Below are 55,676 nucleotides of genomic sequence, written 5' to 3'. Positions count from 1 at the left end.
TTTGTCGAGCAGGGCAATGCGTTCACCACCGCGCGTCAGGAGCGATGCCAGCGCCAGGGACAGGATTGCGGCGCGGTCCTGTTTCTCCGGCAGATCGCGGCTGGATCTATAGCGCATCGAGGCGGAGAGATCGGGCCACAGCCAAACGCTTTGGGCGGCTTCCCACTCTGTCTGCCGAACAAACAGGCGGTCGGCTTTGGCCGAGCGACGCCAGTCGATATCGCGTGGGCTGTCGCCGAACGCAAAGCGCCGGTACTGCCAGAAGGTTTCGCCCTGTCCGACGCGGCGGCGGCCATGCACACCCTGCGCGACGGTCGATGCGACCCGGTCCGCCGCGACGAGCAGCGCGGGAAACGCCGCCGCGAGCTCTTCGGCACGGCGGCGCGTAGCGTGTTCTGTGCCTGGGGTCGATGCCATTCGGTGAGTCGCCAAAACGATCCTGGGTTGGAGTGAAGGGCTGTGGGATGTCTATTTGAACGGGCTGCAGAGACCGTCGATCACGTCTTCCAGGGTGCGGCCTTCGGCCCGCGCCGCGAAGTTGAGCGCCATGCGATGGCGCAAGACCGCCGGCGCCAGGGCGACGACATCGTCGACCGACGGGGATATGCGTCCCTGCAGCAGCGCGCGCGCACGGGTGGCGAGCATCAATGCCTGGCTGGCGCGGGGGCCGGGCCCCCAGGCAACCCATTGTGCGATGTCTTCGCGGTCGGACGTGTCGGGTCTTCCGGAGCGGACGAGAGCGAGAATGGCATCGACCACACTCTCGCCGACGGGCAGGCGGCGCACGAGTTGCTGCGCGGCGATCAACTGGGCGGCGTCCATGACCTGCGTCGGGCTGCGGTCTTCCAGACCCGTGGTGACGAGCAGCATCTGCCGTTCGGCTTCGGGGTCCGGGTATCCGATGTTGACCTGCAGCAGGAACCGGTCGAGTTGCGCCTCGGGCAGCGGATAGGTGCCTTCCTGTTCGATCGGGTTCTGGGTGGCGAGCACGTGGAACGGGCTGGGCAGCGTATGGGTGTGCCCGGCGACCGAGACTTCGCGTTCCTGCATGGCCTGCAGCAAGGCGGACTGGGTCCGCGGGCTGGCGCGGTTGATCTCGTCCGCCATCAGCATCTGGGTGAATACCGGCCCGGGAATGAATCGGAAGCTCCGGCCGTCCTCGGTCTCGTCGAGGATTTCCGAGCCGATGATGTCTGCCGGCATCAGGTCGGGCGTGCATTGCACCCGGCGGCTGTCGAGCCCGAGCACGGTGCCCAGCGTTTCGACCAGTCGGGTCTTTGCCAGGCCCGGTACACCGAGCAGCAGCAGATGACCGCCCGCGAGCAGGGTGATGATCGTTTCGTCGATCACCGCCTCCTGACCGAAGATGACCCGGCCGATCCCGGTGCGCACGGACGAGAGCTGTTCGCTTACACGCTCGATATCCGCGAAAATTGAATCCGTGACCGGAAGATCGAGATTCGACCGTACGACATCATCTGTGGGCATGACCCTGCTCCTGCGAATGCTACTGTGTCTGAACCATGGGCACCGACACCAACAATCCTCAAGGCCTTTTTGAACGGATCGGCAAAACCCGTTCTTTAGCCCCTTCCCGCCGTGAACCTGTCGATTGCGGTCACTTCGACATGCGAATCGGTCGCGACGGGACTTGGTATTATCGCGGCTCGCCGATTGGGCGTAAACCGCTGGTCACGCTGTTTTCATCGGTACTCAAACGCGACAAAGACGGCCAGTACTGGCTCGAGACCCCGGTCGAACGTGGCCGCATCGACGTGGATGATGCGCCCTTCACGGCGGTGGAGATGGATGTGACCGGACAAGGTCGTGACCAGAAGCTCATTTTCCGCACCAATCTTGACGAAACGGTGACGGCTGGCGCGGAAAATCCGCTTCGCATCGCGTTCGACGAATCGAGTGGCGAGCCGTCACCCTATATACATGTGCGCGACGGGCTCGAAGCGTTGTTGACCCGCGCTGTCTACTACCAGCTCGCGGACCTGGCGGTAGCAGATCCCGACAGGGGACTATTTGGTGTGTGGAGCGGCGGGATGTTTTTTGCACTTGAACAGGCCGGGGAAAGGACCGGGGAGCGGCTGAGACCATGACCGGTACCGTTTCGGAGCGCGAGCACATCGCCGCGCGCATTCTCGCTACCCAGCCCCACCTCGATGTCCGACGCAGCAGCGGTGCCGCCGTCAGCCAGATGCTGCATGACGATTCCGATGCGGCCCCGGGCGAAAAATTGCCCAACCGTCGCGGCGACCATGACCTGAATGAAATCGGAATGCGGCCCAATCCCCCCCTGACCCCGGCCGCGGTTCTGGTGCCGCTGCTCGATCATGGCGACCGCATCACGGTTTTGTTGACCGAGCGCGCCGCCGATCTGCGTGCCCATGCCGGGCAGATCAGCTTTCCCGGCGGCCGCATTGACCCCGAAGATACGAGCCCCGAGGCGGCGGCGCTGCGTGAGGCGGATGAGGAAATCGGCCTGCCGTCCGCGTCGGTCGAGGTGATCGGCCGGCTGGATACCTATGAGGTGCGCACCGGCTTCGAGATCACGCCCGTGGTCGGGTTTGTCGAGCCGGGTTTCGACATGGTTTATGAACCGGGTGAGGTGGCGGATGCATTCGAGGTGCCGCTTTCCTTCATCCTCGACCCGGCCAATCACGAACGCCAGAGCCGGGTGTTCCAGGGCAAGCGGCGCTTTTTCTACGTCCTGCCCTATGAGGACCGGTACATCTGGGGCGCGACCGCCGGGATGCTGGTCAACCTGTTCGAGGTCCTGACCGGCGAGAAGGCGCGCTGGCGCTAGGCGCCGCGTTACCATGACCCCGTCCGCAACAATCTCACAGCAGGCGTGGATGGCCGACCACGATCTGCGGTCCGTTTTTTCGGCGTTGCAGGGCACGGGTGATCCTGTCCCGGCATTGCTGGCTGTCGGCGGCTGTGTGCGCGATGCGCTGATGGACCGGCCGGTGGTCGATGTCGACCTGGCCACGATCCATTCGCCCGACATCGTTCTGGCAAGGCTTAAATCTGCCGGCATCGACGTGCTGGAGATCGGCATCGAGCACGGCACGGTCGTGGCGCGTTTCGGGAACAAACTTTTCCAGATCACGACCTTGCGCGTGGATCTGGAGACCGACGGGCGCCACACGAAGGTGGCCTACACAGACGATTGGGTCGCCGACGCGTCGCGGCGGGACTTCACCATGAACGCGCTGTATGCGGATCTCGACGGCAACGTTTTCGACCCGCTGGACGGTATGGCGGACGTGGCAGCGCGGCGGGTGCACTTTATTGGTGACGCAAACGAGCGCATTGGCGAGGACGCGCTGCGGATTCCGCGTTTCTTCCGGTTTCACGCGCAGATCGAGGATGGGCAGATCGATCCCGAAGGGCTCGCGGCGTGCCGGGCGCGCGCGGGCGATATCGCAAATCTCTCCGGCGAACGCATTCGCGCGGAACTTTTGAAGCTGCTGGCGGCGCCCGCGCCGGCAGCGACCTGGCAGATGATGCTCGAGGCACAGATACTGGGTGCGGAGCTCGTCGCACTGAACCGCTGCGATCGTCTCGCGGGACTGGTCACGGTCGAAGGGGTGGTCGCCGCCGCCGATCCAATACGGCGGTTGGCGGCGCTCATGGAGGTCGGGGCGCATGCCGCCGGAAACACCGCCGACGCCGTTATCGCGCGGCTGCGACTTTCCAACCGGGACGGGGCTCGCCTGCGGGACCTGAACACAAGCGACGACGCCATCGATCCTGACCTGCCGACGGATATGTTGAAACCGCGTCTCTATAGAACAGGTGCCGACAGGTGGCAGGACCATGTGTTGCTGAAATGGGCCGGCGAACTCGCCGATGGCCGCACGGGTGACCGCCTGCGGGTTGACGCCTGGCAGGAACTGTTGGCATTCCCGAGCGTCTGGCCGGTGCCCACATTCCCCATGCGTGGTGCGGATGTGTTGGCGGCGGGCATACCCGAGGGGCCCGATGTCAGCCGTATTCTCAAGGATGTTGAAAACTGGTGGATCGACGGCGGGTTCGAAGCCGGCCGGGACGAATGCCTGGCTGAGCTTGCGCGACGCGTTGACGCCTGACGCGCGTCGGGACGGACGGGTTTGAAACCCGCCCCTTCATCAAGGCACGGCATGTCCGGGCTTGATCCGGGCATCTCATTCGGTGCGGAGACGAGATACGCGGGAGAATGGTTATCCGCCAACGCGCGAAGTGCGGTCCGCGTATGGCTAATAATGGTTCGAGCCCTATTCCGTGCGCACCAGCTCGCCGGACATGCGGATTTTCACGTCCTCGTCCTGCAGCCGCATGAACGAGATCGCCATGCCCTTGTCAGTCAGGGAGCGGCGATAGACCTGGAGTTCCGATCCGCCCTGCTCGTTGATGGCCAGTGAATAAACGGTCATCGCATTGCCTTCGACCGCGGCCCAGCGGACCGCCTCACCGCGCAGAGGGTTGGGCAACTCGGATTTCTGGAACAGGCCGCCCTTCGGGGACAGGACGAAGACATTGTCCTTGTCCTCCACGGGGATGAAATTTTCCTCGACCTCGCGCCGCTTGACCTCGGTGCCTGTGCGGCCGCCATCCTCGTCGCGGATGACGGTGATCCATTTCAGGGTGAAGCCGTCATTCTTGAACCGCTCGATCGTGACGTCGAGATCACGAATTTCCCGTCGGTCATCTTCCTCGACGACGGCGTTGCCCGCGCCGACATAGTTGCCGAAGAATTTCTCGACCGCCTCATTCGCGTGCGCGCCACCCGCCAGGATGGTTCCGGCCGCGAGAAAAACGGTCGTGGCGAGCAAGGTGCGTGTGGCGTGAAGTAAATTCATGCGGATGGTCCGTCGGTGGAGAATGCGGGTCTAGTTTCCGACCTTGACCAGCCGGGCATCGACCTCGCGTTGCGGTTCGCCGTTGGCGATATTGATAAACTTGAGACGCATGCCCGTGCCTTCAAGGGTCCGGTTATAGGTCTGGATCACATATCCCCCCGACGCAGTGATCTGCATCACATGAACCGACATGGTCTGATCGCGGATCTGGGCCCAGGCGAGACCGTCGGTGCGCGGATTGTCCCGGCCGGTCGCATTGAACACGCCGGCGTTCGCGCCGGGGGTGAAGTCCATGCGCTGGGTGCGCCGGCGTATGTCGGGATTGTTCGGATCGCCGCCGCTGCGGATCACGCTCGTCCACTCCACATAGAAGCCGGTGCCCTCGGCGCCGATCTTGACGTCGAGGTCCCGGACGGTGACGCCGAAATAGAGGGAGTCGCTGTTCTCGGCCACGCCGGACCCCTGAAAGTGCCCGTAGAAGGCGTTGACCGGCAGGGACTGCGCGGTCGCCGTGGGGGCAATGAGCCAACTCGTCGCCAGCAGCAGAGCTGCGGCGAGGGTTATGGTCAGACAGTTTGAAATGCGGGTCATGGTCTCTCCAATCCTGCGCCGGCGCCGATCGCTGGGGCCGGGCAGCGTATATCCGAGCTGAAACTAGCCCAGGCCGCGCGTCTAAGGAACTCTGCGCGAGGCAGTTTTCGGCAAAAAAATACGCACGGCCGGGTTCGGGTCCGGGTTGAGGGCCTTGTTCAGGGCCAGGTGACCACCGGCGGCAGCGACATCAGGATCGCCTCGACATTGCCGCCGGTCTTGAGGCCGAACTGGGTGCCCCTGTCATACAGAAGGTTGAACTCCACGTAGCGCCCACGGCGCTGCAGCTGATGGGCGCGCTGGTCATCGGTCCATCCCCTGTTCATGTGCCGGCGCACGATGCGCGGATAGACGTCGAGGAATGCTTTGCCCACGTCCCGGGTGAACGCGAAATCCGCATCCCAGTCGCCGGTGTCGACATAGTCATAGAAAATGCCGCCGACCCCGCGCGGCTCATCGCGATGCTTCAAATGGAAATACTCGTCGCACCAGGCCTTGAATTTCGGGTGATAGTCCGGGTCATGGGCGTCACAGGCCGCCTGCAGGCGGCTGTGGAACAGGGCCGTATCGTCGTCGTCGGGATACATGGGCGTCAGATCCGCGCCGCCGCCGAACCAGGACTTCGTGGTCACGATATGCCGTGTGTTCATGTGCACGGCCGGCACCAGCGGTGAATGCATATGGGCGACGAGCGAGACGCCCGATGCCCAGAACCGGCCGTCACCGGCCGCGCCGGGAATATTCTCGCGGAATTCCTCGGAGAACACGCCCTCGACGGTGGAGATGTTCACGCCCACCTTCTCGAACACGCGTCCGCGCATGATCGACATGACACCGCCGCCCCCCGGCGCGCCGTCCTGGTCGGGGCGCTGCCAGCTCGACCGTTCGAAACGGCCCGCGGGCCGGTCGGTCATGACGCCTTCAAGATCATCCTCGATCGCCTCGAACGCGGCGCAGATGTCATCGCGCAATTGCGCGAACCATGCCGCCGCCGCGCTTTTGTGGTTCTCGTCCGTCATGTTTCGAGTGCCGCTCCTTGATCCGGAAACCCGTTTTGCTGACGCAAGGCCTCACCGAGAACCAGCGCCAGGGCCGTGACGACATTCAGCGCGCGTGAACCCGTCTGCATGGGCACCCGCACCTGCGCGTCGGCCCGCGCGTGCACGGAAGGCGGCACGCCGTCACTTTCGCGACCGACCAGCAGCGTATCGTCGCGGCGGTATTCAAAGTCAATGTGCCGTTCTGTCGCCTTGGTGCTCAGCAGGATCAGCCGTTGCGGGGGCATCACGCCACCCTCGAACGCGTCCCAGGAGATATGGGGCGTCAGATCCGCCTGTTCCAGATAGTCCATGCCGGCGCGACGCACGCCCTGATCGTGCAGCACGAATCCGGCCGGTTCGATCAGGTCCACCGGGATATTCAGGCAGGCGGCGAGGCGCAGGATGGCGCCTGCGTTCTGGGGAATGTCGGGCTGGTACAGGGCAATACGCACGGTGGTGGACTCCGATGCCGGCGCGGGTTCCGGCAAAACCTTGTGGAGAAGCGTTCAAGGCGGGCTTGGCAAACGCTTTGGACTTCGATTATATCCGGGCGAAGTGTAAGGCACACATGGTTCCGGGGGGCATTCTGGTCAAAGCGTGCAGACGAATCGCGTCGCTGTGGAGATATCCTGTTGCGGCACGGTGTCACATTGCTGGGGCACGGAAAATCCCATACCCAACCACCATGTGCACAACAGGTCTCAAGGCGGACGCAGACCGCCGAACCAAGGACATTTGCTCATGAGCGATGATACTCAGGATCACGACGGTCATTCTGGGAGCCGCCGCGATTTCCTTTACCTTTCCGCCGGCGCATTTGCCGGGGTGGGCGGGGCGATCGCGCTCTGGCCGTTCGTCAGTTCGATGAACCCCTCCGCGGACGTGCTGGCGCTCTCCTCGGTCGAGGTGGATGTGTCGCAGGTCGATCTCGGGCAGCGGGTGACGGTCAAATGGCGTGGCAAGCCTGTCTTCATCGACCGACGCACCGAGGCCGCGATCGCCGAGGCGGTTGACACGCCGCTGGCTGATCTGCGCGATCCCGAGACGGATGCGCAGCGCACGGACCGGCCGGAATGGCTCGTCGTCGTTGGTGTCTGCACCCATCTGGGCTGTGTCCCGCTCGGCCAGAAGGCATCCGAGCCGCGCGGCGAATGGGGCGGCTGGTTCTGCCCCTGCCACGGCTCGCATTACGACACGTCGGGGCGCATCCGGAAGGGACCCGCACCGCTGAATCTGCCGGTGCCCGAGCATGCTTTCCTGACTGACACCAAAATCAAGATCGGCTGAGGCGAACCATGAGCGCTGGAAACCAACAACCCGTCGGAAATGGCCTGGTCAAGTGGATCGACACGCGGCTGCCGGTCTTTAGTTATCTGCAGAAGGAATATGCCGAGTTCCAGTCGCCGAAGAACTTCAACTGGTTCTGGAACTTCGGTGCCATCCTGACCTTCATGCTCGTGCTGATGATGATCACGGGGATATTCCTCGCGATGCAGTATCAGCCCAACACCGAGCTGGCCTTCGATTCCGTCGAACGGATCATGCGCGATGTGAATTTCGGCTGGCTGCTGCGTTATCTGCACGCCAACGGCGGGACATTCTTCTTCATCGCCGTGTACATCCATATTTTCCGTGGCATGTATTACGGGTCCTACAAGAACCCGCGTGAGCTGCTGTGGATTCTCGGCGTGGTCATCCTCGTCCTGATGATGGCGACCGCGTTCATGGGTTATGTGCTTCCCTGGGGCCAGATGAGCTTCTGGGGCGCCACGGTGATCACCAACCTGTTCTCCGCGATCCCGCTGGTCGGCGACGCGATCGTCACCCTGCTCTGGGGTGGTTTCTCGGTCGACAACCCGACCCTGAACCGCTTCTTCGCGCTGCATTATCTGCTGCCGTTCCTGATCTTTGGCGTCGTGATCCTGCATGTGATCTCGTTGCATGTGTCGGGCTCAAACAACCCGCTGGGTGTCGATCCGAAGGGGCCGCAGGACACGGTGTCTTTCCATCCCTACTACACGATGAAGGACAGCGCGGGCCTCGCGATTTTCGTGACGATCTTCGCCTTCTTCGTGTTCTTCGCGCCGAATTTCTTCGGCGAGCCGGAGAATTATCTGCCGGCCGCGCCGCTGAACACGCCGGCGCATATCGTGCCGGAATGGTATTTCCTGCCCTTCTTCGCGATCCTGCGTTCGATCAACTTCGACATCTGGTTCATCGAGGCCAAGCTTGGCGGCGTGATCGCCATGTTCGGCGCGATCTTTGTGCTGTTCGTCCTGCCCTGGCTCGACAAGTCGCCGGTGCGCAGCGCCAAGTTCCGCCCTGTCTATAAGTGGTTCTTCTGGATCTTCCTGCTCGACTGCTTCCTTCTCGGCTGGGTCGGCGGACGCGCGCCGGACGATCTGGTATTCGAGGGTCTCGGTCTGAAGGTCATCCATCTCGGCTACCTCTCGACCTTCTGGTACTTCTTCCACTTCATTATTTTGCTGCCGTTGCTCGGCGTTTTCGAAAGACCAAAGCCATTGCCCAAGAGTATTTCCGAACCCGTTCTCGGGGGCGGATCCGCGGGCGCTTCGGCAACTGCCAAGCCGATGGAGAAGTCGTAATGGGTATCGTTTCCAACCTGCGCCGCGCGGCGGCGGCAACCGGTCTCGCAGCCGCGGTGGTCATGACCTCAACGGCGGCATTCGCGGCCGGTGATGGCGCGCATCCCGAGGAACGCGACTGGCATTTCTCCGGTATCTTCGGGACCGTGGACGTCCATTCGGCGCAGCGCGGCCTGCAGGTCTATCTTGAGGTCTGTTCGGGCTGCCACGCCCTGAAGCACGTCGCGTACCGCAACCTGCACGCGCTCGGCTTCACCGAGGACGAGATCAAGGCGATCGCGGCCGATTTCGACGTGACCGACGGCCCGGACAGCGAAGGCGAGATGTTTGAGCGCGCGGCGATTCCCTCGGATCGTTTCGTGTCACCATTCCCGAATGACGAGGCCGCTGCGGCCGCAAACGGCGGCGCGGTCCCGCCGGATCTGACCCTGCAGGTCAAGGCACATCCCGGCGGTGCGGATTATGTCCACGCGCTGCTGACCGGCTATGCCGACGCACCGGACGGTGTCGATGTGCCGGACGGCTCCAACTACAACCCGTTCTTCCGCGGCGGTTTCATCGCCATGCCGCCGCCGCTCTTCGAGGATGGCGTTGAGTATTCAGACGGCACGGCGGCGACGGTCGAGCAGATGGCGACGGACGTGGTCAACTTCATGCAGTGGGCGGCCGAGCCCGAGATGGAGCAGCGCAAGAAGACCGGCTTCAAGGTCGTGATCTTCCTGATAATCCTCAGCGCGTTGCTTTATGCCGGGAAGCGCAAATTGTGGGCGAATATCGACCACTGACCGGGACAAGTTCCATGAAAAGGCCGTTTGCGATCGCGCAAGCGGCCTTTTTGTTAAGCACGTTTGCTCGCATTCGCTAAACTCGGACGCAAGCAACGACACAGATAATCGTAGTGGGAGGACCAGATGGCGCGCGAAACCATCGTCACATGTGCGGTGACCGGCGGTCACCAGAATTTCCAGGACCATCCGGATTTTCCGATCTCGCCCAAACAGATTGCCGAAGCGGCGATCGAGGCGCGCAAGGCGGGCGCCGCAGTGGCCCATATCCATGTGCGGGAGCCGGACGGCTCGCGGTCGGGCAATCCGGATTATTTTCGCGAGGTGGTGGAACGCATCCGGGATGCCGATTGCGACGTGTTGATCAACCTGACCACGGGTGAAGGGGGGCGCTATGTGCCCAGCGAGGAAGATCCCGCTGTCGGCGGCCCCGGGACGTCCCTGTCCACACCCGAAGTGCGTGTCCGCCATGTGCTCGATTTGCGCCCGGACATCTGCACGCTCGACGTGGCGACCATGAACTTCGGCGAGGCCGTGTTCATGAACACACCGGCCCATCTGCGCCGGATGGCGGAACTCATCAAGGATGCCGGTGTGAAGCCCGAGATCGAGGTGTTCGAGCCGGGCCATATCCGGCTCGCGGTCGACATGGTCAAGAACGGTTTCATCGAATCGCCACCGCTGTTCCAGCTTTGCCTCGGCATTCCCTGGGGCTCACCCGCCACACCGCAGATGGTGCAGGTGATGCACTCGATGCTGCCGCGCGATGCAAACTGGGCAGCGTTCGGCATCAGCCGCTGGGAGTTCCCGATCGTGGCCGAGGTCGTCAACAATGGCGGCCATGTGCGGGTCGGGCTGGAGGATAATCTCTACCTGACGAAGGGCGAGTTCGCGAGCAACGGTCAGCTCGTCGACAAGGCGGTTCGGATCATGCGCGAACTCGATGCCGAGCCGGTGGAGCCGGAACGCGCTGCGGAGATGCTCGACCTTCTGCCGCGCGCGCAGTAGGCCCACGAATGGCGCCCAATCATACCAGCGTGCCGCCGATACTCGGGGTGATTGGCGGCAGCGGCATCTACGATGTCGAAGGCCTGAGCGATGTGCGCTGGGAGGCGGTCGACACCCCGTATGGCAGCCCGTCCGACGAACTCATGTTCGGCAATCTCGACGGCGTGCCCATCGTGTTCCTGCCGCGCCATGGCCGGGGGCACCGGGTGCCCCCGTCGGAACTGAACTTCCGCGCCAATATCCACGCGCTCAAGCGCGTCGGCGTGACGGAAATTCTTTCGCTTTCTGCCGTGGGGTCGCTGCGCGAAGACCTGACGCCCGGGTCGTTCGTGATTGTCGATCAATTCATCGACCGGACTTTCGCCCGGGTCAAATCCTTCTTCGAGGCCGGCCTGGTGGCCCATGTCTCGATGGCCGACCCGGTCTGCGCGCGGCTGGGCGATCATATCGAGGCCGCCGCGGCGGGGCTGGATATCGAGATTTCCCGGGGCGGCACCTATCTGGTGATGGAGGGCCCGCAATTTTCGTCGCGCGCCGAATCCGAACTCTACCGGTCATGGGGTTGTTCGGTCATCGGCATGACCAACATGCCCGAGGCGAAACTCGCCCGCGAGGCCGAGATTTGTTATGCAACGGTCGCGATGGTCACGGATTTCGATTGTTGGCACGAAGACCATGAGGATGTGACCGTCGATCAGGTCATCGAGGTCCTTGTCGGAAATGCCGAGAAGGGGCGCAGCCTGGTGCGCGCCCTGGCGCCGCGGCTTGCGAACCGGGACGCGGTCTGCGGGCAGGGCTGTCATACCGCCCTCGACAACGCCCTGATCACCGCGCCCGATGCACGAGACCCGGCCATGATCGACCGTTTGTCCACGGTCGCCGGGCGGGTTCTCGGTTAAAACAACATAAAAACAACTGGTTACGCGGGCGTCCTTCCGGGACCAGCGCGGACGTAATAGAATGGGACAAACGGCAACCGGGCCTCATGCGAGGTACAGGGGTTGCCAGGGGAGCAGTGAGTTATGCCAGACGCGAACGGCCACGATGCGGTGACCGACCGCCCGATTGCCGGTATCGACCATGCCTTGATCGGCGTGGCCGATCTGGATGCGGCGCGCGACACTTTCACGCGCCTCGGGTTTACCGTTTCGCCGCGCGGCCGCCACATCGGCTGGGGCACGGGAAACTACACGATCATGTTCGAGCATGATTATGTGGAACTGCTCGGCGTCGTGGATGCCTCGCAATATATCCACCGTCTCGACGAGTTCCTGGAAACCGGGGAAGGGCTGTTGAATGTCGCCCTCGGCACGGGCGATGCCGAGGAGGCCTATCAGTGGCTGCAGGCGCAGGGCGTGGATGCATCGCCGCCCGAACAGCTGCAGCGGCTGCTCGAAACGGATGCCGGGGACGAGACCCTTCAGTTTCGCAACGTCTACATTCCCAACGACATCACCCCGGGCCTCAACACCTTTGCCTGCGAGCATCTCACGCCCGAGAAAATCCGGCGCGCGAGCTGGCTGTCACACCCCAACGGCGCGCGCCGCATTTCGGAAGTGACCATCGTCATGGAAAGTCTCGATGGCATCCGGGATTGCTATGTCCGCCTGTTCGGCGAAGACGCGGTCTCGGGCGATGAACGCAAGGGCAACATTACGGTCGATACCGGTCGCGACGAACTCTGGTTCGTCACGCCCAAGACCTTTCCCGAACGGCACTACGACAAGACGATCGACGAGAGCCTGCCGCTGCCGCGGCTCGCCGCGCTCACCCTCGAAGTCGCCGATACCCAGACGACGGCGCTGTATCTTTCCGGCCAGCAGGTGGCGTTCGAGCGCGACAGTACCGATGCGGTGATTGTCTCGTCGGAAGAGGCCTGCGGGACATTCCTCGTTTTCGCCGACCCGCCCGGTAACTAGCCGCCTTGCGTTACCCGATATTCGCCGTCAGGAATTCCAGTGTGCGTCCCATCGCCTGGCCGGCCGCTTCCTTGTGATAGGAGCCGCGGCGCGAGCAGCTGAAGCCGTGACCCGCGCCCTCATAGATGAAGCTGGGAATGTCGGGATGGTCCGCTTCGACCTTGTGCACACCGTCGAGGGGGATGCCGGCATCTTCCGCACCCCAATGGAACATGACGGGGCATTTGGGGGCCTCGCCGCTGTTCGACAGGATGTCGCCGCCATAGTAGCAAACCGCCGCTGATACCGACGAGCGTGCCGCCGCGAACCAGGCGACAGAGCCGCCCATGCAGAATCCCACCACGCCGATCTTGCCGACGCCGTCGATCTGCGCGATCGCCGCATCGACGTCCTTGATGACGTCGTCCCAGTCCAGCGCGCCCTTGAGTGCGCGTCCCTTGGCCATGCCATCTTCGTTGAACTCGAGGACCGCGTCGCGCTCATGACGGTCGAACAACGCCGGCGCGATCGCGACATAGCCTTCCTTGGCGAAGTTGTCGACGGTCTCGCGGATGTCGTCGTTGACGCCGAAGATTTCCTGAATGATGACGATTCCGCCGCGCGCGGGGCCATCGGGCTCGGCCCGGTAGGCATCGAGTTCGTGCCCGTCGGCGGCTTTCAGTTTCAGATCGGTACCCATGTTTCGTTCCTCCCAGTCCAGGTTTATATCGTTTGGCGCGCCATCCTAGATGGCTAGACGTTGAAGCGAAACAGCATCACGTCACCATCCTGGACCTTGTAGTCACGCCCTTCCTGACGCATGCGGCCGGCTTCGCGCGCGCCCTGCTCGCCGCCATGTTCGACATAGTCGTCATAGCCGATCGTCTCCGCCCGGATGAAGCCCTTCTGAAAGTCCGTGTGAATCCGGCCCGCCGCGTCATAGGCGGTGGCGGCACCGGCCACGGTCCAGGCGCGGGTCTCCTTGGGGCCGACGGTGAAGAAGGTCATCAGATGGAGTAGCTCATAGCCGGCGCGAATGACCCGCGAGAGGCCCGTATCGGCGAGCCCCAGGCCTTCGAGGAACTCGGCCCGTTCGGCCGGGTCGTCGAGCTGCGCCACCTCGGATTCGATTTCCGCCGACACGATGACGATCCCCGCGCCGTTGGCGGCGGCCATTTCAGCGACTGCCCGCGTGTGGTCGTTGCCGTCGACCGCCGATTCCTCGTCGACGTTGCAGACATAGAGCACCGGTTTGGATGTGAGCAGCTGGAGTTGCTGAAACTCGACCGCCTGATCGTCCGGAATGCTCGCGGTCCGGGCCGGGCGCCCATCCTGCAGGACGGCCAGCACCGGCGCCAGAAGCTGGAGCTGGCTGCGCGAATCCTTGTCACCGCCCTTGGCGCGTTTCTCGGTGGTCTCGAAACGTCGCTCCATGGCCTCCAGGTCCGCGATCAGCAATTCGGTCTCGACGATTTCCGCATCGCGCACCGGGTCGATCCCGCCCTCGACATGGGTGATGCCGCTATCGTCGAAACAACGCAGCACATGACAGACGGCATCGACCTCGCGAATATGGGAAAGGAACTTGTTGCCCAGCCCTTCGCCCTTGCTCGCTCCGCGGACCAGGCCCGCAATGTCCACGAACTCCAGATAGGTCGGGACGATTTCGGCCGACTTCGCCAGGCCGGCCAGCACACCCAGCCGATCATCGGGAACCGCCACGCGGCCCGCATTCGGCTCGATGGTGCAGAACGGATAGTTCGCCGATTCCGCCTGCGCGGTCGCCGTCAGCGCATTGAACAGCGTCGATTTGCCCACATTCGGCAAACCGACGATCCCACAATTGAAACCCATGCTAGTCGCGTCCTCGCAGCCGGTTCATCGCGCGCGACAAGGCATTGCCGATCGCGGTCTCCGGTTCGGATGGTGCCGCCGGCGCTGCCGCGGCCTTGGTGTTGGTTGCTCCCCCGGCGGTACTATTGGCGGCGGTCGTTTTTCCGGGCGCTCTGGACGCGTCTTTCGGGGCGCTGCCTTGAACCGCCATGGCGACCCGGCTCATGAAGTCGCTCGCCCGGTCTTCGAACAGGGCGGGCAGTTCCTCTGCAACCGCGGCCAGCTCGGCGGTGAGCCAGTTTTGATCTGCCTTTGAAAAGTCGCCGAGCACGTAATTCTTCACCTGCGCCTTGTCGCCGGGGTGCCCGACCCCGAGGCGCACGCGCCAGTAATTCTTGTCGCCGAGATGGGCGTCGATGCTGCGCAGGCCGTTATGCCCCGCATGGCCGCCACCCTGCTTGACCTTGAGCTTGGCGGCGACCAGGTCGATCTCGTCATAGATCACGATGACGTCTTCAGGGGCCAGTTTGTAGAAGCGAACGGCTTCGCCGACCGCGCGGCCGGACTCGTTCATAAAGGTGGCCGGTTTCAGGACGATAACCCGTTCGGCGCCGATCTGACCCTCGCTGACATCGCCCTGGAACTTGGCACGGGGCGCAGAAAGGCCATGGCGGCGAACGATCTCGTCCGCCGCCATGAAACCGATATTGTGTCGGTTGTTTCGGTGTTTCGGGCCGGGATTACCGAGCCCCACAACCAATCGCATTTTCTGCTCGCCCGTTTGTGGGACGGCGGGTTAGTCCTCGTCGCCCTCGCCGTCGGTGCCTTCGCCTTCGCCTTCACCTTCTTCGCCCTCTTCACCCTCTTCGCCTTCTTCAAGCTCGGCATCCGGGTCGATTTCGTCTTCGACCGGCGCGACTGTCGGCGCGGCGATTGTCGCGATGGTGAAGTCACGATCCGTGATCGTCGGTTTGACGCCGTCAGGAAGCGTGATGTCGGAGATGTGGATGCTGTCACCCACATCGAGACCGGTCAGGTCGGCAGTGAATTCCTCGGGAATGGCACCGGCACGGCAAACGACCTCGACCGCATGCCGGACGATGTTGAGAACGCCGCCGCCCTTGAGGCCGGGAGATTCTTCCTCGTTTTCGAAGCGAACCTGAATTTCCAGGTTGATGCGCGTACGTTCGGTGACGCGCAGGAAGTCCAGATGCATCGGCACATCCGTGACCGGGTGCACCTGCAATTCGCGGCACAAGACCTGCTGCTGCTTGCCATCGACCTCCATGTCGAACAGCGTGGCGAAGAAGCCGGGCTGCGCGAGCGCGGCCCGCAACTGGGCCGGGGTGATGGAAATGGGTTCGGGGTCCTTGTTCGCGCCATAGATCACCGCCGGCACTTTGCCGGTTCGGCGAGTTGCACGGGCGGCCCCCTTGCCGACCTGTGCGCGCGATTCCGCGTTGAACGCTACGGTATCCGCCATGATTCACTCCTCTGACCCGGTCATGCCTCCAAGGGTGCCACGACCGGGACGGTTAATTATCGACGCCGGATGCGCCGAATTCTAGTTGAACAGACTTGAAACCGAGGCTTCGCGGCTGATGCGGTCTATCGCCTTGCCCAACAGGGGGGCGACCGTCAGTTGCCGGATGTTGCTCGCCACACGCACCGCTTCGGTCGCTTGTATCGAGTCTGTCATCACCAGGGTTTCCAGCGGCGATGCCGCAACACGCCCCACGGCACCACCCGACAACACACCGTGCGTCACATAGGCGGACACCGATTTGGCGCCTTGATTCATCAACGCTGTTGCGGCGTTACACAATGTACCGGCGCTATCACAGATATCGTCGATAAGGATGCAGCGTCGCTGGTTGACGTCGCCGATGATGTTCATCACTTCGGAGACGCCAGCCCGTTCGCGGCGCTTATCGATGATCGCGAGATCGGCGTCAAGCCGTTTGGCCAACCCCCGGGCGCGCACAACGCCGCCGACATCGGGCGAAACAATCACCAGATCGTCATTGCTGCCCTGGCTCTCGAGGTCCTCGGAGAACAGCGGCTCGGCGTAGAGGTTGTCCACCGGGATATCGAAAAAGCCCTGAATCTGGCCTGCATGAAGGTCCATTGTCAGCACCCGGTCGGCCCCGGCCTCGGTGATCATGTTCGCGACCAGCTTTGCGGTGATCGGGGTCCGTGGCCCGGTTTTCCGGTCCTGCCGGGCATAGCCGAAATAAGGCAGGACGGCCGTGATCCGGCGGGCAGAGCCGCGCCGAAGCGCGTCCAGCGTCACCAGCAATTCCATCAGGTTGTCGTTGGCCGGGTAGGATGTGGACTGGACGACGAAGACATCCTCGCCGCGCACATTCTCCAGGATCTCGACAAACACCTCCATGTCCGAGAACCGCCGGATGGATGCCTGTGTCAGTTCAATATTCAGATATGCCGAAATTGCCTCGGCAAGCGGGCGGTTGCTGTTGCACGCCAGCACCTTCATCGACCGTACCCCCGAACCCTGAATGTCGCCCTCTGGCGACCCGGGTATTATTCGACCGTTCGAAGGGAAACGGTTGTGACAACCGACCCCATGCGCGGGCGGAACGTATCAACCCCGCAGGGGGCTGTAAACAAGACTCGGTTGGGGATAATAACAGCGGCCGCGTTAACGTTTTGCGGTGTCGGCGCCGTCGTCTTTTCCGGTCTCGGGCGCGACGAATCCGTCGCGCCAATCGATCCGTGAAACCAGGTCCACCATGCCCGCCGCCGCCGCGAGTCCGGCCTCGCGCGCGAGTTCCCCCCAGCTGTTCTCGACAACGCTTTTGGCGAACGGGCTTGCCTGGTCGATCTTGCCGATCTCCGCGCCGAACGGATCCGCCACGGCCCATGCGATCGCCACTTCGAGGCGGTCATCGGGCATCGGCGTCACGCGGACATCGGCGGTTGCCGTCAGGGTCTCGTCGCTTTGCGTGGTCGCGACACGCGCGCCCAGGCGGCGCAGACCCTGGCGCAGTGCCGCCTGCAGGCGCCCCCCGCCGTTCGCCGGTGCGCCGGAGACCGCCCCCACATATATCGCCGGGGTCACCACCTCGGCCTGGACATCATCCTGGATGTAGGCGGCGATCTGTGGCGCCGCGCCTGCCGCGAAGGTCTCCATCAGCGCCGGGTCGGCCTGCGCCCAGGGCGCGATGGGCGTGCCCTCGATACTCTGTTCATATCGTCCGACCTCTTTGCCCTGGGGGTCGTAGAGCACCCATGCGATATGGGCGTCGCGGCCGGGATCCACCACCGTGCCGGTCAGGACCATGGTCGACCGGTTGCGACTGGTCCGGAAGGCCGGGACGTCGCGCTCGATCAGGGCCTCGACCATCTTGCCGGCCAGACCGTCCGCGGTCGCGGGTGGCGCATCGACGACGGGCTGGACCAGGATGCCGCGTGAATCCGAGAGCCGCAGGAGTCCGTTTTCGGTGTCGGGCGCGCGTTCGAACACGCGCGGTACCGGTTGGCATGCGGTCAGGACGACAAGGAACGGCAACAGAACGCTAAATCGCACAACTCACCATCGTCGCCGCCAGTGTGAAGAAAATCAGCATAATCAGATAGGGCATGGGTTAGGCCCTGCCGTCCAGCATGATGAGTGACAGGTTGCGGCCATAGTCCGGTTCGTGCCGGTGGCAGCTGCGCCGATAGCTGAAGAAATTCTCGTCGCGATAGGTGTCATGCCCGGTCGCGGTGTTCGCGTTGACACCCGCGCAAGCCAACCGGTTTCGGACGTAGGCGGGCAGATCGAACAGCAGCCGGTCGGATTCCGGCCGCGCGGTGAAAAACGCCTCGTTGGCTGGGTCCTGGGCGAGGAAAGGTTCGGGAAACTCCGGCCCCACTTCATAGGAGGCAGGCCCGATACACGGCCCGACCGCGGCAGTGATGCGGGCCCGGTCGGCGCCGCGCGCCGTCATTTCGGCGACCGTCGCCTCGACCACGCCATCCAGCGCGCCGCGCCAACCGGCATGAGCGGCCGCAACGACCTGCGCTTCGGGATCGGCGAACAGCACCGGCGCGCAATCGGCGGCGAGCACTCCGATCGCCAGGTCCGGGCGGGTGCAGACGAGCGCGTCGGCTTGCGGTGGGGCGGCGGGATCCACCGTCTCGGCGTCGACGACGCTGGCGGAATGAACCTGGTAGAGGGTCCGCAGCTTGCCGGTTTCCGCGCCAACCGCACGGGCGGCGCGGGCGCGGTTCTCGATCACATGGGCGCTGTCGTCAGCGGAGCCGAGTCCGCAATTGAGACCGGCATAGATGCCCGCGCTGACCCCGCCCGCGCGGGACAGGAAGCGATGCCGGACACCGGGAATGCGGCCCAAGATATCTGCGCTGGCGTGTGGGTCTTGCATGATGTTCAGAGTCGGGAGTCGAAGCCCGCGAGAAGCTCGACCCGTTGTTCGGACAGGGCCATTACCTTGAACAGGGTGCCCATTTCGGCGGGTCCGATCAAGCGTGTCAGCGCCGCGTGGAGATCGCGGGTCTGCCGACCGTTCGCCGTTTGGCGAAGCGCATCGGCGCGCTCGCGGATGCCGAGCCGTTGCAGGAACACGCCCTGATCCAGCGGGCCCAGCGTTCGAACACCCGCGCCTGCGGCGGCGTTGGCGACGCGCTGGAAGTCCACATGGGCCGTCACATCGCACACTCCCGGCGCGTCGAGCGGGGGTATCGGCCGGTGCCGGCGCACGGCCTGAAGGGTCTCGCCCAGCGCGGTGCGACGGTGTCCGTAATCGATGAACAGGGCGGCACCCCCCTGGGCCGCGATATGGGCCGCAATTTCGCCGACGACGGAAATCACTGCGGGGGATTCCTCGAGAATATCCCCCTCGGTTCCTTCTCCGAGCAGGCGGTCGGCATCGGGGCCGTCCGGGGTTGCCGTTCCGGTGGGGGTAAACACGAAGGCGTCGGCTGCCGGGTCATAATTCACGAGGCGTTCGCGCCAGGACTTGCCGGTTTTTACAAACTGGCGCACGGGCAGGGCATCGAGGAACTCGTTGGCGATGAAGATTGCGGGCAACCCGCCAAGCGCCGGTACGCTGTCATGCCACGTCACGTCATGGCCCTGCAGTGCCGTTTTCTGGGCATCGCGCAGGGTCGGGCTGTTCTCGACCAGATGTATGCGTGCCGCCGCGCGACAGGCCGGCAGGCCCGCCATCGCACGCAGCACATCCGTCATCAACGTGCCCCGGCCGGGGCCCAACTCGACCAGCGCGAATTTTTCGGGTGCGCCGATCCGCTGCCAGCTGTCGGCGCACCACAGCCCGATCAGTTCGCCGAACATCTGGGATATTTCGGGCGCGGTCGTGAAGTCTCCCGCCACGCCGAACGGATCACGGGTGGCGTAGTAGCCGCCATCGGGGTCGCCGAGCGCGATCTCCATGAATGCCGCGACGCTGATCGGGCCGCGTTCGGAGATCAGGCGGGTCAGACGGCGGACGACCGGTTGTCCGCTATCCATGTCCGAGACTTCCTATGGGGCTGGCCTGGCCGCATTTTGGCTGTTATCGAGACGATCATGGGTCATCGCATAGACGATGAAGATCAGACCGGCAATGGCGATCGGTGTCGACAGCCATTGGCCGATGGTCGATCCCCATAACAGGAAGCCGCCGTCGCCGACATAGTTGTCGGGCTGGCGGAAGAATTCGACGAAGGTGCGCGCCGATCCGTAGCCGAGCAGGAACACGCCTGTCAGCAGGCCGGGCCGGTGTCGTGCGCCGGCGAATCGGGTCAGCGCGAACAGGGTGACGAACAGCAGGAGGCCTTCGAGGCCCGCCTCATAGAGCTGGCTGGGATGGCGGGCGACATCGCCGCCGTCGGGAAACACCACCGCCCAGGGCACATCGGTGGCGCGGCCGTATAATTCGCCGTTGATGAAGTTGGCGAGGCGCCCGAGGAACAACCCGATCGGGGCGGCGGCGGCGACCAGATCGCCGAGGGTCAGCACCAGGATGTTGTACCGTCTGGCATACAGAATAATCGCGACGATGACGCCGAGAAGGCCGCCATGGAAGGACATGCCGCCGTTCCAGACCGCCAGAACTTGCATCGGATTGGCGAGGAAATAGTCGGGCTGATAGAAGCCGACGAAGCCCAGCCGCCCGCCCACGATGACGCCGACGATTGCCCAGCTGAAGAAGTCCCCTACTTGTTGCGATGTCATCGTCACCGGCGGCCGGCGCAGAAGAGTCACGATATAGCCCCAGCCGGCAAGCAGCCCGGCGATGAATGCGAGCGCGTACCAGCGCACGACGAACGGGCCGATGGCGATCGCCACCGGGTCGATTTCGGGGAACGGAATGGGCCCGGTCATGGGCGTCCTGTGCCGGGTTGGTCAGACATGGGAAGCGTCAAACATAGGGATCGTTGGTCACGAGATAATCCTGCACGTAGCTGCGCACACCGTCTTCGAGGGTTGTGAAGGACTGATCGTATCCGGCGTCGCGCAGGCGGTCCATTCGCGCTTGCGTGAAGTACTGATACTGATTGCGCACGGTATCCGGCATGTCGATATACTCGACCTCTCGCGCCTGGCCCATCGCGTCGAAGATCGCGCCGGCCATGTCGTCGAACGAGCGCGCCTGGCCGGTACCGAGATTGAAGATTCCGCTGACACCCGGATTGTCTCGCAGCCACAGCATGACCGACACCGTATCGCGGACATGCACGAAATCGCGCAGCTGGCCGCCATCGCCATAGTCGGGGTCGTGGGATCTGAACAAGCGCGCGCCGCCGGTCTCGCGGATCTGCTGCCAGAATTGCGGCACCACGCTCTGTTGCCCGCCCTTATGATACTCGTTGGGTCCGTAGACGTTGAAGAAGCGCAGGCCCGCCCATTGCGGCGGCGCGTGGCCGGCGGCCGCCATGCGCAGCGCCGCCCGGTCGAACAGGAGCTTTGACCAGCCATAGGGGTTGAGCGGTCGGAGACGCGCCAGCGCGTCGTCGTCGTTGGCATCGTCGAAGCCGTGCTCGCCGCCGCCATAGGTTGCGGCGGAAGAGGCGTAGATGAACGGCACAGCGCGCGCCGCGCACCAGTCCCACAGGCGCAGGGTGAGCAGATAATTGTTGCGCATGATGCGGTCGACGTCGCGCTCGACCGTCGAGGAGATCGCGCCCATGTGAAAGACCGCCTCGGGTGCGGTATCGAGCGCGGCCAGCCAGTCCAGAAGATCGTCCGGCGCGACCAGCTCAAACGGCCCGCGCTTGGCGATGTTACGGGCCAGCGCGTCTTCCTCGAAATCGCAAATCACCGGCGCGCCGCCGCGCTCGGCCAGCGTGGCCACAAGGTTCGAACCGATAAACCCGGCCCCGCCGGTCACGACATGCATTGGCTGCTCCTGTATCTGCAGCGGCTTTATAGGCTTAGGCGGATCGGTGCGGCAATGTGGCAACCTTGTTCGTCCGGCCGCGATGGGCGTAGAGTCTGTGCACCGAACAGGGAGTATTCGTCATGCAGACCCGAAGCCGATTGTTGGATGACGTGGCCCGTCTGGCCAATGGTGCCGCCGGCGTTGCCAGCGGCCTGCGCGAAGAGATCGAAGCGCTTGTACAGCAGCGCCTGGAGCGCGTGCTGGCGGATATGCAGCTTGTCCGCCGGGAGGAGTTCGAAGCCGTCGAGGCGGTCGCGATCAAGGCCCGCGAGGCCCAGGAGGCCCTGGAGAAACGGGTCGCGACACTGGAGCGGAAACTGGCGGCGCGCGCCCGCAAGCCGGCCGCGAAAAAACCCGCAAAACCCCGCGCCGACAAGAGCTGAGGCGCGTCTTTCGGCCGGAACCGCCGATCGCGAAAATAGCTGGGGATGTCCACAGGCGCGGCAGTTGCGGCGCAGTCGGCGTTCGTGACAGTCTACCTTCAGTAGTGGTTAGATGCTTCTGACCCACAATATTTCGTATATATTACAAGATATTGGGGTTTGACGCGAATATGCACAAGCCGCAATCCGGAGTTCTCACCCTATGGGTAATCTGTCGCAAAGCGCCATCGACCAGACCCTGCATCCCCTCGATCTGACCGAGGAGATGATCGCGATGCGCGATTGGGCCCAGGAGCGCACGCGCCGGGACGAGTTGCTGGCCGAGATCGCGGGACGCTGGTGCGACTACCATGCGGTATTCAACTGGATCGACGATATCGGCGCATTGCAGCTGACCTGCGCCTTCGACATGCGCACGCCGCCCGAAAAGCGGGTCGCGGTGCATGAATTGCTCGCCGTGCTGAACGAACGGCTCGGGATCGGCCATTTCGATGTCGGCTCGCAGGACGGACTGCCGGCGTATCGCCACGCGCTCCTGCTGCGCGGCGGCGGGCTGTCGGCCGAGCAGATCGAGGACATGGTCGACATCGCGGTGCACGAGCTGGACCGATTCTACCCGGCCTTCCAGTATGTGGTCTGGGGTAACCAGTCGGCCCAGACCGCCATAAGTTCGATCATGTTCGAGACGGTCGGCGAGGCCTGATTCCGCCGGTCGATAAAAATCGGCTAACGAGCACCTACGGACGAAGCCCATGACACGACCCGAATCGATACTGCTCGTCGGCTGCGGCAAGATGGGCAGCGCGTTGATGGATGGCTGGATCGGGCAGGGAACCCCGCCCGAGGCCATCTTCGTCGTCGACCCCATGCAACCAAATCTGCCGGACGGGGTCGCGGGCGCGGCGGCGTTTGAAGACATCCCGGATGATTTTGCCGCAACCGTGGTCGTGCTCGCAGTGAAGCCGCAGGTCATGGATGCGGTGCTCGCGCCCTATCCCGCGATGGTTCGGCCCGAGACGGTGTTCCTGTCGATCGCGGCGGGGCGCACCATCGCGTCGTTCGAGGCGGTGTTGGGCGGCGCAGCGCGCATCGTCCGGGCCATGCCGAACACACCGGCCGCGGTGGGCCGTGGGATTACGGTTCTGGCCGGCAACGAGCATGTCACCGGCGCACAGCGCGATACCTGCGAAGCGCTCATGACGGCGGTAGGGAAGGTCGCATGGGTGGCGGATGAAGGTTTGATCGATGCCGTCACGGGCGTGTCGGGCAGCGGCCCCGCCTATGTGTTCCATCTGGTCGAGGCGATGGCCGCCGCAGGGGTGGCCGCCGGCCTGTCGCCGGACCTTGCGATGCAGCTCGCCCGCGAGACCGTCGCGGGCAGCGGGGAGTTACTGGCACAAAGCACCGATCCGGCCGCGACCCTGCGCGAGAATGTGACAAGCCCCGGCGGCACGACGGCGGCGGCTCTGGATATACTCATGGCGCAAGATGGGCTGACCGACTTGATGACGCGGGCGATTCTGCGGGCGACCGAACGCTCCCGCGAACTCGCCGGCTAGCGTATTGCTTAACAGGGCGGTTCGCCTGTCATAGGTTCGGGGGATGCCGGTACCCGCATGACACAAGACGAGAACGATAATCTGGACAGGCTGATCGACGCCATGCTCGACATGGCGGCCGCGGATGGCTGGGCGACGGTCACGCGCGATGCCGTCGCGCTGCGAGCCGGGGTCTCCGTGCCCGATGCCGCGGCACTCGTCGCCGACCGGGGGCAATTGCTCGATGCCTATGCCCGCCGCGTTGACGCGGCCGCCTGTGTCGATGCGCAGGCGGGCGCGGACCCGGCGGCCCGGTATGACGAGCTGCTGGACATCCTGATGCGCCGGTTCGAAACCTTGCAAACCCACCGCGCGGCGGTCGTCCGCCTGATACGCGAAGTGCCGGCCGACCCGAAGACCATGCTGCGCTGTTTGCCGCAAAGTCAGCGTTCGTTTGCGTCTCTGGCCGGTGCCGCAGGCTATCCGGACAAGGGAATCGGAGGTGCTGTTTTTGCCAAGGCGCTCTCGATCGTCTGGCTGGCGACCCAGCGGGACTGGTTGCGCGACGACACGCCCGATCTGGCGCCGACCATGGCCTCCCTCGACCGCAATCTGGGGCGCGCAATCGATCTGGTCGGTGCGGTGTGTCCGCTTGGGCGTGCGTGGGCGCGGCAGCCGGATGAGGCATGATGAGCGAGATAACATTCGACGATTTTCAGAAGGTGGATATCCGGGTCGGCACGATCGTGGACGCGCAACCGTTTCCCGAAGCCCGGCGTCCGGCGATCAAATTGTGGGTCGATTTGGGTGCGGAGATCGGGGTTCGCAAAACCTCGGCGCAACTGACCGTTCACTACACGCCCGGGCAACTGGTCGGTCGCCAGGTCGCCGCCGTGGTGAATTTTCCGCCCAAGCAGATCGGCAAGTTCATGTCGGAAATCCTGGTGCTGGGCTTTCCCGATGCCGACGGCGCGGTCGTCCTGCTGAATGTCGATCAGGCGGTGGCGAATGGCGGGCGCCTGTTCTGAGACCCCCTGGCGCTGTTCGACGTCGTTTTTTCGCTAAGCCGGCTAGATCGGGATGCGTATCAGAACCCGCAGGCCGCCTGCGGGAGATTCGCCAAGGCTGATCTCGCCGCCATGCCCATGGACGATGTCCTGGGCGATCGACAGCCCGAGGCCGGTGCCGCCGGTTTCCATGTTGCGTGACTCGTCCAGCCGGAAAAATGGCCGGAACACATCCTCGCGCATGTCCTCGAGGATGCCGGGGCCGTCGTCGTCAACCGTGATTTCGAGGACGCTGCCGTTTCGGCGCAGGCGCATCTCGATGTTCTCGGCGTGGCGTGCCGCGTTGTCCGCGAGGTTGGTGAGGCATCGCCTTATGGCGGCCCGCGCCAGCGGCAGCTCGACCGGCGCCTCGACATGGGCGGAGATTTCCGCGCCGTTTCGCCGCGCGTCGCGCACGACCTCTTCGAGCAATTCACCGGCATCGACGAGTTGCCGCTCCTCCGTACCTTCGCCGCGCGCGAAATTCAGATAGCCCTCGATCATGCCTTCCATGGCGGCCACGTCGGAGTTGAGTTCGTCGATCTCGGTGTTCCGGTTCAGCATCGCGAGCTGCAGCTTCATCCGGGTCAGGGGGGTGCGCAGGTCGTGGCTGACCCCCGAGAGCATGTCCGTTCGTTGCTGGATCTGCCGCTCCAGCCGGTTGCGCATCGCCATGAAGGCGCTGGCCGCCTGGCGGACTTCGGTCGCCCCTGACGGTTTGAAGTTGGGCGTGTCCCGGCCCTTGCCGAAATTCTCCGCCGCGGTCGCCAACCGGCGAATGGGGCTCACCTGATTGCGCATGAACAGGGTCGCCACCGCGAACAGGATCAGCGAAGTCCCGACCATCCAGAAGATGAAGATCTTGGTGGTCGAACTGATCAGCCGTTCTTCGTTCGCCGAGACCTTCAGCACCCCGGACGGCAGCTGGACATCGATCAGGACCCGGTCACGCTGGCTGTGGGTATCGATCACGAAGGGCCGCTGCACAATTTCGCGCAACGAACGTGACAGGGTGACCTCGAGGTTACCCGATGGTTCGAAATGGGTGTTGGGCAGAATCGTTCCCGCTTCATAGGCGAGGATGAGGTCGAGTGTGCGGCGTGCCAGCTCGAACAACTCGGTCTGATTGTTGGACGCCGGGTTCTCGTTGATCAACTCCAGTACCATGGAGATATCGCCGGCCAGCGCCGTCGCGCGGTGGCGGCTGACATTCGACCAGTGCCGGTCATAGAAAATGACGCCGCTCACGACCTGCAGCAGGACGAGGGGCACAACGATGATCAGCAGAGAGCGCGCGAGCAGGCCGCGTGGCAGGAACTGCTTGAGGGTCAGCCGAAGGATACGCGGCAACCGCATGAGCGCGTCTAGTCGGGCCATAGGACGTAACCTTGACCCCGGATCGTCTGCAGGTACCGGGGGGTTCGTGGATCGGGTTCGATCTTTCGACGGAGCCGCGTTACCTGCACATCAACCGCGCGGGCGCTACCGGTGATTCCGCTCTTCGCCTGAAGCGTATCACGGTTGACCGGGACGCCGGGCGTGCTCGCCAGGACGTCGAGCAATCGCGCCTCGGCGCCGGTCAACGCGATCATGCCTTCCGGGCCCGTCAGGATCTGACGTTGCATGTCATAGCTGTGGGAGCCGAACTGGAAGATGTTGGTTTCGCGTACGCCGACCTGCGCCCGGCGCAGGATCGAACGAATGCGCGCCACCAGCTCGCGCGGTTCGAAGGGCTTGGTCAGATAATCGTCGGCGCCGCGTTCGAGGCCGTCGATCTTGTTGTCGGGCTCGGCCATCGCTGTCAGCATCAGGATCGGGACCGGGTTGGTCTTGCGCAATCCGGAGGTGAGTTCGAGGCCGCTTTCGCCGGGCATCATCACATCGAGGACAAGGAGGTCGAACTGAAAGCTTTCCAGCTTCTCGCGTGCCTGTGACGCGCTGTCTGCCACTGTCACGCGGAACCCGCTTTCCGACAGGAATCTCTGCAGGAGGTCCCGGAGCCGGCGATCGTCGTCGACGACCAGTATATGCGGGCTTTCATCCATCGCGTCGGGACTCTATCTCCGATCCGCGATTCCGTCTCTAGGAACGGCGGGTTGTTGCGGGCCGGACCCGGGCGCGGTCCTCGGGGTTGATGATGCCGGTCAGGACGCGCCGGAACCCGTCCACGGCCTCGTCGCCGGCCTCGCGGTAGGCGCGCACGAAGCGTTCCATCTGGGTCGAGGTGAGCTCGTGTTCCAGCGTCTTGCCCTTGTCGGACAAGGTGAGCTGTTTGCGCCGGCGGTCGGCGGGGTTGGCGCGTTGGTTGATGAACTCGTCCTCGATCAGTTTTCCCAGCACCCGCGACAGGCTCTGTTTGGTGATCCGCAGGATGTCCAGCAATTCGGTAACGCTGATGCCGGGGTTGCGGCCGACGAAGTAGATCACCCGATGATGCGCCCGGCCGAGCGCGTATTTTTCGAGGATCGCGTCGGGTTCGCCGGTGAAATCCCGATAGGCATAGAACATGAGCTCAATGCCCTGACGGAGGTCCTCTTCACGGAGGCCGGCGGCGGCGAGGTCTGATTTAAGGTCAACCATGTTGACTTAATTAAATGGCAATGTTACCTGACGCAACCTTTTGGGGTAACTTTTCGTCCCTGGGTTTGGTTCCAGGGAACAAATATTTCGAGGGCCGAGAGATGCACGAAACTCCCTATGACAATCGCGAAGGGGTGATCTGGTTCAACGGTGACTTTGTCCCCTGGGCCGACGCCAAGTTGCATGTCCTGAACCATGCGCTGCATTACGCATCTGCCGTATTCGAGGGGATGCGCGCCTACAATGGCGAGATTTTCGAGCTCACCGCCCATAATCAGCGGCTCCACGATTCGGGAAAGGTTCTCGGCTTTGATGTGCCCTACACGGTCGCGGACCTCGATGATGCCTGCCGCGAGGCGCTCAGCCGCGCCGGCCTGACCGACGCCTATCTCCGCCCGATTGCCTGGCGCGGCCCGGAGCAGATGGGCGTGTCGGCGCAGAAATGCGAGATCCAGGTGGCGATCGCAGTCTGGGAATGGCCGTCCTACTTCACGCCGGAGGCCCGGATGAAGGGGATCGAGATCGACTGGGCGCTCTACCGCCGGCCGGATCCGAGGACGGCACCGGTGAGTGCGAAGGCGGCGGGTCTCTACATGATCTGCACCCTGTCGAAGCACGCGGCCGAGGCGAAGGGATTTTCCGATGCCCTCATGCTGGACTGGCGCGGACAGCTCGCCGAGACCACGGGCGCCAACATGTTCCTGGTCATCGACGGCAAGATCCACACGCCCACGCCCGACTGCTTCCTGGACGGCATCACCCGCCGGTCGGTTATCGGCCTGGCGAAGAAGCGCGGCTACGAAGTCATCGAGCGAGCGATCATGCCCGAGGAACTCAATGATGCGACCGAGATGTTTGTTACCGGAACTGCGGCCGAGGTTACCCCGATCGCGAGGATCGCAGACGATCACACGTTCACGGTAGGCGAAATCACCAAGACGCTGATGCAGGATTACGACGCGCTGGTGAATGGTCGCGCGGCGGCGGCAGCGGCGGAATAGCCGAGCGCAGCTGGTTTCGGCGGTACCGACGGTCGCGGCGCTTGTCGGGCTAGCGGTGGTGGGCTGTGGTTCGTGCCTGAACGGACGGGCAATGCACGTCGCCGTATGAGCAAAACACACAGCAATCGCCGGGCTTTGCGTTGAGGATGTCGCCGCACGAGCGACATTCATAGAAAACCTGTCAATTGTCAGCAGGCATGATTTCCGTTTGCGTATGCCCGCAATGGGGGCAGGTGATGGTCGATTTCGGAACGATGGTCATTCGGCGCTCCCCGGTCCTTCTTTCCAGCGTGCGGCGGCCGCATCGTCGGTAACGCGGGTCTCGACCCACGCCTCGCCGGCGTCGGTGTCTTCCAGCTTCCAGAACGGCGCGTCCGTTTTCAGCCAGTCCATCAGGAACTGGCAGGCATCGAACGCGGCCTGACGGTGGGCCGAGGCACAGGCGACCATAACAATCCGGTCCCCGGGTTCGAGCCGCCCATAGCGATGGATGATCAGGCTCGCGTCGAGGGGCCAGCGGCGGTTTGCCTCGGCCTCGATCTCGGCTAGCTTCTTCTCAGTCATGCCCGGATAATGTTCGAGCGTCATGGCACGGATCGGCTGGTCCACCCCGTCGACAGGGGCCATGTCCCGCACCAGCCCGGTAAATGTCGCCACGCCGCCGATCGTCGTCTTTCCGGCGGTCAGGGCGGCGACTTCCGCCCCGATATCGAAATCTTCCTGTTGCACGCGGATCATCGCAGCGCGCCCGTCAGCCGCCGGTGACCGGGGGAAAGAACGCGATCTCGTCCGAATCGCTGATCGGGTGGTCGAACGGGACATAGTCCTGGTTTACGGCGGCGCGAACCACGTCGCGTTTCTCGAAGGCCGCGCCATAGCCGTCACCCCGGCCGATCAGCCAGTCGATCAGGTCGTCGACCGTCGCGACGTCCGCGGGCAACTCAACGGTCTCGGTGGCCATGCCGATCCGTTGCCGCATCCAGGCAAAGTAGAGAATTTTCATCGCGCCACTTCCGTGAAGGGAAGGAAGGATACCATCGTTCCCGGCGTGAGTTGGGTCATGTCTTCGGGCAATTCAACCAGCCCCTCGGATTCCACCATCGACGTCAGCACACCCGCGCCGCTGCGCGGGTGTTTTCGCGCCACCAGCACGCCGTCGTCCCCGGTCTCCAGCCTGGCGCGCACATATTCGCGCCGTCTTTCCTTCTTGGTGTGCTTGAAACCGGCGCGGACCTGGTACAGGCGCGGCGACAATTCCGTCGCCCCGCCAAGCCGCAGCAGCGCCGGGCGCGCCAGGCGCAGGAAGGTCACCATCATCGCGGCCGGGTTGCCCGGCAGGCCGATGAAGGGCGTGTCGCCGATCTGTCCGAACGCGATCGGGCGGCCGGGTTTGATCGCGACCTTCCAGAAATGCAGCGCGCCCAGCCGTTCGATGCTGGCCGCGAGATGGTCTTCGTCGCCCACGGACATGCCGGCCGAAGATATGATGGCGTCGCACTCCGCGGCGGCGGTCCGGAGCGTGTCTTCAATGCGGCGCGCATCGTCGGGGATGATCCCGTAGTCGCGCACGTTGCAACCCATATCCGACAGGACAGCCATGAGCGCATGGCGGTTGGCGTCGTAGATTCCGCCAGCCGGGGCGTCGGCGCCCGGCTCGAAGACCTCGTCGCCGGTCGACAATACGCCGACGAGGAGCTTTGCAAAGACGGGCAGATCCGCGCGACCGATCGATGCGGCGAGCCCGATATCCTGGGGCCGCAACCGCCGGCCTGCGCGCAAGATGACCTGACCTGGGGCGACATCCTCGCCGCGCTCGCGACGGTTCGCGCCGCGCGATATCCCGGCAGGAATCACGACCACGGCCTGACCGTCGCGCTCCTCTTCGCGGCAATCCTCCTGCATCAGCACGGTGTCCGGACCCCCGTCGGGTCCTGTCTCGCCGTCCGGTACCGGCGCACCGGTGAAGATCCGCACGGCGGTACCGCGTGACGCGGGCCCGTCCAGCGGATGTCCCGCCGTCACACGGCCCGCGACGGGCAGACCGGTGTCGCCGTCGGGGTCGAGGTCGTCGAAATACACGGCATATCCGTCGACGGCCGAATTGTCGTGGGGCGGCACGGCGCGGTCCGACACGATGTCTTCCGCCAGGATGCGTCCGACCGCGTCGTTGAGGGGGGTCTGTTCGGAACCGACGATGGTTGCGAGCCGCGCTTCCAGCAGCGCCAGGGCCGCCTCGGCGGCGATCAGGCCGCCGTCTGTCTCGAAGCAATCGTCGGAGAGTTGCGCCATGGGCTCACGCGGCTCCGGCGCTGGAGTTGGTGGCGTCCTTGCCGGGGCGGGTCAGGCCCCAGTGACGCTCAATGAAGTCGGCCACGGCGACAGGATCGCCGGCGTCGAGGCGCCGGACCCTGTCCGGCAGGTCCGTTGTCGTACCGTCGTCGGCCAGCGCGATGATCGTCGGGTCGCGCAGGGCGTTCGGCGGGTCGTTGAGACCTTTCCGGTAGACCTCGATCTTCTCGTGATCCTCATGCTTGAATCCCTCGACCAGCACCAGATCCACCGGGCTCATCCGCGCGACGAGTTCGCGGGTCGAGGGTTCGTCGTCGCCGCGCAATTCGTGCATCAGCGCCCAGCGGGTGGAAGACCCGACCATGACCTCGGTGGCGCCGGACTCCCGGTGTTTCCAGCTGTCCTTGCCCGGCGTGTCCACGTCGAAGACATGATGGGCATGCTTGACGGTCGAGACGCGATAGCCGCGCGTGGTGAGTTCGGCGACCAGCTGGACCACCAATGTGGTCTTGCCGCTGTCATGCCAGCCGACGATTCCGGCGATCCGCATCACATGTCTCCCGCGGCGGGTTTGAGATGCCGGACGGCCGAGCGGGTATAGTCGAAGCCGGTGAGCAGGGTCAGCGCCGTCGCGACCCACCAGAGCGCGGAGATCGCAAGCAGCTGGCCGGGTTCGGCGAGCGGCGCCAGGATCAGAAGCGCCAGGGCCACGAGCTGGGCCGTGGTCTTCCATTTGGCGAGTTTTGTGACGGGCAAGGGCAGGTCACGCTGGGCCAGGAATTCGCGCAACCCGGACACCAGGAACTCCCGGCAGAGAATCAGAATCGCGCCCGCCACGTCCCAGCCGGCGATATCGCCCCGCGCGACCAGCCCCACGATGAGTGCGGCGACCAGCACCTTGTCGGCGATCGGGTCCATCAGGGCGCCAAGGGCGCTGGCCTGATCGAGCACACGCGCGAGATAGCCGTCGAGATAGTCGGTCACGGCGAGCACAACGAACAAGCCGAAACTCCACAAGCGCAGCGCCGGGTCGTCGGCGAACAGCATCGCGATGAGCACGGGGATCAGCGCGACGCGAGACAGGGTCAGGATATTCGGAATGGTCATGGTCGAGTGTCCGCGCCGCGTCGCCTCGGGGCGCTATTCGTTGGTGTGAAAGAAATCATAGATGCGCCGCGCGACCGTGTCGCTGATGCCGTCGACCCGCTCCAGGTCCTGCAGGCCCGCGCGGGCCACGGCGCGCGCCGATCCGAAATGATTGAGCAGCGCACGCTTGCGCTTCGCGCCGATGCCCGGCACCTCGTCGAGCGGGTTCCGGGATATCGCCTTCGAGCGTTTCTGGCGGTGGGCGCCGATCACGAAGCGATGGGATTCGTCGCGCAAACGCTGCAGGTAATACAGGACCGGATCGTCATGGGGCAGCTGGAACCCGTCCGGGTCGCCGTCGGCGACGAAAAATTGCTCGCGCCCGGCATCCCGGTCCGGCCCCTTGGCGATGGCCACGGTCGGCACATCGTCGATGCCGAGTTCCTGCAGCGCCTCGAGGGTCGCGGTGAGCTGTCCCTTGCCGCCGTCGATCAGGATCAGATCCGGCCATTGCCCGCGGCTGCGTTCCGGGTCTTCCTTCAGCGCCCGGGAGAAACGCCGGTGCAGGACCTCGCGCATCATCGCGTAATCGTCGCCCGGGCTGTAGCCGTCCGAGTCTGCCGTTGCCGCGCCCTTGATGTTGAAACGGCGATAATTCGCCTTCATGAAGCCCTCGGGTCCGGCGACGATCATCGCGCCCGTCGCATGGGCACCGCGGATATGGGAGTTGTCATACACCTCGATCCGCCCCGGCGGCGCGTCGAGACCGAACAGTTCCGCGACCCCTGCCAGCAGATCGCGATTGGTGGCGGATTCGGCGAGCCGGCGGTTGAGGGCGTCGCGGGCGTTGGTTCGGGCATGATCGACCAGCTTGCGCTTGGCGCCACGCTGGGGAACCGTGATCGACACCTTGCGTTCGGCGCGTACGCCCAGCGCCTCGGCGATCAGCTCGATTTCCGAGGGCTTGTGGCTCAGGAAAATGGCCGCCGGGGCCGGTTTGTTCTCGTAGAATTGTCCCAGGAACGCGCCGAGCACATCTTCCAGCGGCACCGATTTGTCGTGGCGCGGGAAGTAGGCCCGGTTGCCGTAGTTGCGACCGGCCCGGAAGAAGAAGACCTGGATGCAGGTGCGTCCGCCATCCTGCTCGGCGGCGACGATGTCGGCGTCGCGAATGTCCAGATTCTCGATGTTGATGTCCTGGTTGGACTGGATCTGGGTCATGGCGCGGACCCGGTCGCGGAAGCGCGCGGCCGCCTCGAATTCGGTCCGCTCGGAGGCGTCCTGCATCGCGGCCACCAGCTCGTCCTGCACCTCGCGCGAGCGTCCGGTCAGGAAGTTGCGCGCCTGGTCGACCAGGGTCGTGTAATCGTCCGCGCTGACCTGGCCGACACAGGGTGCCGCACAGCGCTTGAGCTGGTACTTCAGGCAGGGCCGGGTGCGACCGGAGAAGACGGCATCGGAACAACTGCGCAGCAGGAAGGCGCGCTCGAGCGCGTTGAGTGTCCGGTTCACCGAGCCCGCCGACGCGAAGGGGCCGAAATACTCACCCGGCAGGGTCCGCGCGCCGCGATACTTGATGACCCCCGGCCAGTCGGCGGGGTCGGCGCCGGACCGGCTCTGGCGGCGGGCCTTCAGGGTTTCGCGCGCCTTGCGGGCATCGGGGTCCGCCCCGGTCTTGGTGGTCTGCCGGTCCACATGGCGGGTTATCAGGATGTAGGGGAAGCTCTTGTCGTCGCGCAGCAGCACGTTGTAGCGGGGCGTGAGCCGCTTGATCATGTTGGATTCGAGCAGCAGCGCCTCGGCCTCGGTGTGGGTCGTGACCACCTCGAGTTCGACCGTCTCCGCCACCATGCGCTGCAGGCGGTAGGGCAGGCGGGAGATCTGGGTGTAGTTGGTAACGCGCCGGCGCAGGCTCCGGGCCTTGCCCACATACAGCGCATCCCCTGCCGCATTCAGCATCCGGTAGACGCCGGGGCCGTGGGGCAGGGTGGTCAGCTTCTCACGGATGACCTCGACGCCGCGCGGCGACGCATCGCCAGCGGTTTCCGTGGTCTCCGTCTCACTGGGTTCGGCTTGCTCTGTCATTGATCCAGCTAAATACCCGTCGGGCGGCCCGGACCACAAGTTACACGCATCTGCCGGCATGTGCCGGACCCGGGTGAAGTCAGCCGATCATGGCCCGGATGCTGTCGAACTGGAATGCCAGATAGACCACGTAGAGGAACACCAGCACCCCGCCCTCGGCGCGGCTCAGGCCACCCTTGCTCAGCATCATCGGCAACAGCAGGGCGGTGACGCCCAGCAGCACCCAGAGATCGAAGGACAGCAGGATGTCCGGCACGGGCAGGGGCGCGACCAGTGCGACGGCGCCGGTGATGCCCAGCAGGTTGAAAATGTTGCTGCCCAGCACATTGCCCAACGCCACGTCGCTGTGCCCGCGCATGCTGGCGACGATCACGATGGCGAGCTCCGGCAAGCTGGTGCCGATCGCGACCAGGGTCAGGCCGATAACGGTCTTCGAGACACCGAGGGATTCCGCAACGCTGACGCCGCCATCGACCAGCAGCTTGGCGCCGATGATCGTGCCGGCAAGGCCCCCGAGCAGGTAGATCATGCCGACCATCACCCGTTCGGGCACGCCCGATACGTCGTTTGCCTCGTTTCCGTGGAGGCCGGCGTCGGCATTGGTATTCTCCGCCCGGTAGGTGAGATACAAATAGGTGAACAGGCCGGCGAGCAGGATGAGGCCCTGCCAGAAGACGAAGGCGCCGGTCATCGCGATGGCCACGAACAACGCCGTCGCCGCGAGAACCATAGAGCCGTCGCGCGCGATCACGCGCGGCGCGCAGGCAATCGGTTTCAGCAATGCGGCGACCCCGAGGATCAGCAACATGTTCGCCAGGTTGCTGCCGACCACGTTGCCGAGCGCCAGATCCGGCGCGCCCTCGAGGGTCGCGGTCAGGGTCGTGACGAGTTCGGGCGCCGACGTGCCGATGGCGATGACGGACAGGCCGATGATCAGGGGTGACATGCCGATGCGCCGCGCCAGCCCGACCGCACCACGGACCATGAAATCCGCGGAAAACAGCAGCAGCGCCAACCCGATCGTTGCCAGAAGAAAGCCGGTGTAACTGATCTCTGATCTCCCGGGATGCGGGCCCCGATCGCGCCCGGCGGAATCGCCAGCGTTTCGCTAGGTCCGTACATCGCGATCCATCGCGCAGGTTTCAAGAAGTTTGTGGTGAGCCGGTCACGCTTATTTGCCCGGGCCGTCGCCGGGTGGAGGGCGTTCTAGAGTTGGAATGGCCGGCTGTTTGGCGATAGGTTCGGATCAAATCGAACGCGAACCGGCGCCCGGGGCCGGGCCAAGAGGAAAGCAGCATGGAAGAAACAGTCGAAACCCAGCTCGAGCATGTGAGCGCGATCATCGAGATCGCCGCGGAGTTCGCGATCGCCTACGGGCTGCAGATCATCGGCGCCCTGGTCATTCTTTTCATCGGGCTCAAATTCGCGGGCTTCGTCGGCCGGCGGATCACCGCCGTCTGCGCGCGCAAGGACCTGGATGTCACCCTGTCGCGTTTCGCCGGGAACGCGGTGAAGATCCTGCTGGTCGCCATCGTGGTCATCATCACCTTGAGCAACTTCGGCATCGACATCGCGCCCCTCGTCGCCCTCGGCGGTGCCGCCGCTTTGGGTCTCTCCTTCGCCATCCAGGGGCCGGTGTCGAATTACGGCGCGGGGCTGGTGATCATCCTGACCCGGCCCTTCACGGTCGGCGACACGATCATGGTGCAGGACGTGAGCGGTGTGGTCGACGAGGTCAGTCTGTCGATGACCACGCTGGTCGGCGAGGACCAGGAGAAGATCACCATCCCGAACCGCAAGGTCGTCGGTGAGATTCTGGTCAATTCCGCGGCCCACCGGATCGTCGAATCCCAGATCGTGATCGCCGCCGACAGCGACCCCGAACTTGCCATCGAGGCCATCGCAAGGGCGCTGGCGGACTATCCCGACATGGCCGAGGGCAGCGACCCGCAGGTCGGCATTCATGATTTCAGCTATGGTGGCATCATTCTCGGCCTGCGCTACTGGGTGCCCAGTTCGCGCTATTTTCGTACCCGCTTCGAGGTGAACCGCGCGGCCTATGCGGCGTTGAAGGGTGCCGGGATCGAATTGATGAGCGGCGGCCGGGTGGCGATCCTGGCGGAACCGCCGGCTAACACCTAGGTCGTTCGGGCAGGAGGAGCCGCGGCATGAACAGACGATATGTAGCGCTCGCGACGTTCGGCGCCGGCTGCTTCTGGGAACCCCAACATATCTTCGATCAGGTCGAGGGCGTGAACCACAGCTGGGTCGGCTATACCGGCGGTACCAAGAAGAACCCGACCTATGAAGAGGTTTGCCACACGAACACCGGCCATGCCGAAGTCGTGCATCTGGAATTCGATCCCACGGTCGTGACCTACGAGACCCTGCTCGATATTTTCTGGGAGATTCACGACCCGACCCAGCTGGACAGGCAGGGCCATGACGTGGGCAGCCAGTATCGCTCGGCGATCTTCACCCATGACCCGTATCAGGAGAAGGCGGCGCGCGCGTCGAAGACGGCGATACAGGCCTCGGGGAAATATGAGGGGCCGATTGTCACCACGATCGAGCCGGCGCCCACCTTCTGGGAGGCCGAGGATTATCACCAGAAATACAAGGAACGGCTCGACTACCGCAGCTGGATGTCGGACATATTCATGAAGCGGAAGAAAAAATAGAGGCGCCGTTCATGTCAGCCGCCGATAACCAGCGCCTGGTCGAGACGTTCTTCAATGTCATGTGGAACAGTTGGGATGACGCGACGATGCGCGACATCCTCGATCCCGACATCGATTTCCGCGGCTCCATCGGCCTGCAGGTGAACGGCCATGACGGGTTCGCGGGCTACATGCAGACCATCCGCGACGCGTTCCCGGATTTCCACAACCGGATCGACGACATCGTCGCCACCGACAACCGCGCCGTGGCGCGCCTGACCTATACCGGTACCCATGACGGGCCGCTGTTCGGCCATGCCGCGACCGGCAGACCCATTGAATATGCCGGGGTGGCGATGTTCACGATGGCCGGCGGAAAGATCACGAAGGTCTGGGTGCTGGGCGACCGGCTGGCGCTGATGGAGCAGATCGGGGCGATTTCGGCTTCGTAGCGATCAGGGCGCGGATCAGGGTCCGCGGCGCGCCCGCCGTTTTCGTCTGTGACCGCCCTTGCCGCCGCCGGATTGCGGTTTTTTCGTCATATTGGCCCTGGTGCGGGCCGCGCGCTGGGCCGCCAGGATTTTTCCCGGGCTGTCGCCGTCATCGCTTTTCCACGGCGACCCGTCCAGGTCCACGCCCATGGCGGACAGTTCCTGGGCCTCGAGGCGCTTGATCTCGTCGCGCAGGCGCGCGGCCTCCTCGAATTCCAGGTCCGCGGCGGCGGTCTGCATGCGTTGCTCAAGCTCGGCGATATGGGTCTGCAGGTCCTTGCCGACCAGATGCGTGGTCTCGTCATCCTCGATCTCGACTGTCACCCGGTCGCGCTCGAACACGGATTGCAGGATGTCGGTGATGTTGGTGCGGATCGATTCCGGCGTGATGCCGTTCGCGGCGTTATAGGCTTCCTGTTTCGCCCGCCGCCGTTCGGTCTCGTCGAGCGCGGCCTTGAGGCTGTCGGTCATGACGTCGGCATACAGGATCACCCGGCCGTCGACGTTTCGCGCGGCCCGGCCGATGGTCTGCACCAGCGAGGTCTTGGAGCGCAGATAGCCCTCCTTGTCGGCGTCGAGGATGGCGACGAGCGCGCATTCGGGGATATCGAGCCCCTCGCGCAGCAGGTTGATGCCGATCAGGATGTCGAAGGCGCCGAGGCGCAAATCGCGGAGGATTTCGATCCGCTCCAGGGTCTCGATGTCCGAATGCATGTAGCGGACCCGCAGCCCCTGTTCGTGCATGTATTCGGTCAGGTCTTCCGACATGCGCTTGGTCAGGGTGGTGACCAGCACCCGGTTGCCCCTGGCGGCGGCGTCGCGGCACTCGGCGATCAAATCGTCCACCTGGGTCTCGACCGGGCGGATGATGCAGACCGGGTCGGTCAGGCCCGTGGGCCGCACGACCTGCTCGGCGAACACGCCGCCGGTCTGGTTGATCTCCCAGTCGCCCGGCGTGGCCGAGACGAACACGGTCTGGGGCCGCATCTCGAACCACTCCTCGAATTTGAGCGGCCGGTTATCGACGCAGGACGGCAGGCGGAAGCCGAAATCGGCCAGGGTGCCCTTGCGCGCGAGGTCGCCCCGGAACATGCCGCCCAGCTGGGGCACGGTGATGTGGGATTCGTCGACGAATAGCAGCGCGTCCTTCGGCAGATACTCGAACAGGGTGGGGGGCGGCTCGCCCGGCGCGCGCCCGGTCAGGTGCCGGGAATAATTCTCGATCCCGGGGCAGGCGCCGGTGGCCGCGATCATCTCCAGGTCGAACGTCGTGCGCTGTTCCAGCCGCTGGGCCTCAAGCAGCTTGCCCTCACCATGGAGCTGTTCGAGCCGGGCCGTGAGCTCGGTCTTGATCGTCTTGCGGGCCTGCTCGAGGGTCGGCTTCGGCGTGATGTAATGGGAATTGGCGAACACCGTCACCCGTTCCAGTTCGCCGGTGGTCGTGCCCGTCAGCGGGTCGAACTCGGTGATTTTCTCGATCTCGTCGCCGAACAGGGACAGGCGCCAGGCCCGATCCTCCAGATGGGCGGGGAAGATTTCCACCGTGTCGCCACGGGAGCGCAGGGTGCCACGGAAGAAGGCGGCGTCATTGCGCCGGTATTGCAACTCGGTCAGGTCGCGCAGGATTTGGGTCCGGTCGACCCGGTCGCCGACCTGATAGACCTTGGTCATCTTGAGATAGGATTCCGCGTCGCCGATGCCGTAGATGCACGACACCGACGCGACGATCACCACGTCGCGGCGTTCGAACAGGACGCGGGTGGCGGCGTGGCGCATCCGGTCGATCTGCTCGTTGATCGAGGATTCCTTCTCGATATAGGTGTCCGACCGGGCGACATAGGCCTCCGGCTGGTAATAGTCGTAGTAGGAGACGAAATACTCGACCGCGTTGTTCGGGAAGAAGCTGCGCATCTCCGCAAACAGCTGCGCCGCCAGCGTCTTGTTCGGCGCCAGGATCAGTGCCGGACGGTCCGTCTCGGCGATGACATGGGCCATGGTGAAGGTCTTGCCCGAGCCCGTGACCCCGAGCAGCACCTGGTCCATTTCCTCGCGGTTCAGCCCGTCGACCAGATCGACGATGGCCTGGGGCTGGTCGCCGGCGGGCGTGTAGTCGGAGATCAGCTCGAACCCGGCCGGGCCGCTGCCCGCCGGGTGGTCTTCGGCGAAGACCCGGCGCGGCAACGTCTCAACCGTCGGCAGGTATTTGGCTTGAATTTCAGCGAGGTCAGCCATGGCACCTGTATAGGTCGCGCGGGTGCCACATGGCCAGTGAGCTACGAAGCAGCCGCCAGTTTTTGCTGTATGCGATGTCTTATTTCCGTCTGATAGGATTCGGAAGTTTGAGACAACTCTGCTTCAAGGTCGATTTCCGGAACGTCAAAGTTATCCGGCACCGAAAAAAGAAGTTCATGTCTAACTAAACATGAGACGACATAGTCATAGCCAACTGACAAATCCTCGTGATGCTCAACAGCGTTGATATCGAAATGCCTTTTTATAAGCGGATCAATGTTGTTGTAGATAAATTCGAGGGCTAGTCGTTGAAAGGATATACCGCTAGGTGCGCAGAAATGCTGAATGGAATTCCGCACTTGCCTCAGCTTCTCAAAACTTTCGATATCTGGCAGCCGTTCACCGGTAGTTACCCAAAGTAATTTGGGGAGATGTTCGAAATTATAGGTCCGTCCTTTTTCAATGATTTTTTCGATGTCGAGATCATGGCTGTCTGGATCATCGAGATGGAACAAATCACGAAAAATCAGCAGTGGATGCTCTTTAGCAATTATGGCTTTCAGGAATAGCTCTCCAGCAAACGCCGCATTTATGACTGCCATGTGGTCCCAATGTTCTAAGCCGGGGTCGAAGTATACTGCGTGCTGATTTGCTTGGGTAAGTGCTCCTTCAGCTACCTGCAGAATTCTGTCTGGAATATTTTCTAGACTCGTGTGCATGTCATTCGTACTTTTCGAAATTCTCTGCACAGTGTTCGCGTACTCGATTGATCCAAGCTTCATACCAATACCACTGCTTCGCGATCCTTGTGCCGTAGGGCTTGTTTTTGTCTTTCGCACCGAGCGCTTTCCATAGATCAGTATGCTTGGTAATCGAGAATTTTCTAAACCCCTCGGCATGCATGGTGCGAACGATCTCTGTAGGGAGATACTTTGATCTTTCGACTTCCTTCAAAAGCACCCTGTTGATTTCTTCTGCTTCCGCAGTGTCAGACCGAACGAACTCAATTGCTTCGTCTGCAGACGCTTGACGATTTGCTGTTTTCTGGACGAAAGCAATTCGGTACGCGAACCGTGGGTCCGCTTGTTCGTCGGGCGTTAAGTTTTCGTGGAACTCATTCATCATTGTTTCGATGTTAGCGGGAAGATTTTGAGCTTGTTTGAGTAATTCCCTCTGGTCGACATTAAAACTCGCGAACTGAAGAGCGATTGAGAGTCTGTGTTCAAGTGCGTACTGCAGCCCAAATAGCGAGCGAATGGCATCGTTGAAATTGATGCAGCATGCTTGAAGTTTGGCGCTTACAGCTTCGTCTATGCGTTTTGTTGAACGATGTTCGATCTCATGCCGAAGATCCAAAAGGAACTCCAAATTTTTTACGACACCAGGCTCCAAAGGACATTCTTCATGCCGCAGGCACTGTCCGAGTTCCCAATACTTTTCAGCGCCATTGGAGGTTCTAACAACGGTCTTTCGACCCGCTATCACCCTCTTGTATCGATAGTCGATGCCTACTTGCTTGTAGTGTGCGTGGAGCAAATAGGTCCAAGCGACTATCGAAGTGACGATGAATAGTTCTGTGCGGAACGAGATGCCTGCGCCGTTGAAGATGTGGACCGCGGAAATCATTGCCTCGCGAGCTTTGATAAGAAGTTCGTCTCCGAGGACGTGCAGCCCAGTCTCAGGATCTAAGTTCGGCCAGGCTAGCATGAACGTATCGAGCTCTTGTTGGGATGCACTTTTGACCGTTTTGTGCTTCCGGCCCGTCCGAATTTCAGAAATGACACGATGATTCACCGAGCGCGTTGGTCTAGTGAAATAGGCCAAAACCTCTTGGTCAGGATAACCGCCACGTTCAAGCATCGCTTTGACCATGGCAATTTCCCACCGGTCCAGTGATTTTCCTTTTTTCGGCTGTTTCGCCACGATTCTTCCTTTCTGCTCGCGCTTTCGGGTGCTCGGAATGATAGTGAACCAATGCCTGTGTTCACGTCATCTGCTGGTTTACTGGTTTCAGGATGCTATGCGTCGGAAGTTGACCCAGATCAATGTGACCGGGGGTTGCGGACGGCAAGTTGGGGCGAATTCAAGAAGGATATTCGCTGTGCCGTTAGATAATATAATTATTCTGGGAATTCTTGTCGCCGCCATGGTCGCCTTTTGTACCGTGGCGGGTTGGCTGGGCCTGGAAAGTGGCAAGCAGCGCCAGAACGAACGACACCGGGCCGCCGAATAGTCCCCAGAACCCCATCTACCTAGTCGGCGGTCTGGTGGCCGGGTCGGCGCGGGCATGTCCCGCGCCGATCTGCGTTTTGGGCACGGGATTCCGTCCGGAGATGCCGGCGCAGAGTCGCTTGCACAGAGTCGGGGCGGGGATTAGGTTGCGCGCCGCAAACCCGACTCCTCGAAACAACCCCGAACCGGACCAAATCCGATGGCTCTCCTTGCCGAACGTCTGAGCAGTATCAAGCCCTCGCCGACGATCGCGATCAACACCCTGTCCCAGGAGCTCAAGGCCCAGGGACGCGACGTGATCGGCCTCGCGGCGGGCGAACCCGATTTCGATACGCCCCAGAACATCAAGGATGCGGCCGCGCGCGCCATGGCCGAAGGCAAGACCAAATATGTCTCCCCGGCGGGTATTCCCGAGCTGCGCGAGGCGATCTGCGAGAAGCTCAAGGCCGATAACGAGCTCGACTATGAGCCCGGCCAGATTCATGTCGGGTGCGGCGGCAAGCAGACCATCTACAACGCCCTGTTCGCGACGATCGATTCGGGCGACGAGGTGATCGTGGCCGCCCCCTACTGGGTGTCCTACACGGATATCACGCTGCTCTGTGACGGTGTGCCGGTGGTGGTCAACACCACCCAGGAGACCGGCTTCAAGCTGACCCCGGAGGCGCTTGAAGCGGCGATCACGCCGAAGACCAAATGGCTGATGATGAACTCGCCCTGCAACCCGTCGGGCGCGGCCTACACCGCCGACGAGCTGCGCGCGCTGGGCGAGGTGCTGTTGCGCCATCCCCATGTCTGGATCATGCCCGACGATATGTATGAGAAGATCGTCTATGACGATTTCGAATTCACGACGATCGCCCAGGTGGTGCCGGAACTCTATGACCGCACCCTGACCCTGAACGGCCTGTCGAAGGCCTATTGCATGACCGGCTGGAGGGTCGGCTATGCGGCGGGCGCGCCGGAGTTGATCAAGGCGATGAACATGATCGCCTCCCAGTCCACGACCTCGACCTCGACGATCTCCCAATGGGCGGCGGTCGAGGCGCTGCGCGGGCCACAGGATTTCATTGCCGCGCACAACAAGATCTTCAGGGAACGGCGCGACCTCGTCGTGTCGATGCTGAACCAGGCCAACGGGCTGGAATGCGCGACACCCGAGGGCGCGTTCTACGTGTACCCGTCGGCCGCCGGGATGCTCGGAAAGACGACGCCGGACGGCGATGTGCTGAACTCGGACGAGGACGTGGCGAAATACCTGCTCGGCGCCGAGGGCGTCGCGGTGGTGCATGGCGAGGCGTTCGGCCTGTCGCCGCATTTCCGGATTTCCTACGCGACTTCGAACGAGGTGCTGGAAGAGGCCTGCACGCGCATCCAGCGGGCCTGCGCCGCGCTGAACTAGGACATTCTGCCCGGCAGGTTTCCGCGCGCCGCGCGTTCGGCGCCGCCGCTTTCGACTCGACTCCGCCCCCGCTCCGGTGGAACCATATGGCCGTCTGGTCGGGAAAGCGGCATCAGACCGACTCCTGACCGTGGTTGCGGGAGGAGAGAATGGCTGAGACATTCGGTGCCGGGCCACGGTGCGTGGCTCTGGTGGGACCTTATCTGAGCGGCAAGACGTCGCTCATGGAAGCGATGTTGTTCGCCGCCGGCGCGGTGACGCGCAAGGGCAGCGTGAAAGACGGCAACACCGTTGGCGATGCGTCCCCGATCTCCCGGAAGCGCGGTTTTTCAACGGAACTCAACGTTGCCCACTGCCTGTTCATGGACGAGCCCTGGGCGATTGTCGATTGCCCCGGTTCGATCGAGTTCAGCCAGGACGCGCGCAATGCGCTGATGGTCGCCGACATTGCGGTGATCGTCGTCGAGGCCGACGCGGCGAAGGCGAGCGCTCTCTCGCCGACACTTAAATTCATTAACGACAACCAGATTCCCCACGTCCTGTTCATCAACAAACTCGACAATCCGAGTTCGAGCCTCGAGGAGACGGTCGCGGCCCTGCAGGCGGTCTCCGATCAGCCGCTGGTGCTGCGCCACCTGCCGATCCATGAGGGAGAGGCGACGGTCGGCTATGTCGATCTGATCAGCCAGCGTGCCTATGCCTACCGGCAGGGCGATATGTCCGAGACCATCGAGGCCCCGCCGGAAGTGGACGATGCGCGCATGCAGGCGCATCAGGCGATGCTCGAATCCCTGGCCGATTTCGATGACGATCTGCTCGAAAAACTGCTCGACGACATCGTGCCCGACGACAAGGAGGTGTATCGCGACCTGACCGAGAATCTGGCCGCCGACAGGATCGTGCCGGTGATGATCGGCGCCGCCGAACGGCAGAGCGGCGTGTTCCGGCTCTGGAAATCGTTGCGCCACGACGCGCCGGCCGTCGCGGTCACCGCGGCGCGGCGGGGCTTCGACCCGGTTGGGGAGCCGCTGGTGCAGGTCTTCAAGACGGCCCAGGCGCGTACGGGCAAGCTCAGCCATGCGCGGGTCTGGTCCGGCGACGTCGGCGACGGGATGAACCTCGGCGGTGCGCGTGTCGGCGGGCTGTTCGAGATGATGGGGCAGGATCAGACGAAGATTTCCGAGGCGGGGGCCGGTGCGATCGTGGCCATCGGCCGGCTGGAGGATGCTGCGACCGGCGATCTGCTCTCCGCGTCGGGCCGCGACAGCGGCGGCGATGCCTGGCCGGCGCTCCTGCCGCCCGTCTATGCGGTGGCGCTCGCGCCGGAGAAACGCGACGACGAGGTCAAGATGTCCGCCGCCCTGGCGAAATTGGTCGAGGAGGACCCGTCCTACATCGTCCAGCATAATGCCGACACGCGCGAGCTTGTCTTGTGGGGGCAGGGGGAAATCCATCTCGCGGTTGCGGCCGAACGCCTGGCCGAGATGTACAAGGTCGATGTGACCACCTCGCCGCCCGCGGTGCCCTACAAGGAAACCATCCGCAAGACGACCGAACAGCATGCGCGCCACAAGAAGCAGTCTGGCGGGCATGGTCAGTTCGGCGATGTGCAGATCGAGATCAAGCCGCTGCCACGCGGTGCGGGGTTCGAATTTTCCAACCGGGTCGTGGGCGGCGCGGTGCCGAAGCAGTACATCCCGTCGGTCGAAACCGGCGTGCGCAATTTCCTCGATCGCGGGCCCCTCGGCTTTCCGATCGTGGACGTCTCGGTCTGCCTGCTCGACGGGCAGCATCACGCGGTGGATTCATCGGACATGGCGTTTCAGACTGCCGCCCAGATCGCGATGCGCGAGGGGCTGGCGAAATGCGGGCCGGTCCTGCTCGAGCCCGTCTGCAAGGTTGATATCGATGTGCCCAGCGAGCACACCAGCAAGGTGAACCAGGTGGTGACCGGGCGGCGGGGACAGCTGCTCGGTTTCGACGCCAAGGCGGGCTGGAACGGCTGGGACACGGTGCAGGCGCTGATGCCCCAATCGGAAATGTCGGACCTGATCATCGAGTTGCGCTCCCTGTCCCAGGGGGCGGGCACATTCCGGTTTGCCTTCGACCATCTGCAGGAACTCACCGGGCGCGAGGCGGAAACGGTGCTTCAGGCGCGCCAGAAAGCCGCCTGACGCGGGCGCGGTAAATTTTCCGGCATATCCCGGAGCTGTCCGCCGCACCGGCCCATGCCGGGCATAAATAATTGCCCGCACCCATTGAACCCGGCATCGTTCGACCTATATTTAGAATAGTTCTAAATAATGAAGCACGAACAAAAAAAGGAGTCGGACATGTCCGAAAATCCCGGCCAGATTGGTGTCAATATTGGTATTCCCGAAGATCAGCGGCGCGCGATCGCCGATGGGCTCTCGCGGCTGTTGGCGGACACCTATACGCTGTATCTCAAGACCCACAATTTCCACTGGAACGTGACCGGTCCGATGTTCAACACGCTGCACACGATGTTCGAGGTGCAGTACAACGAGCTCGCCCTGGCCGTGGACGAGATCGCCGAGCGCATCCGCGCCCTCGGTTTCCCGGCGCCCGGAAGCTATGCGGCGTTCTCCAAGCTCTCTTCCATTCCCGAGGCGGACGGTGTGCCCGACGCGTCGGAGATGATCAAGCAGCTCGCCGAGGGCCAGGAAACGGTCGCCCGGACGGCCCGCGAGGTCTTCACTTCGGCCGACGACGGCAACGACCAGCCGACCGCCGACCTGCTGACCCAGCGCATGAACCTGCATGAAAAGAACGCCTGGATGCTGCGCAGCTTCCTCGCCTAGAGGTTCGGGCACGGCAACGAAGGGCCGGGCGCTTCCGGGCGCTCGGCTTTTTTGTCGCGTCCCGGTCACAGCCTGCTGCGTCGGGGGGCCGGGAGCGGCTATAGTCGGGGCATGAAAGATGTTGTCCCCGACCAGGTCGCGCATGGCCTGCTCGCGCCTGATGAGGCGCTGCCCTTCGAGATCGTGAATCCCGACGCGGAAGGCCGGGTTCTGCTGGTCTGCGACCATGCCAGCCACGCGGTGCCCCGTGCGCTCGACGGGCTCGGTCTCGACGAGATCGAATTGCTGCGCCATATCGGCTGGGATATCGGGGCGGCGAACGTCACCCGACACCTCGCCGCGGCACTCGATGCGCCAGCGGTCCTGGGCGGCTATTCGCGCCTGGTCATCGACTGCAACCGGGAGCTCGACCATCCGGGCCTGCTGCTGGCGGAAAGCGACGGCACACCCGTGCCGGCGAATGCAAACCTGACGGCCGCGGAGCGCGATGCCCGCATTGCGGAGATTCACACGCCGTTCCATGCCGCCATCGAGCGGGAGATCGCGCGGCTTCGTGCGGCCAACGGACCGGACACGAACCCGGTCATCCTGTCGATTCACAGCTTCACGCCGATCATGGACGACATCGAGCGGCCCTGGCAGATCGGCATCCTGTGGAACCGGGACGCCCGCATCCCCGAACCCCTGATCGCGCGGCTGCGCCGGGAAAGCGACCTGAACGTGGGCGACAATGAGCCCTATTCGGCGCGGTTCGGCTATGGCTACACCCTCGAACGCCATGGCGACGGTCTCGGGCTGGCCAACGCTTTGGTCGAAATCCGCCAGGAACTGATCGACACCCCGCGCGGCGTGACGCAATGGTCCGACCGCCTGCTTGCCGCGCTGCACGACGTGCTTGCGCGTGACGATATCTATCGCCCGGCGGGGGTTCCGGCCCATGACGGCTGACGCGGACGACGTCTACACGCTCGGTATTGAGGAGGAGTATCTTCTCGTCGATCCGGAGACGCGCGAACTCGCGGTCGATCCGCCGGATGATCTGTTGCGCGATTGCGCGGCGCTGATTCCGGCGGAGACGGGCACGGTCTCGCCGGAATTCCTGAAGGCGCAGATCGAGGTGGGGACGTCCGTCTGTTCGAATATGGGCGAAGCCCGCACGCGCCTCTCGGCGCTCCGGCAGGCGGTCATCACGACGGCGGAGGCGCATGGCTACCGGGTCATCGCCGCCTCGACGCACCCGATTGCCGACTGGCACGACACCCAGCACACCGACAAGGAACGCTATAACGAGCTGGCGGCCGACCTGCAGACCGTGGCCCGGCGCCTGCTGATCTGCGGCATGCATGTCCATGTCGGGGTCGATGACGATGAGCGCCGTATCGACGTCATGAACCAGGTCAGTTATTTCCTGCCGCATCTGCTCGCCCTGTCGACATCGTCGCCCTTCTGGCAGGCCCAGGACACAGGTCTGCTGAGCTACCGATTGAGCGTGTTCGACGAGTTGCCGCGAACGGGCCTGCCCGAGCGTTTCGAGAGCTGGGGCGAATATGTCCGCCATGTGGAGGCGCTGACCGACGCGGGGCTGATCGAGGATGCGTCCAAGATCTGGTGGGATGCGCGGCCGAGCGCCCGGTTCCCCACGGTCGAGATGCGGATCACCGATGTCTGCACGACCATGGAGGACAGCCTGACCATCGCGGCGCTGTTTACCTGCTTCGTCTCGATGATCACCCGGCTTCGCCGTTCGAACCAGCGCTGGCGCATCTATTCCAACATGCTCATCAACGAGAATCGCTGGCGGGCCCAGCGCTACGGCCTGTCCGAGGGGATGGTCGATTTCGGCAAGGGCGAGATCGTTCCCTTCGCCACGCTGCTCGACGAGATGCTGGATCTCGTCGGCCCCGACGCGGACATGCTCGGCTGCCGGGCCGAGATCGAGCATGCCCGCGCAATTCAGAATCGCGGCACCAGCGCCCATCGCCAGCTCGACGTGTACCGGGCCGCCGTCGCGGCGGGCGCCGACCACACCGAGGCGCTGCGCCGGGTGGTTGACTGGCTGATCGACGAGACCCGTATCTCTTAGGTCGTTTCGGGCTTGCTGTTTCGTTACTGTCACATTATATATAACGTGACAGTAACGAAAAGGAGTCATATCATGACCCAAGAGATCAACAAGCAAGTGACGGAACCCATGGGACGTCCGCCGATTCACGACGCGCCGATGACTGCGGCCGAGCGCCAGCGCCGCCGCCGCCGCCGGCTGCGCAGCGAGCCATGGAATGACCCGCGGTCACTCGCCTGGGCCGTTGTGGCGGCCGTCCGCGGTTTGCGTGCGGATAATCCATCGAAAATCTCCGACGCCGCCCTGGCCGGACTCATCGCGCATGCCTCGGAAGCGTTGACGGTCGAAAGCGACGGGGATGAAGCGGCGGGCGCCGCCGTGGCCGCATTGACGCAATTCCTCGATCCCGACCAACCCTTGCCGGAACGCCGCAGGGGCGGACGCGGCGGCCATCGCGGAGGTCGCGGCCACAAGTTCGGCGATCGTCACCGCCGCCGCCGGGAAGGCCGTCGCGCGTCCGACGACGATTGATCGGCGTTGCACGGGGCGAACGCGCGCCTATATTGATCGGCAACCAACGACAGCCCGAACGGGAGACGAACATGGCCGACCTCGACACCCAGACCCAGACCGAGCTGGAAGCTGCGGCTTTCCGCACATTGGTTCAGCATCTGCGCGACCACCCGGAAGTCCAGAATATCGACCTGATGAACCTCGCCGACTTCTGCCGAAACTGCCTGTCCAAATGGTACAAGGCAGCCGCCGACGAGAAGGGGGTCGACCTCGACTATGACGCCGCGCGCGAACTCGTCTACGGCATGCCCTATGCCGAGTGGAAGGACAAGCATCAGACCGAGGCGACACCCGAGCAACTCGCGAAGATGAAGGAAAAGGCCGGGCACTGACCGGCCGTTCAACGCCCGCCGATGGATGAGGCAGAACGCCGGCGCCTCAGCGCCTCTCTGCAGATCAGGACGGCGGCGCCGACCGATCCCGATTCTCTCTGGTGCCGGGATCGCTATTTCGACGAACTGAACAGGCGCTTTCCGGGTGGCTTCGACGCCGGCCCGGGCGGCGCGGGCGGCGCCGACGCAGACACGGACATGACCGCCCCGGCGGGCCGTTTTGTTCTGGCGCGCATCGAGTTTCCCGGAAATGTGCGCCCGGTCGGCTGTGGCGGGGTGGTCGTCCGTACCTCCGACGCGGGACCCGCCTTCGCCGAAATTAAGCGCATGTGGGTCGACGACACGCTGCGCGGCCTCGGTATCGGCTACCGGATTCTCAACGCGTTGGAAGTCGCGGCCCACGAGATGGGCTGTCACCTGCTTCGCCTGGATTCCAACGGGGCCTTGCCGGAGGCCCGTGCGCTTTACCGCCGTTGTGGCTACGCCGAAATTCCGCGCTACAACGACAACCCCTACGCCCAGCTCTGGTTCGAGAAAAGCGTCGGCTGATCCGGCGCGACGGTGTTTTGCACAGGCGCTGAATAAGCGCCCTTTGCCTTTCCACAGGCGATTGGGTTAAACGCCGTGGCGTCGCCGATACGCGCGGCGCCATTCGCTTTCGGAGAGAATTTGATGTCGGACACCGGTGGAATTGCGGCCGATCGCCTGCGAAGCTTTATCGAGCGGGTTGAACGGCTGGAGGAAGACCGCGCCAACCTGAACGCGGATATCCGCGAGGTCTATTCGGAGGCCAAGTCGGCCGGGTTCGACGCCAAGACGATGCGCCAGATCGTGCGCCTGCGGAAGCTTGAGCCCGCCGAGCGCCAGGAGCAGGAGCATCTGCTTGAGGTGTATCGCAACGCCATCGGCTTCTAGGCGGTTTCCAGACACCGCGGGTTGATTCGCCCCGGAGGCGCCGCGAACGCCGGATTACCGCGCAAATTCGCAATTTTCCCGGCCTTTTGTTAGGATTCGCCCACCAACATCGAGATATCTCGATGGGGCATTTCTGCGGGGGAAGCTGGTTCTCGCCCATTCGGGCCGTTCACGACATCACCTGAACCAGCACGCGGGACCGGCGTCAAAGAACCGGTCGCAAGGGGCCACACCAAGTTCCCTTTATCTTGTCCTTGATTGAGATGAATTCGGCGCGTGCGCTTGCGTCGTTCATGGGCGCATGCGCGTGACAAAGCCATGGGGGGCTTGGCATGCCACAGAGATATTCCTCCGACCATTCGGTCGGGGACCACAATATGCAGAAATGGGGGGTGGATGTTCATCACCCGGTGTTCTGGATCACCGCGATCCTGATCGTGCTCTTCGTCGTCGGCACTGTGGCCGCGCCCGAACCGGCGAAGGAAGCCTTCGACGGCGCCAAGGGCTGGTCGATCAATAATTTCGACTGGCTGTTCAGTGTCGGCGGCAACATCTTCGTGCTGTTCTGTCTGGCGCTCATCGTGCTGCCGGTCGGCAAGATCCGCATCGGCGGCGATGGTGCCAAGCCCGACTTCTCGCTGATGTCCTGGTTCGCGATGCTGTTCGCCGCGGGCATGGGCATCGGCCTGATGTTCTGGGCCGTGGCCGAACCCGTCGGCTATTACACGGACTGGTTCGGCACGCCGCTCAACGCGCCGCCGAACACGCCTGAAGGCGCGGGCGCGGCGATGGGCGCGACCATGTTCCACTGGGGCCTGCACCCCTGGGCGATCTACGCGGTGGTCGGGCTGTCCCTGGCCTTCTTCGCCTACAATAAGGGGCTGCCGCTGACGATCCGCTCCGCCTTCTATCCGCTGCTCAAGGAGCGGACCTGGGGCTGGTTCGGGCACATCATCGACACCCTGGCGGTGCTCGCCACCATCTTCGGTCTGGCCACCTCGCTCGGCTTCGGCGCCCAGCAGGCGGCGAGCGGGTTCAACTTTCTGTTCGGCACCGACCCGGGGATCAACACCCAGATCGCGATCATTGTCGGCGTGACCGGGGTCGCGCTGATCTCCGTCACCCGCGGGCTCGACGGCGGGGTAAAGATCCTCAGCAATATCAATATGGGGCTGGCCGCCTTGCTGCTGCTCTTCGTCCTGTTGCTCGGCCCGACCCTCGCGATCTTCGCAACGATGGGGACGACGCTGTCCAACTACGTCACAGACATCATCCCGCTCAGCAACTGGGTCGGTCGTGAGGACGAGAAATTCTATCACGGCTGGACGGTCTTCTACTGGGCCTGGTGGATCTCCTGGTCACCGTTTGTCGGCATGTTCATCGCCCGCATTTCCAAGGGCCGGACCGTGCGCCAGTTCATCGTCGCGGTGCTGCTGGTGCCGACGCTGGTAACCCTGGTCTGGATGTCCGTGTTCGGAGGCAGCGCGCTCGATCAGGCAACCAATGGTGTCGGCGCACTCGCCAACGGCATCAGCGAGGTGCCGCTGGCCATGTTCCAGATGCTCGACAATTTGCCGCTCACGGGCATCACCTCCTTCGTGGCGATCATTCTGGTGCTGGTGTTCTTCATCACCTCGTCGGATTCCGGTTCGCTGGTGATCGACAGCATCACCGCCGGGGGCAAGATCGACGCCCCGACCACCCAGCGTATTTTCTGGGCGGTCATGGAGGGTGTCATCGCCGCAGCATTGCTGTTCGGTGGCGGCGCGGATGCGCTGGGCGCGTTGCAGGCGGCGGCTATCACCGTCGGGTTGCCGTTCACCCTGGTGCTGATCGCCATGTGCGTCAGCCTCTATCTGGGGCTGCGGCACGAGCTGATGTTCGGCGATTCTCTGCGTGCCGATCCGGCACCGGCGGCCGGCGACGACTGACGCCGGTTACCGAGACTGACATCGAGAGGGCCCGGCATCGTCGGGCCCTTTTCGTTATGGGTCGTTACTCCGCCGCTTTCGCCTGCGGGGCGTTGGGGTCGTGGAAGGCGCGCAGCAGGGCGGCCTCCTCGGTCTTGGCCTTGGCCAGATGCTCGTCCTTCACATGGCCGTAGCCGCGAATATGCTCGGGGATCGAGGCGATCGCGATCGCCAGATCATGGTTGCCCCGGTTGAGCCCGTCGCAGATGTCCGCGATCACCTTTTCATAGTCCGTGATCAGCTGGCGTTCCTGCTTGCGTTCGGCCGCGCGGCCGAAGGGGTCGAAGGCCGTGCCGCGCAGGAACTTCATGCCCGCGAGCGCCCGGAACGCGGTCATCATCCAGGGGCCGAATTCCTGCTTCAGGAGCTCGCCCGTTTCCGGGTCGCGCCTGGCGAACAGGGGCGGGGCCATGTGGAATTTGAGCTTGTAGTCGCCCTCGAACTGGTCGTGCAGCTTGCGGGTGAACTGGCCGTCGGTATAGAGCCGCGCGACCTCATACTCGTCTTTGTAAGCGAGCAGCTTGTAGTAGTAGCGCGCCACCGCACCGGCGAGGCCCTCCCCCCCCTTGGCTTTCTCCCCTTCGGCCTTCTGCACACGCACCACCAGATCCTTGTAACGCCGGGCATAGGCCTCGTTCTGATAATCGGTCAGGAAGCGGATACGCCGCGCGACCACGTCTTCCAGGGTGGTGGCGATATCGGGTGCCTGCAGGCGCAGTGGTGTCACCGGTTCCGCGGCGCGCGCGACCCGCGCCTCGTCCACGGCTGCCCGACGGCCCCACAGGAAGGCCGAACGGTTGAACTCGACCGCCACGGCGTTCAGTTCGATCGCCTGATCGAGGGCCGCGCCGGTGACCGGGATCAGGCCCTTCTGCCAGGCATAGCCGAGCATGAAGAGGTTGGTGGCAATGGAATCGCCGAGCAGCGCGGTTGCGTAACGGGTGGCTTCGACAAAGCTGGCCGCGGCTTCGCCGACCGCGACCTCGATGGTCTGGCGCATCTCCGGCGCGTTCATGTCGAAATCCGGATTGCGGGTAAAGTCGCCGGTCACAGTTTCGTGGCTGTTGATCACCGCATGGGTCAGCCCGGGTTGCATGCGGGCGACCGCGTCCGCCCCGGCGGCCACGACGAGATCGCAGCCGAGTACCAGATCCGCGCTGCCCGCCGCGATTCTCACGGCGTGCAGGTCTTCCGGTGTTTCACCGATGCGCACATGGCTGATCACCGCACCCCCCTTCTGCGCGAGGCCGGTCATGTCGAGCACCGACACGCCCTTGCCCTCGATATGCGCGGCCATGCCGAGCAGGGCACCGATGGTCACCACGCCGGTGCCGCCCACGCCGGTGACGAGGATGCCGTAGGGGTTGTTCAGGTCGGGCAGGTTGGGTTCGGGAAGCTCGATCCCGTCGAAGGCCGTGTCCGCACCGACCGGGGCAGACGTGTCCGGCGTGCGCAGCTGGCCGCCCTCGACGGTCACAAAGCTCGGGCAGAAGCCGTTGACGCAGGAATAATCCTTGTTGCAACTCGACTGGTCGATCGCCCGCTTGCGGCCGAATTCGGTCTCGACCGGCACCACCGACAGGCAGTTGGACTTGACCGAGCAGTCGCCGCAGCCTTCGCACACCGCCTCGTTGATCATCACCCGCTTGGCGGGGTCGGGGAAGGTGCCGCGCTTGCGCCGACGGCGTTTCTCCGCCGCGCATGTCTGGTCATAGACCAGCACGGACACGCCGGGGAATTCGCGCAGGTCGCGCTGCACCTGGTCGAGCTCGTCACGGTGATGGATGGAGACCCCGTGGGCGAACGGCGCGCCGGTCGGGTACTTGTCCGGCTCGTCGCTCACCACGACGATACGTTTCACCCCCTCGGCCTCGACCTGGCGGGTGATGGCGGGCACCGTGAGCGGGCCATCGACCGGCTGACCGCCGGTCATCGCCACCGCGTCGTTGAACAGGATCTTGTAGGTGATATTCACGTCGGCCGCGACGGCCTGGCGGATGGCCATGTAACCCGAGTGATAGTAGGTGCCGTCGCCCAGATTGACGAAGACATGGTCGTCATTGCTGAACGGCGCCTGGCCGACCCAGCTCACGCCTTCGCCGCCCATATGGGTGAAGGTCTCGGTGTCCCGGTCCATCCAGAGCGCCATGAAATGGCAACCGATTCCGGCGAGCGCGCGGCTGCCCTCGGGGACCTTCGTGGAGCTGTTGTGGGGGCAGCCCGAGCAGAAATACGGGATGCGTTTGGCGCTCGGCGGCTGCTGGGCCAGTGACGCCTCTTTCTGTTCGAGATAGGACAGGCGCTGCTCGATGGCCTCCGAGCTGTGCCAGCGCGCAAGGCGCTTGGCGATGACCCGCGCGATCTGTGCCGGACTGAGCTCGCCCGTTGATGGCAACACCCATTCGCCGCTCTCGTCGAACTTGCCGATCACCCGCGGGCGCACGTCTGGGCGCCAGTTGTAGAGCTGCTCCTTGAGCTGGTTCTCCATCAGCGCGCGTTTTTCCTCGACGACCAGAATCTCTTCGAGTCCCTCGGCGAATTCGCGGATGCCATCGCGCTCCAGCGGCCACGGCATCGCGACCTTGAAGATGCTGATTCCCACATCGACCGCCATCTCCTCGGTGATACCCAGATCGTCGAGCGCCTGGCGGACATCCAGATAGCTCTTGCCCGTGGTGACGATACCGAGGCGCTTCTTGGGGCTGTCGATCACGGTTTTGTCGAGGCGGTTCGCCCGGGCGAATGCCAATGCCGCGTAGAGCTTGTGCCGGTGGAGGCGCTCTTCCTGCACCAGGAATTCATCGGGCCAGCGGATGTTGAGGCCGCCCTCAGGCATGGGGAAATCGGTCGGCAGGGTGATCTGGACCCGCTGGGGGTCGACATGCACCGATGCGGAACTGTCCACCGTTTCGGCCACAGTCTTATAGCCGACCCAGCAGCCCGAGAAGCGCGACATCGCCCAGCCATAGATGCCGAGGTCGAGGAATTCCTGCACGCCCGCCGGATTCAGAACCGGAATCATCGCATCGACGAAGGCGTATTCCGACTGGTGGGCGGTGGTGGAGGATTTGCAGGTGTGGTCGTCGCCGGCCAACAGGAGCACGCCGCCATGGGCCGAGGAGCCGGCCAGATTGCCATGCTTGAACACGTCGCCCGAACGGTCGACCCCCGGACCCTTGCCGTACCACATGGAGAAGATGCCCTGATGCTTGGCATCGGGATAAAGGTTGAGCTGCTGGGTGCCCCAGATTGCGGTGGCGGCCATGTCCTCGTTGACCCCGGGGCGAAACACGATGCTGTTCCGCTCGAGGAATGGTTTGGCCCGCGCCATCTGCTGATCGAGCGCGCCGAGCGGGGAGCCCCGGTAGCCGGTGACATAGGCGGCGGTATCGAGCCCGGCCGCGGCGTCGCGCTGTCGCTGGATCATCGGCAGGCGGACCAGTGCCTGGGTTCCGGTGAGATACACGCGGCCCGATTCGAGGGCGTATTTATCGTCAAGGCTGATGGCGTTCTCGGCCATGAATGTCTCTCCCTGGTGGGCGGCTGCGGCGCGCCCGGAACAGAAATGTAAGTATTACTGTCCTAATTGTCCATTCGCGCCGCACTATCGGCACATTGCCGCGCTGAATGGCCCCGGAATTAAATCCCATTGTGCTTCCAACACCGGGCGACGTGCAATCACCGCCGGTCTCATTTATATGATCGTTTGAAAATGTGGGTGAAGATGCGCCCGAACGTGCAATCGGATTTCGTGACGTCATGACAGTTCTTCTGACCGGTGCGGCCGGTTTCATCGGTATGCATGTCGGCCAGGCGCTGCTCGCACGCGGCGAGACGGTCGTCGGGATCGACAACCTCAACGACTATTACGATGTCGCCCTGAAGGAAGCGCGGCTGGCCCAGCTGACGCCCCACGAGAATTTCTCCTTCGTGCGCGGCGACATCGCCGACCTCGAC

Annotated in this window: 61 protein-coding genes (2 of these 61 only partly in view); 30 read left to right on the top strand and 31 right to left on the bottom strand. The window is 63.7% G+C overall.

Features of this window, described 5'->3' with window-relative positions; translation table 11 throughout:
* Together ABJ363_12935 and ABJ363_12930 are read right to left on the bottom strand one after the other, a co-directional pair.
* Positions 1-417: the start of a DUF58 domain-containing protein gene (locus tag ABJ363_12935; protein MEP4379901.1), read on the bottom strand. It extends 486 nt beyond the left edge of the window; only the first 417 of its 903 coding nucleotides appear in the window; its start codon is at positions 415-417; the stop codon falls past the left edge of the window.
* A gap of 51 nt (positions 418-468) precedes the next feature.
* Positions 469-1,488, bottom strand: coding sequence for a MoxR family ATPase (locus ABJ363_12930; GenBank protein MEP4379900.1), 1,020 nt, complete (start codon positions 1,486-1,488; stop codon positions 469-471).
* A 35-nt stretch (positions 1,489-1,523) separates the two neighbouring features.
* On the opposite strand from ABJ363_12930, the gene ABJ363_12925 reads away from it, so the two are divergent.
* Genes ABJ363_12925 through ABJ363_12915 form a run of 3 tightly spaced genes read left to right on the top strand, consistent with a single transcriptional unit; the run spans position 1,524 to position 4,103 of the window.
* Positions 1,524-2,108: a DUF1285 domain-containing protein gene (locus ABJ363_12925; protein ID MEP4379899.1), complete on the top strand. Its 585-nt coding sequence runs from the start codon at positions 1,524-1,526 to the stop codon at positions 2,106-2,108.
* Positions 2,105-2,815, top strand: coding sequence for a CoA pyrophosphatase (locus tag ABJ363_12920; protein MEP4379898.1), 711 nt, complete (start codon positions 2,105-2,107; stop codon positions 2,813-2,815). Before ABJ363_12925 ends, ABJ363_12920 begins: the two co-directional genes overlap by 4 nt.
* 49 nt (positions 2,816-2,864) lie before the next feature.
* Positions 2,865-4,103 (top strand): CCA tRNA nucleotidyltransferase, encoded by a 1,239-nt coding sequence (locus tag ABJ363_12915; protein ID MEP4379897.1) that lies wholly within the window; start codon positions 2,865-2,867, stop codon positions 4,101-4,103.
* A gap of 165 nt (positions 4,104-4,268) precedes the next feature.
* Here ABJ363_12915 and ABJ363_12910 read toward each other — a convergent pair whose 3' ends face one another.
* From ABJ363_12910 to ABJ363_12895, 4 genes are all read right to left on the bottom strand, one after another.
* Positions 4,269-4,853 carry a hypothetical protein gene (locus ABJ363_12910; protein ID MEP4379896.1) on the bottom strand — a complete coding sequence of 195 codons (585 nt, stop codon included), beginning with the start codon at positions 4,851-4,853 and terminating at the stop codon, positions 4,269-4,271.
* Positions 4,854-4,883: 30 nt separating this feature from the next.
* Positions 4,884-5,444: a hypothetical protein gene (locus ABJ363_12905; GenBank protein MEP4379895.1), complete on the bottom strand. Its 561-nt coding sequence runs from the start codon at positions 5,442-5,444 to the stop codon at positions 4,884-4,886.
* 158 nt (positions 5,445-5,602) lie between these two features.
* Entirely contained in the window at positions 5,603-6,463 is an 861-nt protein-coding gene (hemF, locus tag ABJ363_12900; GenBank protein MEP4379894.1) for an oxygen-dependent coproporphyrinogen oxidase, read from the bottom strand.
* Positions 6,460-6,936, bottom strand: a complete 477-nt coding sequence (locus tag ABJ363_12895; protein MEP4379893.1) for a tRNA (cytidine(34)-2'-O)-methyltransferase — start codon at positions 6,934-6,936, stop codon at positions 6,460-6,462. The genes hemF and ABJ363_12895 overlap by 4 nt, the downstream gene beginning before the upstream one ends.
* 289 nt (positions 6,937-7,225) lie before the next feature.
* Between ABJ363_12895 and petA the strand changes: the two genes are divergently transcribed.
* From petA to ABJ363_12865, 6 genes are all read left to right on the top strand, one after another.
* Positions 7,226-7,771 (top strand): ubiquinol-cytochrome c reductase iron-sulfur subunit, encoded by a 546-nt coding sequence (petA, locus tag ABJ363_12890; protein ID MEP4379892.1) that lies wholly within the window; start codon positions 7,226-7,228, stop codon positions 7,769-7,771.
* Between the two features lie 8 nt (positions 7,772-7,779).
* Positions 7,780-9,090 (top strand): cytochrome b N-terminal domain-containing protein, encoded by a 1,311-nt coding sequence (locus ABJ363_12885; GenBank protein ID MEP4379891.1) that lies wholly within the window; start codon positions 7,780-7,782, stop codon positions 9,088-9,090.
* Complete coding sequence (locus ABJ363_12880) at positions 9,090-9,875, top strand: cytochrome c1 (GenBank protein ID MEP4379890.1); 786 nt, start codon at positions 9,090-9,092, stop codon at positions 9,873-9,875. Before ABJ363_12885 ends, ABJ363_12880 begins: the two co-directional genes overlap by 1 nt.
* A gap of 126 nt (positions 9,876-10,001) precedes the next feature.
* On the top strand, positions 10,002-10,883 hold the full coding sequence (locus ABJ363_12875) for a 3-keto-5-aminohexanoate cleavage protein (GenBank protein ID MEP4379889.1): 882 nt from the start codon (positions 10,002-10,004) through the stop codon (positions 10,881-10,883).
* An 8-nt stretch (positions 10,884-10,891) separates the two neighbouring features.
* On the top strand, positions 10,892-11,782 hold the full coding sequence (locus ABJ363_12870) for an S-methyl-5'-thioadenosine phosphorylase (GenBank protein MEP4379888.1): 891 nt from the start codon (positions 10,892-10,894) through the stop codon (positions 11,780-11,782).
* Between the two features lie 123 nt (positions 11,783-11,905).
* Complete coding sequence (locus ABJ363_12865) at positions 11,906-12,802, top strand: VOC family protein (protein MEP4379887.1); 897 nt, start codon at positions 11,906-11,908, stop codon at positions 12,800-12,802.
* A 10-nt stretch (positions 12,803-12,812) separates the two neighbouring features.
* Here ABJ363_12865 and ABJ363_12860 read toward each other — a convergent pair whose 3' ends face one another.
* From ABJ363_12860 to rfaD, 10 genes are all read right to left on the bottom strand, one after another.
* Positions 12,813-13,481, bottom strand: a complete 669-nt coding sequence (locus tag ABJ363_12860) for a dienelactone hydrolase family protein (protein ID MEP4379886.1) — start codon at positions 13,479-13,481, stop codon at positions 12,813-12,815.
* Between the two features lie 53 nt (positions 13,482-13,534).
* Positions 13,535-14,635, bottom strand: coding sequence for a redox-regulated ATPase YchF (ychF, locus tag ABJ363_12855; protein MEP4379885.1), 1,101 nt, complete (start codon positions 14,633-14,635; stop codon positions 13,535-13,537).
* 1 nt (position 14,636) lies between these two features.
* Positions 14,637-15,380, bottom strand: a complete 744-nt coding sequence (gene pth, locus ABJ363_12850) for an aminoacyl-tRNA hydrolase (protein ID MEP4379884.1) — start codon at positions 15,378-15,380, stop codon at positions 14,637-14,639.
* 30 nt (positions 15,381-15,410) lie between these two features.
* Entirely contained in the window at positions 15,411-16,097 is a 687-nt protein-coding gene (locus ABJ363_12845) for a 50S ribosomal protein L25/general stress protein Ctc (GenBank protein ID MEP4379883.1), read from the bottom strand.
* Between the two features lie 81 nt (positions 16,098-16,178).
* Positions 16,179-17,111 (bottom strand): ribose-phosphate pyrophosphokinase, encoded by a 933-nt coding sequence (locus tag ABJ363_12840; GenBank protein ID MEP4379882.1) that lies wholly within the window; start codon positions 17,109-17,111, stop codon positions 16,179-16,181.
* Between the two features lie 165 nt (positions 17,112-17,276).
* On the bottom strand, positions 17,277-18,164 hold the full coding sequence (locus tag ABJ363_12835; GenBank protein ID MEP4379881.1) for a hypothetical protein: 888 nt from the start codon (positions 18,162-18,164) through the stop codon (positions 17,277-17,279).
* Positions 18,165-18,222: 58 nt separating this feature from the next.
* On the bottom strand, positions 18,223-19,002 hold the full coding sequence (pgeF, locus tag ABJ363_12830; GenBank protein ID MEP4379880.1) for a peptidoglycan editing factor PgeF: 780 nt from the start codon (positions 19,000-19,002) through the stop codon (positions 18,223-18,225).
* Positions 19,003-19,007: 5 nt separating this feature from the next.
* Positions 19,008-20,108 carry an SAM-dependent methyltransferase gene (locus tag ABJ363_12825; GenBank protein ID MEP4379879.1) on the bottom strand — a complete coding sequence of 367 codons (1,101 nt, stop codon included), beginning with the start codon at positions 20,106-20,108 and terminating at the stop codon, positions 19,008-19,010.
* Between the two features lie 12 nt (positions 20,109-20,120).
* Positions 20,121-20,963, bottom strand: a complete 843-nt coding sequence (gene lgt / locus ABJ363_12820; GenBank protein MEP4379878.1) for a prolipoprotein diacylglyceryl transferase — start codon at positions 20,961-20,963, stop codon at positions 20,121-20,123.
* Between the two features lie 37 nt (positions 20,964-21,000).
* Positions 21,001-21,978 (bottom strand): ADP-glyceromanno-heptose 6-epimerase, encoded by a 978-nt coding sequence (gene rfaD / locus ABJ363_12815; protein ID MEP4379877.1) that lies wholly within the window; start codon positions 21,976-21,978, stop codon positions 21,001-21,003.
* A 122-nt stretch (positions 21,979-22,100) separates the two neighbouring features.
* Here rfaD and ABJ363_12810 point away from each other — a divergent pair, with 122 nt between their 5' ends.
* From ABJ363_12810 to ABJ363_12790, 5 genes are all read left to right on the top strand, one after another.
* The gene (locus tag ABJ363_12810) at positions 22,101-22,403 is read left to right on the top strand and encodes an accessory factor UbiK family protein (GenBank protein ID MEP4379876.1); all 303 of its coding nucleotides are present in this window, start codon (positions 22,101-22,103) and stop codon (positions 22,401-22,403) included.
* Between the two features lie 202 nt (positions 22,404-22,605).
* On the top strand, positions 22,606-23,106 hold the full coding sequence (locus tag ABJ363_12805) for a YbjN domain-containing protein (GenBank protein ID MEP4379875.1): 501 nt from the start codon (positions 22,606-22,608) through the stop codon (positions 23,104-23,106).
* Positions 23,107-23,155: 49 nt separating this feature from the next.
* Positions 23,156-23,962 (top strand): pyrroline-5-carboxylate reductase, encoded by an 807-nt coding sequence (gene proC, locus ABJ363_12800; protein ID MEP4379874.1) that lies wholly within the window; start codon positions 23,156-23,158, stop codon positions 23,960-23,962.
* A 57-nt stretch (positions 23,963-24,019) separates the two neighbouring features.
* A complete protein-coding gene (locus tag ABJ363_12795; protein ID MEP4379873.1) occupies positions 24,020-24,631 on the top strand; it encodes a hypothetical protein in 612 nt (203 codons plus the stop codon).
* Positions 24,631-24,969: a tRNA-binding protein gene (locus tag ABJ363_12790; protein MEP4379872.1), complete on the top strand. Its 339-nt coding sequence runs from the start codon at positions 24,631-24,633 to the stop codon at positions 24,967-24,969. Before ABJ363_12795 ends, ABJ363_12790 begins: the two co-directional genes overlap by 1 nt.
* A 42-nt stretch (positions 24,970-25,011) precedes the next feature.
* On the opposite strand, the gene ABJ363_12785 is transcribed toward ABJ363_12790, so the two are convergent.
* The 3 genes from ABJ363_12785 to ABJ363_12775 are packed head-to-tail and all read right to left on the bottom strand — an operon-like array spanning position 25,012 to position 27,567.
* A complete protein-coding gene (locus tag ABJ363_12785; protein ID MEP4379871.1) occupies positions 25,012-26,364 on the bottom strand; it encodes an ATP-binding protein in 1,353 nt (450 codons plus the stop codon).
* Positions 26,352-27,032 (bottom strand): response regulator transcription factor, encoded by a 681-nt coding sequence (locus ABJ363_12780; GenBank protein MEP4379870.1) that lies wholly within the window; start codon positions 27,030-27,032, stop codon positions 26,352-26,354. The genes ABJ363_12785 and ABJ363_12780 overlap by 13 nt, the downstream gene beginning before the upstream one ends.
* A gap of 37 nt (positions 27,033-27,069) precedes the next feature.
* Positions 27,070-27,567: a MarR family transcriptional regulator gene (locus ABJ363_12775; GenBank protein ID MEP4379869.1), complete on the bottom strand. Its 498-nt coding sequence runs from the start codon at positions 27,565-27,567 to the stop codon at positions 27,070-27,072.
* Between the two features lie 101 nt (positions 27,568-27,668).
* Here ABJ363_12775 and ABJ363_12770 point away from each other — a divergent pair, with 101 nt between their 5' ends.
* Entirely contained in the window at positions 27,669-28,568 is a 900-nt protein-coding gene (locus tag ABJ363_12770) for a branched-chain amino acid aminotransferase (GenBank protein MEP4379868.1), read from the top strand.
* A gap of 49 nt (positions 28,569-28,617) precedes the next feature.
* On the opposite strand, the gene ABJ363_12765 is transcribed toward ABJ363_12770, so the two are convergent.
* The 8 genes from ABJ363_12765 to ABJ363_12730 form a co-directional block, all read right to left on the bottom strand.
* Positions 28,618-28,830, bottom strand: coding sequence for a GDCCVxC domain-containing (seleno)protein (locus ABJ363_12765; GenBank protein MEP4379867.1), 213 nt, complete (start codon positions 28,828-28,830; stop codon positions 28,618-28,620).
* A complete protein-coding gene (locus ABJ363_12760) occupies positions 28,827-29,306 on the bottom strand; it encodes a molybdenum cofactor biosynthesis protein MoaE (GenBank protein ID MEP4379866.1) in 480 nt (159 codons plus the stop codon). The genes ABJ363_12765 and ABJ363_12760 overlap by 4 nt, the downstream gene beginning before the upstream one ends.
* A gap of 13 nt (positions 29,307-29,319) precedes the next feature.
* Entirely contained in the window at positions 29,320-29,571 is a 252-nt protein-coding gene (moaD, locus tag ABJ363_12755) for a molybdopterin converting factor subunit 1 (GenBank protein ID MEP4379865.1), read from the bottom strand.
* Positions 29,568-30,857, bottom strand: coding sequence for a gephyrin-like molybdotransferase Glp (gene glp, locus ABJ363_12750; protein MEP4379864.1), 1,290 nt, complete (start codon positions 30,855-30,857; stop codon positions 29,568-29,570). The genes moaD and glp overlap by 4 nt, the downstream gene beginning before the upstream one ends.
* Before the next feature lie 4 nt (positions 30,858-30,861).
* Entirely contained in the window at positions 30,862-31,407 is a 546-nt protein-coding gene (gene mobB, locus ABJ363_12745) for a molybdopterin-guanine dinucleotide biosynthesis protein B (protein MEP4379863.1), read from the bottom strand.
* The gene (gene pgsA / locus ABJ363_12740) at positions 31,407-31,964 is read right to left on the bottom strand and encodes a CDP-diacylglycerol--glycerol-3-phosphate 3-phosphatidyltransferase (protein MEP4379862.1); all 558 of its coding nucleotides are present in this window, start codon (positions 31,962-31,964) and stop codon (positions 31,407-31,409) included. The genes mobB and pgsA overlap by 1 nt, the downstream gene beginning before the upstream one ends.
* Positions 31,965-31,997: 33 nt before the next feature.
* Positions 31,998-34,028, bottom strand: a complete 2,031-nt coding sequence (gene uvrC, locus ABJ363_12735) for an excinuclease ABC subunit UvrC (protein MEP4379861.1) — start codon at positions 34,026-34,028, stop codon at positions 31,998-32,000.
* A 79-nt stretch (positions 34,029-34,107) separates the two neighbouring features.
* Positions 34,108-35,058 (bottom strand): calcium/sodium antiporter, encoded by a 951-nt coding sequence (locus ABJ363_12730; protein MEP4379860.1) that lies wholly within the window; start codon positions 35,056-35,058, stop codon positions 34,108-34,110.
* Positions 35,059-35,324: 266 nt separating this feature from the next.
* On the opposite strand from ABJ363_12730, the gene ABJ363_12725 reads away from it, so the two are divergent.
* From ABJ363_12725 to ABJ363_12715, 3 genes are read left to right on the top strand one after another with little or no spacing between them, the layout of a single operon-like run.
* Positions 35,325-36,170, top strand: coding sequence for a mechanosensitive ion channel family protein (locus ABJ363_12725; protein MEP4379859.1), 846 nt, complete (start codon positions 35,325-35,327; stop codon positions 36,168-36,170).
* Between the two features lie 26 nt (positions 36,171-36,196).
* On the top strand, positions 36,197-36,709 hold the full coding sequence (gene msrA, locus ABJ363_12720) for a peptide-methionine (S)-S-oxide reductase MsrA (GenBank protein ID MEP4379858.1): 513 nt from the start codon (positions 36,197-36,199) through the stop codon (positions 36,707-36,709).
* 11 nt (positions 36,710-36,720) lie between these two features.
* The gene (locus ABJ363_12715) at positions 36,721-37,140 is read left to right on the top strand and encodes an ester cyclase (GenBank protein MEP4379857.1); all 420 of its coding nucleotides are present in this window, start codon (positions 36,721-36,723) and stop codon (positions 37,138-37,140) included.
* Positions 37,141-37,155: 15 nt separating this feature from the next.
* Here the strand turns inward: ABJ363_12715 and uvrB are convergent, their stop codons facing one another.
* The 3 genes from uvrB to ABJ363_12700 are packed head-to-tail and all read right to left on the bottom strand — an operon-like array spanning position 37,156 to position 41,334.
* Positions 37,156-39,411, bottom strand: coding sequence for an excinuclease ABC subunit UvrB (gene uvrB, locus ABJ363_12710; protein ID MEP4379856.1), 2,256 nt, complete (start codon positions 39,409-39,411; stop codon positions 37,156-37,158).
* Between the two features lie 41 nt (positions 39,412-39,452).
* A complete protein-coding gene (locus ABJ363_12705) occupies positions 39,453-40,130 on the bottom strand; it encodes a hypothetical protein (GenBank protein MEP4379855.1) in 678 nt (225 codons plus the stop codon).
* A gap of 1 nt (position 40,131) precedes the next feature.
* Positions 40,132-41,334: a DUF3644 domain-containing protein gene (locus tag ABJ363_12700; protein MEP4379854.1), complete on the bottom strand. Its 1,203-nt coding sequence runs from the start codon at positions 41,332-41,334 to the stop codon at positions 40,132-40,134.
* A gap of 178 nt (positions 41,335-41,512) precedes the next feature.
* Here ABJ363_12700 and ABJ363_12695 point away from each other — a divergent pair, with 178 nt between their 5' ends.
* The 11 genes from ABJ363_12695 (at position 41,513) to ABJ363_12645 (ending at position 51,680) form a co-directional block, all read left to right on the top strand.
* Entirely contained in the window at positions 41,513-41,644 is a 132-nt protein-coding gene (locus ABJ363_12695; protein ID MEP4379853.1) for a hypothetical protein, read from the top strand.
* A 198-nt stretch (positions 41,645-41,842) separates the two neighbouring features.
* Positions 41,843-43,045: a pyridoxal phosphate-dependent aminotransferase gene (locus ABJ363_12690; protein ID MEP4379852.1), complete on the top strand. Its 1,203-nt coding sequence runs from the start codon at positions 41,843-41,845 to the stop codon at positions 43,043-43,045.
* A gap of 149 nt (positions 43,046-43,194) precedes the next feature.
* On the top strand, positions 43,195-45,219 hold the full coding sequence (locus ABJ363_12685) for an elongation factor G (protein MEP4379851.1): 2,025 nt from the start codon (positions 43,195-43,197) through the stop codon (positions 45,217-45,219).
* Positions 45,220-45,378: 159 nt separating this feature from the next.
* Positions 45,379-45,867, top strand: coding sequence for a Dps family protein (locus tag ABJ363_12680; GenBank protein MEP4379850.1), 489 nt, complete (start codon positions 45,379-45,381; stop codon positions 45,865-45,867).
* A gap of 111 nt (positions 45,868-45,978) precedes the next feature.
* On the top strand, positions 45,979-46,815 hold the full coding sequence (locus ABJ363_12675) for an N-formylglutamate amidohydrolase (protein MEP4379849.1): 837 nt from the start codon (positions 45,979-45,981) through the stop codon (positions 46,813-46,815).
* On the top strand, positions 46,805-47,950 hold the full coding sequence (locus tag ABJ363_12670; protein MEP4379848.1) for a carboxylate-amine ligase: 1,146 nt from the start codon (positions 46,805-46,807) through the stop codon (positions 47,948-47,950). The genes ABJ363_12675 and ABJ363_12670 overlap by 11 nt, the downstream gene beginning before the upstream one ends.
* A gap of 72 nt (positions 47,951-48,022) precedes the next feature.
* On the top strand, positions 48,023-48,460 hold the full coding sequence (locus tag ABJ363_12665) for a hypothetical protein (GenBank protein ID MEP4379847.1): 438 nt from the start codon (positions 48,023-48,025) through the stop codon (positions 48,458-48,460).
* 71 nt (positions 48,461-48,531) lie between these two features.
* Positions 48,532-48,834 carry a DUF1244 domain-containing protein gene (locus ABJ363_12660; protein ID MEP4379846.1) on the top strand — a complete coding sequence of 101 codons (303 nt, stop codon included), beginning with the start codon at positions 48,532-48,534 and terminating at the stop codon, positions 48,832-48,834.
* A 21-nt stretch (positions 48,835-48,855) separates the two neighbouring features.
* The gene (locus ABJ363_12655; protein MEP4379845.1) at positions 48,856-49,383 is read left to right on the top strand and encodes a GNAT family N-acetyltransferase; all 528 of its coding nucleotides are present in this window, start codon (positions 48,856-48,858) and stop codon (positions 49,381-49,383) included.
* Between the two features lie 123 nt (positions 49,384-49,506).
* On the top strand, positions 49,507-49,749 hold the full coding sequence (locus ABJ363_12650; GenBank protein ID MEP4379844.1) for a DUF2312 domain-containing protein: 243 nt from the start codon (positions 49,507-49,509) through the stop codon (positions 49,747-49,749).
* Positions 49,750-50,081: 332 nt separating this feature from the next.
* Entirely contained in the window at positions 50,082-51,680 is a 1,599-nt protein-coding gene (locus tag ABJ363_12645; protein MEP4379843.1) for a BCCT family transporter, read from the top strand.
* A gap of 64 nt (positions 51,681-51,744) precedes the next feature.
* Here the strand turns inward: ABJ363_12645 and ABJ363_12640 are convergent, their stop codons facing one another.
* On the bottom strand, positions 51,745-55,239 hold the full coding sequence (locus tag ABJ363_12640; GenBank protein ID MEP4379842.1) for an indolepyruvate ferredoxin oxidoreductase family protein: 3,495 nt from the start codon (positions 55,237-55,239) through the stop codon (positions 51,745-51,747).
* Positions 55,240-55,478: 239 nt separating this feature from the next.
* Between ABJ363_12640 and ABJ363_12635 the strand changes: the two genes are divergently transcribed.
* Positions 55,479-55,676: the 5' end (the start) of an NAD-dependent epimerase/dehydratase family protein gene (locus tag ABJ363_12635; GenBank protein MEP4379841.1), read on the top strand. The gene runs 777 nt beyond the window's last position; 198 of the gene's 975 nt are visible here — the first part of the coding sequence; it begins with the start codon at positions 55,479-55,481; the stop codon falls past the right edge of the window.

It is taken from the genome of Alphaproteobacteria bacterium, from assembly GCA_039980135.1.
Taxonomy (GTDB): Bacteria; Pseudomonadota; Alphaproteobacteria; order UBA6615; family UBA6615; genus UBA8079.
This window is presented reverse-complemented; position numbering and strand designations above follow the sequence as displayed.

Bases quoted from the DNA above. Each gene is read 5' to 3' on its own strand.
- ABJ363_12845 (MEP4379883.1), bottom strand. From the start codon at position 16,097: ATGGCGGATACCGTAGCGTTCAACGCGGAATCGCGCGCACAGGTCGGC.
- ABJ363_12715 (MEP4379857.1), top strand. From the start codon at position 36,721: ATGTCAGCCGCCGATAACCAGCGCCTGGTCGAGACGTTCTTCAATGTC.
- ABJ363_12760 (MEP4379866.1), bottom strand. From the start codon at position 29,306: ATGATCCGCGTGCAACAGGAAGATTTCGATATCGGGGCGGAAGTCGCC.
- ABJ363_12810 (MEP4379876.1), top strand. From the start codon at position 22,101: ATGCAGACCCGAAGCCGATTGTTGGATGACGTGGCCCGTCTGGCCAAT.
- ABJ363_12925 (MEP4379899.1), top strand. From the start codon at position 1,524: ATGGGCACCGACACCAACAATCCTCAAGGCCTTTTTGAACGGATCGGC.
- pth (MEP4379884.1), bottom strand. From the start codon at position 15,380: ATGCGATTGGTTGTGGGGCTCGGTAATCCCGGCCCGAAACACCGAAAC.
- ABJ363_12655 (MEP4379845.1), top strand. From the start codon at position 48,856: ATGGATGAGGCAGAACGCCGGCGCCTCAGCGCCTCTCTGCAGATCAGG.
- ABJ363_12780 (MEP4379870.1), bottom strand. From the start codon at position 27,032: ATGGATGAAAGCCCGCATATACTGGTCGTCGACGACGATCGCCGGCTC.
- hemF (MEP4379894.1), bottom strand. From the start codon at position 6,463: ATGACGGACGAGAACCACAAAAGCGCGGCGGCGGCATGGTTCGCGCAA.
- lgt (MEP4379878.1), bottom strand. From the start codon at position 20,963: ATGACCGGGCCCATTCCGTTCCCCGAAATCGACCCGGTGGCGATCGCC.
- glp (MEP4379864.1), bottom strand. From the start codon at position 30,857: ATGGCGCAACTCTCCGACGATTGCTTCGAGACAGACGGCGGCCTGATC.
- ABJ363_12705 (MEP4379855.1), bottom strand. From the start codon at position 40,130: ATGCACACGAGTCTAGAAAATATTCCAGACAGAATTCTGCAGGTAGCT.
- ABJ363_12640 (MEP4379842.1), bottom strand. From the start codon at position 55,239: ATGGCCGAGAACGCCATCAGCCTTGACGATAAATACGCCCTCGAATCG.
- ABJ363_12660 (MEP4379846.1), top strand. From the start codon at position 48,532: ATGGCCGACCTCGACACCCAGACCCAGACCGAGCTGGAAGCTGCGGCT.
- ychF (MEP4379885.1), bottom strand. From the start codon at position 14,635: ATGGGTTTCAATTGTGGGATCGTCGGTTTGCCGAATGTGGGCAAATCG.
- ABJ363_12675 (MEP4379849.1), top strand. From the start codon at position 45,979: ATGAAAGATGTTGTCCCCGACCAGGTCGCGCATGGCCTGCTCGCGCCT.
- ABJ363_12665 (MEP4379847.1), top strand. From the start codon at position 48,023: ATGACCCAAGAGATCAACAAGCAAGTGACGGAACCCATGGGACGTCCG.
- ABJ363_12805 (MEP4379875.1), top strand. From the start codon at position 22,606: ATGGGTAATCTGTCGCAAAGCGCCATCGACCAGACCCTGCATCCCCTC.
- ABJ363_12880 (MEP4379890.1), top strand. From the start codon at position 9,090: ATGGGTATCGTTTCCAACCTGCGCCGCGCGGCGGCGGCAACCGGTCTC.
- ABJ363_12650 (MEP4379844.1), top strand. From the start codon at position 49,507: ATGTCGGACACCGGTGGAATTGCGGCCGATCGCCTGCGAAGCTTTATC.
- ABJ363_12690 (MEP4379852.1), top strand. From the start codon at position 41,843: ATGGCTCTCCTTGCCGAACGTCTGAGCAGTATCAAGCCCTCGCCGACG.
- petA (MEP4379892.1), top strand. From the start codon at position 7,226: ATGAGCGATGATACTCAGGATCACGACGGTCATTCTGGGAGCCGCCGC.
- ABJ363_12860 (MEP4379886.1), bottom strand. From the start codon at position 13,481: ATGGGTACCGATCTGAAACTGAAAGCCGCCGACGGGCACGAACTCGAT.
- ABJ363_12685 (MEP4379851.1), top strand. From the start codon at position 43,195: ATGGCTGAGACATTCGGTGCCGGGCCACGGTGCGTGGCTCTGGTGGGA.
- ABJ363_12840 (MEP4379882.1), bottom strand. From the start codon at position 17,111: ATGAAGGTGCTGGCGTGCAACAGCAACCGCCCGCTTGCCGAGGCAATT.
- ABJ363_12885 (MEP4379891.1), top strand. From the start codon at position 7,780: ATGAGCGCTGGAAACCAACAACCCGTCGGAAATGGCCTGGTCAAGTGG.
- ABJ363_12680 (MEP4379850.1), top strand. From the start codon at position 45,379: ATGTCCGAAAATCCCGGCCAGATTGGTGTCAATATTGGTATTCCCGAA.
- ABJ363_12645 (MEP4379843.1), top strand. From the start codon at position 50,082: ATGCCACAGAGATATTCCTCCGACCATTCGGTCGGGGACCACAATATG.
- ABJ363_12915 (MEP4379897.1), top strand. From the start codon at position 2,865: ATGGCCGACCACGATCTGCGGTCCGTTTTTTCGGCGTTGCAGGGCACG.
- ABJ363_12795 (MEP4379873.1), top strand. From the start codon at position 24,020: ATGACACAAGACGAGAACGATAATCTGGACAGGCTGATCGACGCCATG.
- pgsA (MEP4379862.1), bottom strand. From the start codon at position 31,964: ATGACCATTCCGAATATCCTGACCCTGTCTCGCGTCGCGCTGATCCCC.
- ABJ363_12875 (MEP4379889.1), top strand. From the start codon at position 10,002: ATGGCGCGCGAAACCATCGTCACATGTGCGGTGACCGGCGGTCACCAG.
- ABJ363_12770 (MEP4379868.1), top strand. From the start codon at position 27,669: ATGCACGAAACTCCCTATGACAATCGCGAAGGGGTGATCTGGTTCAAC.
- ABJ363_12870 (MEP4379888.1), top strand. From the start codon at position 10,892: ATGGCGCCCAATCATACCAGCGTGCCGCCGATACTCGGGGTGATTGGC.
- moaD (MEP4379865.1), bottom strand. From the start codon at position 29,571: ATGAAAATTCTCTACTTTGCCTGGATGCGGCAACGGATCGGCATGGCC.
- uvrB (MEP4379856.1), bottom strand. From the start codon at position 39,411: ATGGCTGACCTCGCTGAAATTCAAGCCAAATACCTGCCGACGGTTGAG.
- uvrC (MEP4379861.1), bottom strand. From the start codon at position 34,028: ATGACAGAGCAAGCCGAACCCAGTGAGACGGAGACCACGGAAACCGCT.
- proC (MEP4379874.1), top strand. From the start codon at position 23,156: ATGACACGACCCGAATCGATACTGCTCGTCGGCTGCGGCAAGATGGGC.
- msrA (MEP4379858.1), top strand. From the start codon at position 36,197: ATGAACAGACGATATGTAGCGCTCGCGACGTTCGGCGCCGGCTGCTTC.
- ABJ363_12670 (MEP4379848.1), top strand. From the start codon at position 46,805: ATGACGGCTGACGCGGACGACGTCTACACGCTCGGTATTGAGGAGGAG.
- ABJ363_12910 (MEP4379896.1), bottom strand. From the start codon at position 4,853: ATGAATTTACTTCACGCCACACGCACCTTGCTCGCCACGACCGTTTTT.
- ABJ363_12920 (MEP4379898.1), top strand. From the start codon at position 2,105: ATGACCGGTACCGTTTCGGAGCGCGAGCACATCGCCGCGCGCATTCTC.
- ABJ363_12930 (MEP4379900.1), bottom strand. From the start codon at position 1,488: ATGCCCACAGATGATGTCGTACGGTCGAATCTCGATCTTCCGGTCACG.
- ABJ363_12865 (MEP4379887.1), top strand. From the start codon at position 11,906: ATGCCAGACGCGAACGGCCACGATGCGGTGACCGACCGCCCGATTGCC.
- mobB (MEP4379863.1), bottom strand. From the start codon at position 31,407: ATGCGGATCGCCGGAATCGTCGGCTGGCATGACAGCGGCAAGACCACA.
- ABJ363_12825 (MEP4379879.1), bottom strand. From the start codon at position 20,108: ATGGATAGCGGACAACCGGTCGTCCGCCGTCTGACCCGCCTGATCTCC.
- ABJ363_12775 (MEP4379869.1), bottom strand. From the start codon at position 27,567: ATGGTTGACCTTAAATCAGACCTCGCCGCCGCCGGCCTCCGTGAAGAG.
- ABJ363_12725 (MEP4379859.1), top strand. From the start codon at position 35,325: ATGGAAGAAACAGTCGAAACCCAGCTCGAGCATGTGAGCGCGATCATC.
- pgeF (MEP4379880.1), bottom strand. From the start codon at position 19,002: ATGCAAGACCCACACGCCAGCGCAGATATCTTGGGCCGCATTCCCGGT.
- ABJ363_12905 (MEP4379895.1), bottom strand. From the start codon at position 5,444: ATGACCCGCATTTCAAACTGTCTGACCATAACCCTCGCCGCAGCTCTG.
- ABJ363_12785 (MEP4379871.1), bottom strand. From the start codon at position 26,364: ATGGCCCGACTAGACGCGCTCATGCGGTTGCCGCGTATCCTTCGGCTG.
- rfaD (MEP4379877.1), bottom strand. From the start codon at position 21,978: ATGCATGTCGTGACCGGCGGGGCCGGGTTTATCGGTTCGAACCTTGTG.
- ABJ363_12790 (MEP4379872.1), top strand. From the start codon at position 24,631: ATGAGCGAGATAACATTCGACGATTTTCAGAAGGTGGATATCCGGGTC.